Source organism: Streptomyces sp. NBC_01237 (assembly GCF_035917275.1).
Lineage (GTDB): Bacteria > Actinomycetota > Actinomycetes > Streptomycetales > Streptomycetaceae > Streptomyces.
Genome location: NZ_CP108508.1, coordinates 2930980 through 2988650, shown reverse-complemented (window position 1 = coordinate 2988650; position 57671 = coordinate 2930980). Strand labels below are relative to the sequence as shown.

Sequence of the window (57671 nt, the reverse complement as noted above, 5' to 3'; positions counted from 1 at the left end):
CACCATCAGCTGCGGGAGTTCGGCGTCGACGACCGATGGGTGAGCGCCGTCGAGGAGTACCCGACCCCGGTCACGTTCTGCGAGATCTTCCCGCCGGACCACTTCCCGCTCTACTTCTACCGGCAGCCCAAGGCGCCCGATCTGGAGATCCGGGAACCGGAACTCGACCTGGACGCGGTGCGCGACGCCCGGATCTTCTGGATGACCGGCACCGGGCTCAGCGCCGAGCCGAGCCGCGCCTCGACCCTCGCCGCGCTACGGGCCCGCAGCGCGGGTGCTGACGGCCCGGGTGCCGACGGCGGCGGGCCCGCACCCGCCTCCCGTTCCCGTACGGCCACCGTCTTCGACCTCGACTGGCGCCCCATGTTCTGGGACGGCGGCGACCACAGTTCCGTCGCGCCCGCCCGCTACCGCGAGGCGCTCGCCCACGCCACCGTGGCCGTCGGCAACCTCGACGAGTGCGCCATCGCGACGGGTGAGCGCGAGCCGTACGCGGCGGCCCGCGCCCTGCTCGCGGCCGGGGTGGAACTCGCCGTCGTCAAGCAGGGCCCGAAGGGTGTCCTCGCCGTGCACCGCGACGGGACCACCGCCGATGTCCCGCCCCTCCCCGTGCGGGTCGTCAACGGACTCGGGGCCGGGGACGCGTTCGGCGGGGCGCTGTGCCACGGGCTGCTCGCCGGATGGGAGATCGGACGCATCATGCGGTACGCCAATGCCGCCGGGGCCATCGTCGCCTCCCGCCTGGCCTGCTCGTCGGCGATGCCGTACCCGCACGAGGTGGAACAGGCCCTGGCCGACGGAGCGGTCGGAGCGCCCGGCGCCCCTCCGACCGAGCCGCTCCCCACCGGCGTACCTCCCACCGGCGTACCTCCCACCGGGGCACCCCCCACAGGCACATCCCCCACCGGAGCCACCCCATGACGCCGCCCCCCGACCCCGCCACTCCCGACCCCGCCACTCCCGCCGGCCCCACGGCGTCCGCCGCCTCCGTCTTCGACCTCGTGCGGTTGCGGGCGCACCACCCCGAGGCGGTGGCCGAGGCCGCCGCCCGGCGGGTGCGCCGCCCCCTCATCCGTACCGGCGGACGGCTGATGATCATCGCCGCGGACCATCCGGCGCGCGGCGCCCTCGCCGTCGGCAACCGCGAACTCGCCATGGCCAACCGCTTCGAGCTCCTCGAACGGCTCTGCCTCGCGCTCTCCCGGCCGGGCGTCGACGGGGTCCTCGCCTCCGCGGACGTCCTGGACGACCTGCTGCTGCTCGGCGCCCTGGAGGACAAGGTCGTCATCGGTTCCATGAACCGAGGCGGGCTGGCGGGCGCCGCCTTCGAACTGGACGACCGCTTCACCGGCCACCGCCCCGTCGACCTGGCACGACAGGGATTCGACGCGGGCAAACTGCTGCTGCGCATCGACCACGAAGACCCCGGCTCCCTCGACACCCTCCACACCGCCGCCCGCACCATCGACGCCATGGCCGCGCACCGGCTGCCCGTCTTCGTCGAACCGTTCCTCTGCCACCGCGTCGACGGCAGGCTGCGCACCGACCTCGCCGCCGCCGCCGTCACCACCTCCATCGCCATCGCCTCCGGGCTCGCGGGCACCTCCGCGTACACCTGGCTCAAGGTCCCGGTCACCGAGAACCCCGACGACATGGCCCGGGTGATGGAGACCTCGACCCTGCCCGCCGTCCTGCTCGGCGGCGAGGTGGGCGACGACCTCGACGGGGCGTACGGGAAATGGCGCACGGCGCTGCGGCTGCCGACCGTGCAGGGGCTGGTCGTGGGGCGTTCACTGCTCTACCCGGCCGACGGTGACGTGGCCGCGGCCGTCGACACGGCCGTATCGCTGCTGTAGACGGGTGCCGAAGGGTAGGAACCGGGCATGACGACGACGCACCGCGACCGCGACCGGCACCACGACCCCCAGGTGCACGACCCCCAAGCGCACGACGGCCAGGTGCACGACCTTCATGTGCGGGCCGGCAGCGCGGCGAGCGGCCCCTACACCCTCGACATCGACCCTGAGCGCGCCGGCTGGGGCTGGTCGAGCCTGCGGGTACTGGAACTGGAGCCCGGAGGTGTTCACACGCTTGTCACCGGGGAGAGCGAATGGATCGTTCTGCCGTTGACCGGTGGCTGTACGGTGCAGACGGCAGGTGAGATCTTTGAACTGCTGGGCCGGGAAAGCGTGTTCAGCGGTGTGACCGATTTCGCGTATCTACCGCGTGACGCCCACGCACAGATCGCCTCCGGCGCGGGAGGCCGCTTCGCCCTGGCAGGAGCGAAGTGCGAGCGACGACTCCCCGCTCGCTACGGCCCCGCGCCGGAGGTACCCGTCGAACTGCGCGGCACCGGTAACTGCTCGCGCCAGGTCAACAACTTCGCCGCGGCCGACACGTACGACTGCGACCGGCTCATCGCCGTCGAGGTCCTCACACCCGGTGGCAACTGGTCCTCGTACCCGCCCCACAAGCACGACGAGCACCGGCCGGGCGAGGAGTCGGTGCTGGAGGAGATCTACTACTTCGAGGTGGAGAGGGACGGGCTCGGCTACCACCGGGTGTCCCCGTCCCGCGAGGGCGGTACGGACGTCCTGGCCGAGGTCCGCAGCGGCGACGCGGTCCTCATCCCCGACGGCTGGCACGGCCCGTCCATCGCGCCCCCCGGCCGCACCCTGTACTACCTGAACGTGATGGCGGGTCCGGGGCAGCGCGAATGGCTGATCCGCGACCACCCCGACCACGGCTGGATCCGGGACACCTGGCCGGACCAGCCCGTGGACCCCCGACTCCCGCTCTACGGCCCGGAGGATGCCCAGTGACGTCACGGAGCGACCGCAGCACCCGCAGGCTGACCACGGCTCAGGCCCTGGTCGCGTTCCTGGCCCGCCAGTACACCGAGCGCGACGGCCGGCGGCAGCGGCTGATCGACGCCACCTGGGGCATCTTCGGCCACGGCAACGTCGCCGGAATCGGCCAGGCCCTGCTGGAGACCGGTTCCCGCATGCCGTACCTCCAGGGGCGCAACGAGCAGGCCATGGTGCACGCGGCCGTCGGGTACGCCCGCCAGTCCGGCCGGCTCTCCGCGCACGCCGTCACCACCTCCATCGGCCCCGGCGCCACCAACCTCGTCACCGGCGCCGCGCTGGCCACCGTCAACCACCTGCCCGTGCTCCTCCTGCCCGGCGACACCTTCGCGACCCGGCCCGCCGACCCCGTACTCCAGCAGCTCGAAGTCCCGCAGGCGGGCGATGTCTCGGTCAACGACTGCCTGCGCCCCGTCTCGCGCTACTTCGACCGCGTCACCCGCCCCGAGGCGCTGATCCCCGCCGCGCTCCAGGCGATGCGGACCCTCACCGACCCGGCCACGGCGGGGGCGGTCACCCTCGCGCTGCCGCAGGACGTGCAGGCGCAGGCGTACGACTGGCCGGGGGAGTTCTTCGCGGAGCGGGTCTGGCACGTGCGCAGGCCCGCACCCGACGCGTACGAACTGGAGCAGGCGGTCCGGGCGGTGCGCACCGCCCGGCGCCCCCTGATCGTCGCGGGCGGCGGTGTCCGCCACAGCGCCGCCGAGGAGACCCTCGCCGCCTTCGCCGCGTCCACCCGTATCCCGGTCGCCTCCACCCAGGCGGGCAAGGGGTCCCTGCGCCACGACCACCCGGCCGATGTCGGCGGCATCGGCCACACCGGCACCGCCACCGCCGACGAACTGGCCCGCGCCGCGGACCTGGTGATCGGGATCGGCACCCGCTACTCCGACTTCACGACCGCCTCCGGCACGCTCTTCGCCAACCCGGCGGTCCGCTTCCTCAACCTCAACATCACGGGTTTCGACGCCCACAAGCTGGCCGCGCTGCCCCTCGTGGCCGACGCCCGCACCGCCCTCGAAGCGCTCGGCGAGGCCCTCGCCGGACGCGGATACCGGGTCGACCCGGCGTACGAGACCGGGTACACCGACGCCAAGGAGCGCTGGGAGCACCGGGTGGACGCCGCCCTCGCCACCCCCGCCCCCGGTGCGCGCCCCACGCAGGCCCAGGTCCTCGGTCTGCTCGACGCCCTGGTCACCGAGGACGACATCCTGATCAACGCGGCCGGTTCGCTCCCCGGCGACCTGCACAAGCTCTGGCGCACCCGCTCCCGGGACCAGTACCACGTCGAGTACGGCTACTCCTGCATGGGCTACGAGATCCCGGCCGCGATCGGCGTGCAGCTGGCCGCCCCCGGCCGCCCGGTCTGGGCGCTCGTCGGCGACGGTACGTATCTGATGAACCCCACCGAAATCGTCACCGCCGTACAGCTGGACCTGCCCATCAAGGTCGTCATCCTCCAGAACCACGGTTACGCCTCCATCGGCGGGCTCTCCGAGTCCGTCGGCGGGGAACGCCTCGGCACGGCCTACCGCCTGCGGGACGCCGAAGGCGGCTTCACCGGGGCCCCGCTGCCCGTCGATCTCGCGGCCAACGCGGCCTCCCTCGGGATGCGGGTGCTGCGCGCCGCCACCGTGGACGACCTGCGGGAAGCGCTCGCGGCGGCCCGCGACTCGGACCGTCCCACTTGTGTCTACGTCGAGACCGAAACGCCCGACACAGTGTCGGGCCCCCCTCCGGCACAGGCGTGGTGGGATGTTCCGGTGGCCGAGACCGCGACCCGCTCGTCAGCGGTCAAGGCCCGCGAAGAGTACGACCGCCACGTCGCAGCCCGACGCCGCCACCTCTGAAAGCATGAAGGAGTACGCAATGACGAAGACCGTCGACCACTGGATCGGTGGCAAGACCGTCGAGGGCACGTCGGGCAACTACGGCCCGGTCACCGACCCGGCCACCGGTGCCGTCACCACCCGGGTCGCGCTCGCCTCGGTCGAAGAGGTGGACGCCGCGGTCGCCGCCGCGAAGGCCGCGTACGGGACGTGGGGCACGTCCTCGCTCTCCACCCGCACCGCGATCCTGTTCCGCTACCGCGCGCTGCTGGACGCCCACCGCGACGACATCGCCGCGCTGATCACCGCCGAGCACGGCAAGGTGCACTCCGACGCGCTGGGCGAGGTCGCCCGCGGTCTGGAGATCGTCGAGCTGGCCTGCGGCATCACCACCCAGCTCAAGGGCGAGCTGTCCACCCAGGTCTCCAGCCGGGTCGACGTCTCCTCGATCCGCCAGTCGATCGGTGTCGTCGCGGGCATCACGCCGTTCAACTTCCCGGCCATGGTGCCGATGTGGATGTTCCCGCTGGCCATCGCGTGCGGTAACACGTTCGTGCTGAAGCCCAGCGAGAAGGACCCTTCGGCCGCCAACCTGCTGGCCGAACTGGCCGCCGAGGCGGGCCTGCCCGACGGCGTCCTGAACGTCCTGCACGGCGACAGGACCGCGGTCGACGGCCTGCTGGCCCACCCGGACGTGGCCGCGGTCTCCTTCGTCGGCTCCACCCCGATCGCCCGCTACATCCACACCACGGCCTCCACCAACGGCAAGCGCGTCCAGGCGCTCGGCGGCGCGAAGAACCACATGCTCGTCCTGCCGGACGCCGACCTGGACGCCGCGGCCGACGCGGCGGTCTCGGCCGCGTACGGCTCCGCGGGGGAGCGCTGCATGGCGATCTCGGCGGTCGTCGCGGTCGGCGCGATCGGCGACGAACTGGTGGCCAAGATCCGCGAGCGCGCCGAGAAGATCAAGATCGGCCCCGGCAACGACCCCGCGTCCGAGATGGGCCCCCTGATCACCGCCGCCCACCGCGACAAGGTCGCCTCCTACGTCACGGGCGCCGCCGCCCAGGGCGCCGACGTGGTCCTCGACGGCACCGGCCACACGGTGGAGGGCTTCGAGGACGGCCACTGGATCGGCCTCTCGCTCCTGGACAACGTCTCCACCGACTCCGACGCGTACAAGGACGAGATCTTCGGCCCGGTCCTGTGCGTCCTGCGCGTGGACTCGTACGACGAGGGCGTGGCCCTGATGAACGCCTCGCCGTTCGGCAACGGCACCGCGATCTTCACCCGCGACGGTGGAGCGGCCCGGCGCTTCCAGCTGGAGATCGAGGCCGGCATGGTCGGCGTCAATGTGCCGATCCCGGTGCCGGTGGGCTACCACTCCTTCGGTGGCTGGAAGGACTCGCTCTTCGGCGACCACCACATCTACGGCAACGACGGCGTGCACTTCTACACCCGCGGCAAGGTCGTCACCACCCGCTGGCCCGACCCGGCGGACGCCCCCTCGGGCGTGGACCTGGGCTTCCCCCGCAACCACTGAGCCCCGGCCTCCCGGCCCCGTCGGCCGCGGCCGACGGGGCCGACGCGCGCCGGCGGGGGGAAAACGAGGTGCGGGCCGGTGCCGGGCTCCCGCACCCTGGGCGTCATGAACGCGACACCCCGCTACGAGATCCGCGCCCGGCACACCGCCTCCACCGTCACCGTCTACCAGGCGTACCGGCCCGCCATCGGGCTGCCCGCCGCGCGGGACGGGCGGTTTCCCGGTGCCTGGAAGCGGGACCGTATGACGTGGATCAAGCCCAGCTTCCTGTGGATGATGTACCGCTGCGGCTGGGGAGCGAAGGAGGGGCAGGAGACCGTTCTCGCCGTCGAGATCACCCGCGACGGCTTCGCCTGGGCGCTGGAGAACGCCGAACTCTCGCACTACGTCAGGGGTGTTCACCCCGATCGGGAGGCCTGGCGGCGGGGTCTGCGGCGTGCGCCCGCACGCGTGCAGTGGGACCCCGAGCGCGATCTGCACCTCAACCCGCTCCCGTACCGCTCCCTCCAGCTGGGGCTGAGCGGTGAGGCGGCGGGGCGGTACGCCGATGAGTGGATCGTGGCCGTCAGGGACGTCACCCCGCTCGCGCACGAGATCCACGGGCTGCTCCGGGCGGGGGAGCGGGACAGGGCGGCCGGGCTGCTGCCGGAGGAGACACCGGTCGTGGGGCTCAGCGCGCCCCGTCCGGAGCCGCGGACCAGCCCGTGACCGCCAGCACCTCGGCCGCGATCTCCGGGACGGGCCGGCCGTCCGTCGGGACCCGCACCGTGTCGGGCGGAGCCTGGGCGTCCAGGAGGCGGGACTTGCGGGCGCTGCCCGCGAGTTCCCGGTCCAGGGCCGAGCCGATCTCCCGGGCCGACAGACGCCCGTGCACCGTGGCGTCGGTGGCGGTGAGCAGGACCCGGACGATGCGTACGCCGGGGCCGAGGGCGCGGACGAACATCCCCTCCGATTCCGCCAGCACGCTCACCGTGTTCGTGTAGATCAGGCGGCCGTAACCGAGCGCCGCGTAATTCCGCCACACCGCCGTCAGGTTGGCCTCGGTGAGCGACGAGCGGCGCGGGTCCCCGGCCGGAGCCGGATGGACCTGGCCCAGGTAGTCGCCCTCGATGACCGCGTGCGCGGTGCCGGTGGCGCGCAGCCGGTCGGAGACCTCCCAGCCCACCGTCGTCTTTCCGACGCCCGCGCGGCCGCCGATGAGAAGTACCTCGGGGTGATCCATGGAGGCAGGGTGCCAGGCCGCGGGGGGCCTTCGCCACAGGGTTGTCCGGTGCTTCGGGCAGGCCGGAGGACGGGGACCGCGGTGCGCGCCGGAGAGCGTGCGCACGGCCCGTGTACCGCGTCCGGAGTACGACGTCCCCGCCCCGTACCTCTCAGGGAGGCCCGGTACCTCCCCCCGGCGGCACCGTGAGCGGTGGCACCGTCCGTTTAGGGTCGTAGACATGGAGACCCCTACTTCTCGATGGCGGCGCCGACTGCCCCGTACACGTGGCCGGTGGGCCGCGGTCGTCGCCGCGCTCGTCGTGCTCGCGGGTGCCGGTACCTGGACCGCGGTGGCCGACGACAGTGCGCCGTCCGTGCACCGCGAGGACCGGATGATGCGGATGAACGGGGTGTCCATCGACACGTCGTACTTCACGTCCGGCGGCTCGCAGCGCCGGCCCGCCGTGCTCATCGGGCACGGCTTCGGCGGCAGCAAGGCCGATGTGCGGGCCCAGGCCGAGAAGCTGGCGAGCGACGGGTACGCCGTGCTGACCTGGTCCGCACGCGGGTTCGGGAAGTCCGGCGGGGAGATCTCGCTGAACGCCCCCGACCGCGAGGTCAAGGACGTCTCCGGGCTCATCGACTGGCTCGCCGCCAGGCCCGAGGTCGAACTCGACGGCAAGGGCGACCCCCGCGTCGGAGTCACCGGGTCCTCCTACGGCGGGGCCGTCTCGCTGCTCGCCGCCGGGCACGACCGGCGCGTCGACGCCATCGCCCCCGTCATCACCTACTGGAACCTCGCCGAAGCGCTCTTCCCCGACGGGGTGTTCAAGAAGCTCTGGGCCGGGATCTTCGTCACCTCGGGCGGCGGCTGCGAGAAGTTCGAGAAGCAGCTCTGCGAGATGTACGAGCGGGTCGCCGTCAGCGGGAAGCCGGACGAGGCCGCTCGCGAACTGCTGACCGCGCGGTCACCGGTCGCCGTCGCCGACCGCATCGACGTGCCCTCGCTCGTCGTGCAGGGGCAGAGCGACTCCCTCTTCCCGCTCGGCCAGGCCGACGCCATGGCGAAGGCGATCAAGGCCAACGGCGCCCCCGTGTCCGTCGACTGGATCGCGGGCGGGCACGACGGCGGCGACCGGGAGAGCGACCGGATCCAGAACCGGGTCGGCGACTGGTTCGACCGCTATCTCAAGGACGACAAGGGCGCCGGCACCGGGCCCGCCTTCCGGGTCACCCGTACCGGAGGAATCGACTCCACCGACGGCGCCGCCCTTCGGCGCGGGGCGAGCGGCGACACCTACCCGGGACTGCGCAGCGGCGGCCAGGAGTTCGGACTCGACGGGCGGACGCAGACGTTCCGCAATCCTGCCGGGGCCAGTCCGCCCGCCATCTCCGCCGTGCCCGGCGTGGGCGGCGGGCTCTCCCAGCTCTCCTCCCTCGGCGTCGGGCTGTCGATCGACTTCCCTGGCCAGCACGCACGCTTCGACTCCGCCCCGCTCGACACCTCCGTGCGGGTCACCGGAACACCCACGGTGCGGGTGAACGTCAAGGCCCAAGAGGGCAGCGACGCCGTGCTGTTCGGCAAGGTGTACGACGTGTCGCCGGACGGCAAGCAACAGGTACTGCCCTCCCAGCTCGTCGCCCCCTACCGGATCACCCCCGCACAACAGGGCAGGCCGGTCGAACTGACCCTGCCCGCCGTCGACCACGCATTCGACTCCGGGCACCGGATGCGCCTCGTCCTGTCGGCGACCGACCTCGGCTACGCCTCACCGGCCGAGCCGACGACGTACACCGTGAGCACGGACGGACCGCTGACCGTCCCCACCGCGCCCGCCGTCAGGACCGCGTCCTCCGCCCTCCCGTGGTGGACCTGGGGGCTCCCGGCCGCCGCCCTCGTCATCGCCGCCGCGCTGCTGCTCACCGCACGCCGCCGCACCACGACCCCGGCCCCCGACCCCGCGCTCACCGACGTACCCCTCCGGATCACCGGCCTGTCCAAGAAGTACGCCAAGTCCGCCGACCGGCACGCCGTCCGCGAGCTGTCCTTCCAGGTGGAGAAGGGGCAGGTGCTCGGACTCCTCGGGCCGAACGGCGCGGGCAAGACCACCACCCTGCGCATGCTGATGGGCCTCATCACTCCCGACGAGGGCGAGATCCGCGTCTTCGGCCAGGCCATCCGGCCCGGCGCACCCGTGCTGTCCCGCGTCGGGGCGTTCGTCGAAGGAGCGGGCTTCCTGCCGCATCTGTCCGGGCGCGCCAACCTGGAGCTGTACTGGCAGGCCACCGGCCGCCCCGCCGAGGACTCGCACATCGACGACGCCCTGGAGATCGCCGGTCTCGGCGACGCCCTGGCCCGCGCGGTGCGCACGTACTCGCAGGGCATGCGGCAGCGGCTCGCCATCGCGCAGGCCATGCTCGGGATGCCGGACCTGCTCATCCTGGACGAACCGACCAACGGACTCGACCCGCCCCAGATCCGGGAGATGCGGGACGTGATGATCCGGTACGCGGCCGGAGGACGGACCGTCATCGTCTCCAGCCACCTGTTGTCCGAGGTCGAACAGTCCTGCACCCACCTCGTCGTCATGGACCGGGGACGGCTCGTCCAGGCCGGCCCGGTCGCCGAGATCACCGGTTCCGGCGACATGCTGCTCGTCACCACCGCCGAGGACGTGGCCGAGCCGCTCGTGGAGAAGATCTCCGCACTGCCCGGCATCGGCTCCGCCGTCCGGACCGACGACGGGCGCGGACTGCTGGTCCGGCTCGACGGCGCCACCGCCTCCCGGCTCGTCACCGAACTCGTCCGGCTGGACGTCCCGGTCACGGGTGTCGGGCCGCACCGCCGCCTGGAGGACGCCTTCCTCACCCTCATCTCCGGAGGAACCGCATGAGCTCCGCAGCCGACGTCCGGGAGGCGGCCGAGGCCGTCGAGGCCCCCGGCTACCGCGCCCGGCACACCCTGCCGCTGCGCGTCGAGGCGATGCGGCAACTGCGCAGGCGCCGCACCCTGCTGATGGGCGGGGTGCTGGCCGCGCTGCCGTTCATCCTGATCATCGCCTTCGCCATCGGCGGCACACCGGACGGCGGACCCGACGGCGGCGGCCGGCTCACCCTGATGGACACCGCGACCGCGTCCGCCGCGAACTTCGCCGCGACCTGCCTGTTCGTCTCGGCCGGGTTCCTGCTGGTGGTCCCGGTCGCCCTGTTCTGCGGGGACACCGTCGCCTCCGAGGCCGGCTGGTCCTCGCTGCGCTATCTGCTCGCCGCGCCCGTGCCCCGGATGCGGCTGTTGTGGAGCAAGCTCGTCGTCGCGCTCGGCTTCAGCCTGGCCGCGATGGTGCTGCTGCCGGTCGTCGCGCTGGCGGCGGGGGCCGCGGCGTACGGCTGGGGGCCGCTCGAACTGCCCACCGGGGGAGCGCTGGCGACCGGTGACACGGTGCCGCGTCTCGCACTCGTCGTGGCGTTCGTCTTCGTCTCCCAACTGGTCACCGCCGCGCTGGCGTTCTGGCTGTCGACGAAGACGGACGCCCCGCTCGGCGCGGTCGGCGGCGCGGTCGGTCTGACCATCGTCGGCAATGTGCTGGACGCCGTCACCGCGCTCGGCTCCTGGCGCGACTTCCTGCCCGCGCACTGGCAGTTCGCGTGGGCGGACGCGCTCCAGCCGGAGCTGGAGTGGGGCGGGATGGTGAAGGGCGCGGCGGTCTCGGTGACGTATGCCCTGATTCTGTTCGCGCTGGCCTTCCGCGGGTTCAGTCGTAAGGACATCGTGTCCTGAACCTGATGTTCCGCGGTTCCGGGCCGGTGCGGTCACCCGCCGTTGCAGCTTCGAGACTGTTCCGCAACGCGTTCGTCGGCTCCCATCGGCCCTCTCGCACGTCACATTCACAGATGTCGACGACGTGGGGGGTACCGATGGAACACCGGACACGGGCAGCCGCACTGCTGCTGGCGGGCGGAATGCTGATCACCGGCTGCAGCGGCGGAATGGACGCGACCTCGTCCGCCGACCGCCAGTCCGCCGCCCGGAAGGAGCCGGGGCCGCCCGGCGGCGGACAGCCCGCCCCGGCCGCCCCCTCCGCGGCGCCCGACGGCGCCGCGGAGGGGGACGGGGCGGCCGAGAAGCGGCGGGACGTCGCGGCGCCCGACTATCTGTCCACCTTCGCCCTGGACGTGGACACCGCGAGCTACGGCTACGCGCGCCGCACCCTGGGCGACGGCAGACTGCCGGATCCCGGGACCGTACGGCCCGAGGAGTTCGTCAACAGCTTCCGCCAGGGCTACGAGCGGCCGAAGGGCAACGGCTTCTCGGTGACCGTCGACGGGGCGCGGGCCGGCGGGGGGTCCGGGGACGGCTCCGGGAAGGGGGCCGCCGACTGGTCGCTCGTCCGGGTCGGCCTGGCCACCAGGGCGGCCGCCCCCAGCAGTGAACGCCCGCCCGCCGCGCTCACGTTCGTCGTCGACATCTCCGGGTCCATGGCCGAGCCGGGCCGTCTCGACCTGGCGAAGAAGTCGCTGACGATCCTCACCGACGAACTGCGCGACGACGACGCGGTCTCCCTGGTCACCTTCAGCGACGAGGCCGAGACCCGGCTGCCGATGACCCGCCTCCGGGGCAACCGGACCAAGATCCGCGACGCGGTCGAGGAGATGGAACCGACCGACTCCACCAACGTCGAGGCCGGCATCGTGCGCGGCTACGAGGAAGCGGTCGAGGGGCACCGCAAGGGCGCCACCAACCGTGTCGTGCTGCTCTCCGACGCCCTCGCCAACACCGGCGAGACCCAGGCCGACGCGATCCTCGAACGCATCGGCGACGCACGCCGCGAGCACGGCATCACGCTCTTCGGCGTCGGGGTCGGCAGCGACTACGGCGACGCGCTGATGGAGCGCCTCACCAACAAGGGCGACGGCAACACCACGTACATCGCCGACGAGACCCAGGCGCGCAAGGTCTTCGTCGACCAGTTGCCCGCCCATGTGGAACTGCGGGCCCGCGACGCCAAGGCCCAGGTCGCCTTCGACCGCGAGAACGTCAAGCAGTTCCGGCTCATCGGCTACGAGAACCGCAAGGTCGCCGACGAGGACTTCCGCGACGACAGCGTCGACGGCGGCGAGGTCGGCCCCGGCCACACGGTGACCGCGCTCTATGCCGTACGGCTGCGGGAGGGCGCGTCCGGCCGGGTGGCGACGGCCACGGTGCGCTGGCTCGACCCCAGGACCCGCGAGGCGCACGAGGAGTCCGGCTCCGTGCGGAGCGGGTCGATCGATGGACCGCTGTGGGGCGACACCGGCGAGCGGCTCCAAGTGGCGTCGGTGGCCGCGTACTTCGCCGAGACGCTGCGCGGCGGGGAGCTGCCGGGCATGCCCCGGCTGTCCGAACTGGCCTCCCGCGCCTCGAAGCTGGCGGACGGGACCGAGGACAGCGCGGTACGGAAGCTGGCGACGGCGATCGGCCGGGCGGACCGGCTCAAGGGCGGCGACGGTCCGAAGGGGGACGGTGCGGCCGAGGGCGAGATCGGCTGAGCCCGGGCGGACTTCGGCGGGTCCCGGCTCTGTCGGGACCCGGCTCGGCCGGGGTTCTGCGGACTTCGCCGGGCCCCGGCTCTGTCGAGGCCCGGCTCGGTCGGGGTCCGGAGTGCTTCGCAGGGCTGCGGAGTGCTGCGGAGAGAAGGGCGGGCGGGGGCGTACGGCCGTGCGGAATTGTGGCTGTGCCGCGCGCCGTCCCGCGTCATGATGTGCACCATGACCTCCCTGCTCCTGGTGCTCTCCGCGATCGTCAACGGCCTCTACGCGGGCTTCATGCTCACGTTCCTCATCGCGATCATGCCCGGACTCGCGGCGTTGCCGGACGAACAGTTCACGGCCGCGATGCGCCGCTTCAACGAGAAGGTTCCGGGGCCGGTCTTCCTCGTCCTGTTCCTCGGAGTGGTCGCCCTTCCGGTCGCGGTGCTGGTCTCCGGCGTCGGCGGGGAGTCGCGGCTGCCCGTCGTCGTGGCCGGGCTGGCCTGCGCCGTGGTCGGCCATATGATCACGATCGCCGGGAACATCCCGCTGAACAAGGCGCTCGCGGACGCCGAGGGCGGTGACGACAGCGCGGCCCGCACGGCGTTCGAGTCCCGCTGGAACACCCTCCACCGGGTCCGCACCGCCCTCTCCCTCGCCGCCTGCGTCCTGCTGACGGTCGCGCTGTAGCCGTCGGGCCCGCCGACCGTCGACCGCCGCGCCGGAGGCGTGGGAGCCCTCAGAAGTCGAACTGATCGATCGCGGCCTTCACCAGTTCCATGTCCTTGTTCATGGCCGCTTGAGCGGGCCGCGCCCCGCGTTGGGGTCGTTGGCGGCGAGCAGGATCGCGTGGGTGTGCGCCCGCGCTTCGGCCGCGTACGCGCCCCGTTCGCGGCGGTGCTTCGTTCATGTACGCGCTTCGCGGACGCCCGGGTGTCCGGGGCCGAGGAACAGGACGAGCCCCGCCCTTCCCGGTACCGGTGCGGCGAAGCGATGCCAGCCCGCGCGCTCGTACAGCCGCAGCGCGGCCCCCGCCCGCACCGAGGTCAGCAGCCAGCAACGGCCGTCCGTGGCAGGGCCGGTCACCGCCGCCAGCAGGGCCGCACCCAGCCCCGTGCCGTGCGCCCGGGGCCGGACGGCCAGCTCGTCGACCTCAAGCGCTCCGCACAGCAGGGCCGTTGTGCGCTCGGGTCCCAGCGCCTGCGCGACCTGTCCGTAACTGCGGTCGTCGGGGAAGACCTCCGGCGTGGTCCAGGCCGTGGCGAAGCCGGTCACGGCCTCCCCGTCCAGGGCCACCGCCGCCGTGAAACCCGGCCGGGCCGCGTCCTTCGCCAGGCGTTCGGCATACCTGTCCGCCTCCGCCGGGTCCTCGTCCCAGGGCGGCCCCGAGAACGCCTCCGCGTACACGGTGCGGATGCCCTCGGCACGGCCGGTCAGCTCCTCGCCCGTCACCAGCCGGATCTGTGAGGTCACCGGGTCACTCCTTCCGCAGAGGTCGGGAACAGGGAACAAGATAGGCGTACTTGTGACGATCGGCGTGCAACCCTCCGGCCGATCCGCCCGTCTCACCGAGTACCAGCCGTCACTGCCACCCCCGTTCAGCAGACCTCGGCGGAATGTTTCACGAACCACTCAAGAACGTTCTCCGTACACGTCAGCAGAAGGAGTCCCCGTGGCACCCCGAGCACTCGGTACCGGTGTGGTCCTGGCCATCACCGTCGCCTCCGCAGCCCTCGCCCTGCCCACCGCCCAGGCGGCCCCGGCCGCACCCGAGCGGGCGGCGGCCCCGGCCGGTCTCCACTCCGACTTCAACGGCGACGGATACCCCGACATCGCGTTCGCCGCCCCCGGCGCCACGGTCAAGGGCTTCGCGGGCGCCGGATACGTCGGCGTCGCGTACGGCTCCGGTACGGGTGTCAAGAGCTCCGCCAAGAAGGTCTTCACCCAGAGCACGGCCAACATCCCCGGCACACCGGAGGCGAAGGACGCCTTCGGCAGCTCGGTGGTCTCCGCCGACCTCGACCGGGACGGCTACGCGGACCTGGTGGTCGGCTCCTCGGGCGAGAAGGTCGGCACCGGCGACGCCGCGGGCTCGCTCACGGTCATCTGGGGCGGCGCGGGCGGACTCGCCGGTGGTGCGACGGTTCTGGACGGGGAGCAGTACGACGGTGTCGGCGCCCATCTCGCCGCCGGCGACTTCAACGGGGACGGCGCCCCCGACCTCGCGACCGTCCGCGACCACGATCTCCAGAGCCTCCTGGGCCCGTTCACCCGCGACGGCCGCGCGTCCGCCACCACCGAGCTGCCCGACATGGACGACAAGCGCTACCTGGACCTGGCGGCGGGCGACGTCAACGGGGACGGCCGCGACGACCTCGCCGCCGTCGTCCACAGCGGCGACGAGTACGACGACCGCCGCATCCTCATCAGCAACGGCAGCCCCGCGGGACCGGGCGAGTACACCCGGGTGAAGGGCAGCGACGGCTACTCCCTGGAGGGCGGCGAACGCCTCGCCGTCGGCAACGTCAACGGTGACAAGTACGCCGACCTCGCCGTCGGACGCCCGGTCGACGGCTACGACAGCGACCTCGACCTGCCGCTCGCCAAGGGCGGGATGCTCACCTATGTACCGGGCAGCGCCACCGGACCGCAGGGCACCAAGGCCAAGGTCTTCAACCAGGACTCGGCGGGCGTCCCGGGCGCGGCGGAGGCCTCCGACGGCTTCGGCTCGTCCGTCGCGATCGGCGACACGAACGGCGACGGCTTCGGCGAGATCGCCGTCGGCGTCCCGAACGAGGCGCTGGGCACGGTCCGGCGGGCGGGCGGCATCGTGATCCTGCCCGGGAAGGCCACCGGCCCGACGGGCACCGGCAGCTTCGGCTTCAACCAGTCCACACCGGATGTTCCCGGCGCGGCGGAGAAGGGCGACCTGTTCGGCGGTGCCGCCGCCTTCGCGGACGTCAACAAGGACGGCCGTGCCGACCTGGCCGTCGGCGCGCCCGGCGAGGGGGAGGGCGAGGGCTCGCTCTGGTTCTTCCCGGCCACCGCCTCCGGCCTCGGCGCCAAGGGGTCCTTCAGCTTCGGCCACGGGACGCTGGGCACCGTGGCGGCGAAGGCGGCCCTGGGCAGCTCCTTCAACCGCTGACGGCATACGGGAGCCGGGCCCTGTCACGAGTCACCCGACAGGGCCCGGCGCCCGCACAGGGCCGGGGCGCGCGCCGTGCCGTACACCCCGGCCCGGCTCCGGCGCTCCGGCCCCGGAGCCGCCGGATCAGACGTTCGGGACCTTGAGCTTCGTCCAGCTCTCCTTGCCCGGAATGCCGTCCGCCCCGCTGCCCGAGTAGCCGAGCTTGCGCTGCCAGGCCGCGTACGACTTCTTGTCGGCGTCCGACCAGGCCGGTCCGGGACCCACCTCGTAACGGCCGCAGCCCTCCGCCACGAGGCGCTTGCCCATCGCGGTGATGATCGCGCTGCGTCTGCCCACCTTGAAGAACGCCGCGCCGGGGAACGGCTCGTACTTCGGCGGTGCGGGCGGCTTCGACGGGCCGTCCGGCTTGCCGCCGAGCCGGGACTTGATCCGGCTGCGCATCGAGTCCATCGTGAACCCGCGCGGATCGACCTTTCCCGGCTGCCACTCCTTGTGCCCGATCACCGAGCGCTGCGACCAGTGGTGCGCCCGGCAGATCGCGGCGGACACCTTCTCGATCGCCAGCAGCTGCGCCGCCGGCCAGGGGTCCTTCCCGTCGCCGAGGTTGATGCACTCGAAGCCGTAGAAGTGCCGGTTGCCGTCGGTGTTGGCCTCGTTGTCGGAGGGCAGTGAGGCCGACTCGTTGACCACGGCCCGCAGGACGTCGTCGTCGCCGAGCCCGGCGTGGTTGGCCCGCCCGTGCCCGACGAGATGGACCGAGCCGTCCTTGGCTATCACCCCGTGGCAGAGCGGACCGGGGAGGCTGGAGTGGCCGTTGTAGCAGAGCTCCACCGAGCTCTGCGTTCCGGACGTCACGGTGTGATGGATCATCACCCCGTTCACCGGGCCCCACGGGCCCTTGTGGTTGCGGTTGTGTGTACGCCAGCTCCGGTGCTCGACGACACGCAGGCCTTCGTCACGGAGGGCTTTGAGCAGCTTGTCGGCCGACAGGGGCGTTGCCATCGTGGTGCTCCTTCCCAGGTGGTGCGGTGGTTCGACGCACTCAATAGTGCGTCAGTTCTCGTTCGTCTCCTGATCGTTTTGCCCGGTAACGGGGGGAGTCGAACCGCTGTCCGCCACACGTTCGGCGGCCACCGCCTCCTCCTCGGCCCGTGCCTCCGCCGCCAGGGCCTCCTCGTCCGCGGCCGGGATCGGCGCGGCCAGCGGTCCGAACTCCTGGCGGAGGTCGGCCACCGACCCCTCACCGAGAATCCAGGCCAGCGGCGCGTAGTGGACCCGCACACCGCGCGGCGAGCGCAGCAGCGGACGCCGGGCCGCGTCGGTCGGCCACTCGACGCCGCCCGTCGCCGTCCGGGCGGGCACGGTCCAGTAGTCACCGGAGCGGTACGTCCTGCCCGGCTCGAAGTACACGAACACCCCGTCCTCCAGCGGCAGCCAGGCCCCCTCCTCGATCCGCAGCGCACCGTCGCGCACCTTCGCGGCGCCCTTCGTCCTGCGGGTCGCCGGGCGGTGGTCCCAGCGCCGCAGGTACGGGTTCAACTCGGGGCGCCGGCCCACGAAGGGCTCCGGCTCGCCCGAGAGCCGCACCCGGCGCCCCGGCAGATCGACCTCCTCCACCCGCAGCAGGGGCAGCGGTTCACGGCGGCTCGTGTAGGCGGTGTCGACGAACTCGACCAGGTCACCGACGCCGAGGTCGAGCTTGTCGTCGTTGCCGAGCGAGGCCAGCTCGACCCAGGTACCGTCCAGGTCCTCGACCGGGAAGGTCACCGAACCGTTCTCCCTGGACCACTTGAACGTGGCGTCCTGTGCCGCGCCGCCCTGATGGATCTCCACCCGGTACAGCTGGTTCTCCGGCCCCCGGTAGCGGGCGTCCGGCCGGACCAGGCACGGGTCCTCGTCCGCCCGGTCCGGGCGTTCGCTGCGGGCCGCCAGCCGGGCCGTCGGAGCCTTCGCCGCCGACCAGGTGTCGAACGCCGCCCGCACCTGGTCCTTCGTCGCCCCGTCCGCGAGGTCCAGCTCCGCACCGGGCAGCGGCACGACCTGCCACACCACCTTGACCCGGGCCGCCGTGTCGGGCATCGCCGTGCCCAGCGCCACCTCGCGCAGCAGCGGGTCCTCGGCCGCGGTGACCACCCGTTCCCACACCTTCAGGCAGGCCAGATACGGGAACTGGGTGGGCAGCCGGTCGCCGGGGCGCTCCGGGTCGCGGTAGCCGTCCGGCTGATCCCAGTACGTCCAGGTCGCGGGGGCGGCGTCCGGTGCCTCGCCGTCCGGCCCGGTGGCGTCGTCCTCGGCCGGGACGCCGGGTCCGGGCCGGGTCGCGTCCAGCAGGATGCCGTCCACGTAGTAGCGGCCGCCGCCGAGGGCGAGGTCGTCCAGCTCCCGGCTGCCGCCCAGGAACTTCACCTCGAAGCCGGTCGCGCCGCGCGGCCCGCCGTGCCGTCCGATCAGGTCGGCCGCGGTGGTACGGGCCCGGTGCAGCTGGATCGCGGCCTGCTCGTTGGTGTCCGCGTCCAGTTGGACGCGGCCCTGCTGGGCGAGCACCGCCGAGTAGTGCCGGTCCGGCCGGAAGGTGTCGCGGGAGAGATCTGCGTGCATGGGAAGGGGTCCCCCTTGGAAGTTCGGCAGTCGGAAGAAGTCGGGTGGGGCGACCGGGCCGGTCGCCGGGTCGGTGTCCGGGCCGGGCGGCCGTCCGGGCGGGCGGGTCAGGTGACGGGGATGATCCCGGCGTCCGTACCGGCCGGGGTGTACTCGGCGAGCCGGGCCCGCAGGCTGTCCTCGCGCTGCGGTTCGTACAGGTTGTGGAAGACGCCCATCTCCGAGCCGTCGTCGGCGCCCCGGCGGATCTGCCACGGACCGCCGTCCACGAGCCGCCCGTACGCGGGGGTGCCGTACCGCTCGCTGGTGAACAGCGGACGTACCTCCTGCGCCCGCTCGGCGCCCACGAGGTCGGGCTGGCAGCGGTGGCGGCGCGGGGTACGGGAACCGGGAGGCACGTACGAGAACCGCAGACAGCCGACGCCGCGCCGCACCACCCGCAGCTGCCCGGTGAAGACGCTGTTCTCCGCGATCTCCACCGCGTGCGTGTGCACCTCGCCGATGATCGTGGTGCGGTGGGCGTGCAGCACGGCATGGGCGTGACAGCAGTCCGGGGCGGACAGCGCCGCCCGGTCGTGGCCGGTGGCGTCCAGGACGCTGTCGCGGAGGTGGATCGCCGGCGGGTCGTGGCTCACCTCGTCGCCGATCACCTCGATCGTGCCGATGATGCTGTGATCGACGGAGACACAGGCCGTGGTCCGGTCCAGGACCAGGCTCGGCTCCTCCGGGGAGTGCGGGTCGCACTCCGGCTCCAGCGACCAGCCGGGCACCAGCGTGCAGTGCCGCAGCACGACCGCGCCGACGGGCCCGCTGACATGGAGCCCGCGCCCGGTGATCAGCAGGCCGTCCAGCACGATGCGCGGAGCGTCCCCGCTCCCGCCGGTGGCGTCCACGCCGTCCTGAGCCCCGCCGCCCTTCCGGGTCCCGCTGTCCTCCGGGGCCCCGCCGCTCTCAGAGGTCCCGCCGCTCGCCGGGGTCCCGTCGCTCTCAGGGGTCCCGTCGTGCTCCTGGGTCCTGGCGTGCTTCCGGGGCGCGTCGTTCCGCGAGGTCCCTTCGTCCTCCCGCGCCCGGATGTTGAGGGCGTCCGGCCGGTTGCTGTACCAGTCGAGCAGCCGGATCACCGGACGGCAGCCCTCGGCCGCCCGCAGCTCCAGCCGGTCGCCGCGGTCCAGATCGAAGTCGAGCTGCTCCTGATACGCGCCGCTGTGCGTGATCTCGATGACGCCGTCGGCCCCGCAGTGGCCCGCCCTACGGTCCGCGCGCCACTGCTCGTACGCGTCCATGATCCGCTGGAACGCCTGGCCCGGACCCACCCGGTAGAAGCGTGCGGCGGGCGGTGTGACGCGCTCGCGCGGGTACTCCCCGCCGCCGATGTCGTCACCCGCGGCGTAGTGATAGGACACCCAGACCCCTTGCCGGGGCGCCGAACGCGACCCGAAGGCGAGCCGCCCCAGCACCGGGTCCACGGCCACCTGACCGAGCTTGGGCCGGTAGCGCCAGCCAGACAGGTCCGCCACGACGATGTCCGACATCGGCACCGGCTCGTCCTGCCCGTCCCGCCGGACGGTGAAGCTCTTGCCCGGCCCGTAGTAGTCCGCGAGCCGGTCGGAGAGCTGCCGCCGCCTGATGAAAGCGGGCACGTTGTCGACCGTCGCGAGGTGCGTGGCCGAGGGCTCCGGCACCGGCTTCGTCACCAGCGGACTGTCGTTGCCCAGGATCGAGAACGTGTACAGGCTCCGCGCCCGGTCGACGCAGTACGCCGGTGCCCGGGTGACCGAGTACGGCTTCAGCCGCCACACGAACAGCCCGACCCCGGCGGGGGAGTGGCCTCCCGCCCGGCGCGCCGAACCCGCCCTGCGTACGTCCACCGACCGCGCCGTCGTGTCGAACGGCCCGCCCGCCAGGTCCAGTCGCGCACCCTGGCGGACATCGGCCAGCCGCCCCCGGGACAGCCTGCGCACGTCGGCGGCCGGGGCCCCCGTCCCGTACAGCTTCACCGGCTGCTGCTGGGAGACCAGCCGGGAGAACTCCACGGCCCTGGCCGGCCACCCGGTGACCTCCTGGGACAGCTCCTCCAGCAGGGCGAGCGTGCCCTTGCGGCGGCGGTTGGCGACCGTCGCCGCCACATCGCGGCGCGGTGCCAGCGCCTCGGCGAGCCGGGTACGGGCGTCGCCGTCCCCGCCCAGACCCCCCGTCGGCACCCGCTCGTACCCGGGCAGCGGCCGGTAACCCACCAGATCGCCGATGTACGGCAGCACCCAGGAAGACGCGGTCTCCACGAACAGGTCCTCGTAACTCTGCTCGACCCCGTCACGCACCCGGTCCACCTGCTCGGCGATCACCGCGAGCAGCGCGCGCAGCGGCTCACCGCCCTCGGCGCCCCGCAGCCGGTGCCACTGCGGGAGCAGCTCCGCGAGACCGTCCGGTTCCCTGCTCATGCGGCGCTCCTTTCCTGGGTGTTCATGAGGTGACCTCCGTCAGAATCAGCGTGTCCGGGACGTCCGGTGACAGCAGGGCGAGCTGGGCGGGCCGGATGCCGCGGAAGACGAACACCGCGCGGCCCTTCGCCAGGCGCCGGGTGTCGGTGATGTCCGGGTTGAGACGCAGCAGTTCGTCGAGCCCGATGCCGTACCGGGCGGCGACCGAGGTGAGCGTCTCGCCCTCCGGCGCGGTGACCCGGTGCACGTCCTCGTCGTACGCGCCGAGCCGGACCGGAACCGTCGCCCGCGGTCCGGCCCGGCGCTCGGCGAGCGCGAGCAGATCCTCGGGGGTGAGGGAGGCCGGCACCCCGTCGAAGACGTCCACGTCCACATGGCCGACACCGGGCACCGAGTGGGCCGTGGCCAGCACGTCCGACAGCCGCGCCGGGTCGCCCAGCTCGCGCCGCTCGGGGCCGAACCGGGCCAACAGGGCCTGGCGCAGGCGGGGTTCGACAAGTTCCCAGCTGTGGTCGCGGGCCACCCGCACCTTCGCCGCGAGGAGCAGCAGGACCAGTTCGCGCACCTGTACCCGGACCGGCAGCCGGGAGTCGCCGTACCGGGCGAGGGAGGAACGCAGCGCGGTGAGCACATCGGAGTCCTCGGCGACGGGGATGTCCGCCACCCCGGCGACCGTGACGTGCAGCAACCGCCGCCTGCCGTCGAAGATCTCGCGCGCCGCCGCCCGCCCGATCCCGGCGCGGGAGCGGGCGAAGTCCTCGTAGTCGGCGACCGACACCAGCCGGTCCAGGGCCGACACGGCGAGCGGCACCGTGGACCGGGTCAGGCCGGGGCCGTCCGCGTCCGCGCCGCCCGTCGCGGGCTGCGGGTTGGTGACCTGGGTGACGCCCAGCGGCCGGGTGACCGCCTGGGTGATCCGGTCCGCCCGGACATTGGCCGCCCGGCCGGTACCGAAGCGGTAGCGGGCCCGGACGTTCTCGTGACCGCTGGGCAGCCGGGCGCCGTGCACCCCGTCGCCGAAGGTCACCGTCGTCCGGCCGCCCGCCACCCCGCCGACGTACACCCGCTCGCGCGGGCCGCGCCCGGCGAGGCTGTCCACCTCGTGCCACAGCAGCCCGTCGACCCGCACTTCGAGGGCCGGGGTGGCCCCCAGCGGGTTGTCGGCGGGCAGCCAGGTCAGCGGCGACTGCCACAGTGCGAACGTCTGGTTGATCCGGTCCGCGTCCCCGCTGCCGATCGGCTCCTCGCGGCTCTCGCCGTGCGTGGCCGCCACCACATTGCCCCGGACCCGCACGGTGGCCCGCCGGTAGCGGTGCACCAGGTCCGTCGTCAGCGTCAGCCGGGTGTGCACATGGTCGCCGGGCACCATGGGGTCCAGCACCTGCTCGACGTCGGCGACCGTCACCAGTTCGGTGCCCGTCACCGCGGGCACGTCCGTACGCTCCCCGGACACGATCAACTGCCGTCCCGGGCGCAGCCCGTCGTACAGCTCGGCCAGCTCCAGCTCGTTGCCGTGCACATCCTCGCCGAGCGGCTCCTCGGCGAGCCGCAGCGGCTGACCGCCCGCGTGCACGGCGGTGTCCCGGATCGTGGAGAGCAGCACGTCGTGCTCGTCGAGCCACGGGTCCGCGAGCGTCAGCTCCGTACCGCGCCCCGTGATGCCGAAGTCGGTGTACACGGCGGTGCGCACGGCGGTGACCCTGGTGGTGACGAACCGGAGGTCCGGGTCGCCGGGGATGCCGTCCGGCCCCTCGGCGCCCTTGCGGGGGCGCTCGATCGCGACCCAGCTGCCGACCGTGACCGAGTCCTGCACCGAGTCGAGCGCGATGACCCGCCGGTTCGCGGGCTCCGGCACCGACGCGATACCGATCACCACGTTCGCCGGTTCACTGCCCACCGTGTAGCGGACGGTCAGCTCGTAGCCGTCGTGCCGGACCTGCTCGTGATCCCCCGGCGCCAGCCGCCAGCTCTTGGACTCGCCGTTGTGCACGACGACATGGACCAGGCCGTCCTCACCGGGACGGGAGACGAACAGCGTCCGCTCGGGCAGGCCCGCGTGCAGCCGGGCGGTGACCCCCGGCTCCTGCGAGTCGGCGGGCCGCCTGCCGAGCCAGCTCAGATCGTGGTCCTGACCGGCCCGCGACATCACCGTGACCCGGCCCGGACCGAGTTCGAACGTCGTCTCCGCCGACAGGTTCTCCGACTGCTGGACCGACGAACCCGTCTCCGTGTACTGGAACTCCGCACGCACCGGGACCCTGCCCGCCGTGTCGAACACGACGCGCATCGTCGTCAGGGCCGAACCGCTCAGCGGCCAGTCGGCCTGCCTGATCACCCGCCCCCGCTCGTCCTGCACCGGCCGCAGCGGCGCCATCGCCCCGAACGGCGCCGATGTCACCCGCAGCGCCTGCACCTCGTGGAGCAGCGCGGGCGCGGTCGGGGCGGACTGCCGCCACGCCGGATACAACCCGTCCGAGATCCGTGGGTCGAGAGCCGCCAGCAGGCGCGCCCCCAGGTCCGAACCGGGTGCCGCCAACTGCCGCGCCCCCAGGTCCGAGCCGGGTGCAGGCCGCCGCCACGCTCCGGCGCCCGACGACCCGGCGCGTGCACCGGGGCGTACGACCCCGCCGCGCAGCGCCGGCAGCACCGCGCCCAGGGCCCGCAGCGCCGCCGAACCCTCCGGCAGGCCCTTGCGGAGCAGCTCGGGCGCGGGCCGGGACGGCTCCAGGTCCGCCGCCTGCGCGATCACCTCACCGACCATCGCCTCCAACTGCTCGAACCAGGCGGCGACCTCCTCGTACGCACCGGCCACCGCCTGTGCCTCGGCCAGCCGCTCGTGCGGCTCGGCCAGCCGCGCCGCGAGGCGGGCGGGCGAGGCGATGGTGTCCAGGTCCGCCCGCAGCGGGGCCAGCACCTGGGTGTCGAACTCCTCGATGTACCGGCTGACCGGACGCGGATTGGGGTTGTCGGGCGTCGGCTCGCCGTCCTCGACCGCCCGCTCGTCCTCCGTGATCCACTCGCGCAGCAGGTCCACCAGCTCGGCCAGGGACGGCGGGGCGGACTGCTGGAGCCCGATCCCCGTCACGTCCTCCTCACGGTCGATCCGGAGCCGGGCGACGGTACGCAGCAGCCGCTGCCCCGGCTCCCGGCCGTCCGACGCGCCCCGGCCGCCCGTGTCCCGGCCGTCCGGCGCGCCCCGGGCACCCGCGCCCTGCTCGTCCTCCGTGCCCTGGCGGCTCTTGAAGACGAACAGCAGCCGGTCCCCGGTCGTCAGCCCCGTCGACGTGCCCGCGACCTGGATCTCGGACCGGCCGCTCAGATCCTCCTCGGTCAGCAGCGAGGGCCTGCGCCTGCGCACCGCCAGCTCGTTCCACGACGCGCGGGCCGCGAGAGCGGTGGACGTCTCGAAGACCTGCGACTCGTCCTCGGAGGTGAGCGGAACGCTGTTGCTGCGCGCCCCGCGCGGGATGACCACCTCCACGTCCTCGTCGCGCGGATCCCGGTCCAGGGTGTACGCGAGATGGGTGTCGGCGGCGATCCCCGGCCTCGGCCGGTGACCCACCAGACGCCCGAGCAGCGCCAGCGAGCGGTGCTCGTTCGCGGTGCGCAGATACGCCTCGTCCACGATCCGCTCGGAGTGGAAGGTGAGCAGATCTCCGACGACGGCCCAGGAGTCCAGCAGCCCGATCGCCGGATCGTCCGGGGTGCGGACCGTCAGCCCGCGCAGCGCCGGGTAGGCGGGGGAGGCGAGCCGGTCCACCATGGCCGCCAGGAACGAGCCGTAGTCGCCGACCCGGTAGTCGAGGGCCGTGCGCCCCGGCGGGTTGTACAGGGCATCGGGCGCCCGCCGCTCATCATGTCCGCCGCAACCGCAACCGCAACCGCAGCCGCAGCCGTCCGCGCTGCTCATCGCGTACCTCCGGCGAGCTCGATGGTCAGCCGGCCGTTCTCGGGCCGGTCGGGGTCGTTGTCGCACCGGGCGATCTCCAGCGGACCGAGCCGCAGTACGCCCGTCTCCAGGGCGGGATCGTCCAGGCTGTTCTCGTCGCCGCTTCCGCCCGAGGCGGAGTCGGTGCCGTCGCTGTCGTCGGAGCCGTCGTCGAAGAGCCGCCGCAGCCGTGTCACCGTCACGCTCTCCACGCCCCGCACCCCGGCCGCCGCGGCCACCAGGGCGCTGAGCCGCACCGGTTCGCCGAACACCAGGGCATCGGGATGGAAGAACCCGAGCCGCCCGCCCGGCAGTCGGCCGGCACCCAGCAGCCGGTACAGCTCGGCCAGGATCTGCCCGTGCTGATGACCGGGTGCCGCACACACCGACAGGGCGAGGTCCAGCGGTACGTTCCTGGCGGGGCCGACCACCAGGTCGTGGCCGATACGCCGGTAGCTCTCCAGCGCGTACGCCACCGAGTCCAGCAGCTCGGGGTCGGGCTCCCCGGCCCCCAGCGCGTCGACGGCGACATGGGCCTCCTGCACACTGCCCGTCCAGCGGATCTCCGCCGCCGCGCGCTGCACCCCCGGCAGGGCGGTCGCCAGCGCCGCGTAGTCCTCGGCGGTCACCGCCCGCTGCCGGGTGCGCTTCAGGTCGAGCGGTGCCAACTGGCGTACCTGATCGACCGGTTCGGGATCGGTGCCGCCCGTCGCGGGCAGCGGATTGCGCACCCCCGCGACCGGCAGCGCGTCACCGGCGTCCTCGGCCCCCGGGTCCCGGCGCAGCACCAGATGGCCGACGGCCTCCGCACCGACATTGCCCGCCGTGCCGCCGCCGAGCCGGTAGTGCAGAGCGAGCCGGGCGCCGGCCGGCGGCCGGGCACCGTGACGCCCGTCGCCGAAGCGCAGCGCCACCCGCCCGTCGTCCTCCAGCTCACCGACCAGGTGCCGGTCCCGGGGCCCGCTGCCGAGCAGATCCCGCCGAGCCGTCCACACCGCCGAGCCGTCCCTGGCTGTCGCGCCCCCGCCCGAAGCCGTCACCGTGTCCACGGCCGTCGCACCCTCCGCGGCCGTCACCGTGTCCACGGCCGTCGCGTCTGTCGCGCCTGTCACGGTTGCCACGGCTTTCACGGCGGGCAGGGCGGACCGCGGATCCTGGACCAGCGCCGCCGCCGGACCCCGCAGAACCGGATCGTCCGGACGCAGCCCGGTCGCGTAACGGGGGCCCCAACTCCGGGCGATCTCCCAGGCGATGCCCGCGTCCAGCACCGTGCCCGCCCGCGCCCGAGCCGTCAGCACGTCGAGCCTGCGCAGCTTCGGCGCCAACAGCCGCGGGCTGCGGTGCAGCAGCTCCCGCAGCGCCCGCACCGGGTGGAGGTGCAGCTCCAGATGGTCCAGCAACCGCAGCCCGAAGAGCACGGTCAGCTCATCGATCTCCCTCTCGGCGAGCCCGTCGTGGTCACGGGCGCTGCGCCACAGCTCCACCAGCCGCTCCCGTACCCGTCCGGGCACGGCGGCCAGCCGGTCGGCCTGCCCGGCCGACACATGCTCCGACAGCGGGAACGGCGTCGCCCACACCACCGGGGAACGCTGGAGCACCGGCCGGAACCGGGGCCGGATGCCGGGATACATCACCTGTGCCAGCAGCGTCGCCAGCGCCTCTGCCTGCTCGTACGCCGTCCCCGGCACGACCTTCTCGCGCCGTCGCCCGGCCAGCTCCAGCCCGATGCCGGCGCGGGTCACCTCCTCGTCGCCGACCAGTACGGACAGCTCCCGCACCTGATCGGCGCTCAGCAGCCGCCCGTGCCGGGTCTGTTCCATCCGGGCCACGACGAGCTGCGCCGTGGCGTTGCCCGCGTCCGTGTCCCCGCACCCGAAGCCGGACGGTTCGCAGGAACCGAGCACGGCGGGCTCCGGCGGCACGGTCACCGTCTCCGGCAGCGCCCCGCCGAACGTCAGCGACCTGCCGTGATCGACGAGGACCACATTGCCGCGGGCGACGCTCACATCCGCCACCGGCTCACAGCCGGGACCGCCACGCGTCGACAGACACAGCGGGAACGCCAACGCGTCCTCGCGGGCCCAGGTGGCCTCCAGCACCGGCTGCCCGGACAGCCGGTCCACGCCCGGCGTGAGAGAGGTCAGCCGCACGGCGTGCCGATGCGCCGGGTCCGCGTCGCCGGGCGTACCCGAACGCGCCCCGCGCACCTCCTCGAACACCAGCAGATCACCCGGCGCCAGGGCCAGCGCCCGCACCGTGCGCTTCTTGTCGGCCCACTCGTCCCGCAGCGTCGCCGAGACCGCGCCCCTCGGCAGGGCACACACCTCGTCGCCCCAGGTCCAGAACCGGATGGTGTTGTGCGCGGGCCGCAGCTCGGCCGGCTCCCCGGCCACCACCGGCTCGAAGACCTCCACCGAACCGCGCTCGGCCAGCACCGCCAGATCGCGGTCCTCCACGACCGCGCCGATCTCCGGCCGGTCGCGCGGCCCCAGCGTACGGACGTCGACCGCGGCGAACCGGAACGTGCCCGGCCGCAGTGTCAGCCGCTTCGTCACCTCGACGGTGACCAGCGTCCGGGCGTTGCACCCGTCATGCATCGGGTAGTCGATCAGCCGCACGTGCCGCCGTACCGACACCCGCCTGCGGGCGGTGTCGAGATACGCCTCGGTGGCCACCGCGTCCTGCTGATAGCTGATCCGGTCCGCCGTGTGCGCCAGCAGCTCCACCAGCGTGACACCGAGATCGGCCGGGTTGCGCTCCACCCAGCCGGGTGTGGTCAGCGCGAGCCGGTCCAGGACGAGCCGGCGCACGGAGTCGTAGTCGCGCGCCGTGTAGTCGATGACGGGCGGCTCGCGCCGGGGGCCGGGGTCGTCGCCCGCCGCCCCCTCCCCGCAGTCGAAGGGCGTCGGACAGTCCGGCCGGAACGTGAACTCCGCCCCGAAGTACCGCTGATCGAAACCCCGGAACGGCTCCGTACCCGGTCGCCCGTACGGATCGGTGTCCACCACGGAGAGCCGGTAGCGCGAGGTGTCCCCGGTCCGGTCGACCGTCACGAGCAGCCGGTCGTCCAGCTCCGGGTCCTCCTCGCGCTCCACGGCCACCTCGACCGCCTCGATCCCGGTGATCCGGCGGCCGCCGTCGATCCGGATGTTCTCCGGACACAGCCCGTGCGGCGCCTTGCCGAGGAACGTCACCGTCAGCGTCACGCCGTCGTCACCGCACTCCACCGCGTCCACGCCGCCGAGCCGCGCCGCACGCACCTTGCCGCGCCTGCCGTCCACGCGGCAGACCAACTCCCTGCTCGGGCTGCTCATGCGGGCCCGCTCCCTTCGAACACCTCGTCGCGCCGGCTCCCGGTGGAGCGCACCACGTAGCGCAGATACACCCGGACCACGTTCTCCTCGCTCACCACGTCCAGGGACTCCACCTCGATCAGCTCGCCCAGCCAGCGCTGGAGCGCGGCCTGCACCGACAGCTCCAGGGCCGAAGCCAGCTCGGGACTGTTCGGTGTGAAGACCAGATCGAGCAGGCCGCAGCCGAAGTCGGGCCGCATCACCCGCTCGCCCGGACTGGTGAAGAGCAACTGCTCCACCAGATCCCGCACATGGTCGTCGTACGGCGCGTGGGCGCTGCGCCCGCGCCGGTCGATACGGAACGGGAACGCGATGTCGCCGCGTACGGTCCTCGCCCTCATCCGCAGACCACCCCCCGCAGCGACGTGGCGACGACCGGCGGCCCCTGCGGCACGAGTGCCGCGCTGAAGCACTGCGCCGCACTCGTGTGCAGCAGGGCGGCCGCGCCGTCGACGAGCACGCCGCCCGGCTGCGGGGCCCACCGCACGGTGGTGCACGGATGAGGCACCCCGTCGATGATGTGCGGGCACCCGGTCACCGCGAAGCCGTCGGACGCCGTGTGCACGGGCAGTCCGTCCACCCGCACGGCGGCCGGTCGCCCTGAGGTGGCGGATGCCCGGCCGCCGTGCGGGCAGGTGAGCGTGGCGGCGGCGCTGACGATGGTCCCTGCGCGTGTGGACAAGAGTCGTCTCCCCGTAGATCTCTGTGTGTCGCGTTCGGCTACTGCTCCTGCGAACTGCGCCGGCAGCTGCTCGGGCAACTGCCGCTCTGCCCCTACTGCTTCTTGGCCACGATCAGCCGGCCGTCGTTGATGTTGACCTCGCCGCCGTTCAGCACGACGGAGGCGCCCTGACCGTTGGCGATCGTCACGCCCTTCTCGTCGAGCTGGATGTACGCCCCGCTCGCGGCCTGGAGCCGGATGCCCTGGCCCCCGCCCGGTACATCACCCATCACGAACTTGTGCCGGTCCGACGTCTGGACCACCACGTTCTGGTGCGCCGGAGAGCCGGTCAGGGCGTCGGGCGGCACCTCGGAGCTGTCCCCGTACCAACACCCGGTCCATATCGGGAAACTGACTTCCCCCTGCTCGAACTCCACCCACACCCCCGCCCCGGCGGCCGGCACCACGTACTGGCCCGACTGCGGCCCGGTGAACGGCAGGCAGGGCATGGCCCAGGTGGACGTCTCGTCGCCCAGGACGTCCGGAACCTTGACCGTGACCCGCCCGATCCTCAGCGGATCGTCATTGCTCACCACCCGCCCCCGGAACTTGCCGAGAAACCGGTTGTTCGGTCCTGCAGCCATGCGAAGCTCTCCTGGTCCATTTCCGCGGTTGCGGTGCTACGGCCGTACGGTGTCGCTCCGGGCGATCAGGCCCTCGCGCGACAGGGTGAAGTTCTGCTGGTACGAGCCGGGTCTGATGTTGTGCGTGACGGACTTGACGAAGTAGTCGCCGTCGTACGTCACCCCGGCGCCACGGACCCCGACCAGCTCGCGCGGCCGCAGGATGTACCCGTGCCGGTTCACGTCCAGCGACCCGGAGCCGGAGATGGCATCGGCCGACAGCGCGGCCCGCGCCAGCAGCTCCGCCTGCGCCTGCGCCGATTCCCTCTTCGCCGTGCCGGACAGGGTGCGGCGCTTCAGCGCGGGTGTGGCCCGGCGGCCCAACGGCGGTCGCAGCGGCCCGATGTCGGGCTGCGGCAGCAGCCGGCTGTCGCGGGTGGCCGGGTCCTGCACCCGGGCCTGCGGCTCCTCGCGGGCCGTCCCGTCGTACGCGAACGTCAGCTGGTCCACCGTCGAGTTGACGTCCATGTTCACGTTGAGCGCGTGCTGACGCTGCCCGAGCCGGGCCTCCGGTCCCCACACGGCGACCGAGTGGCCCGGGCGCGGGCCGGGTTCGAGGTAGAAGGTGTAGCCGTTGGCACGCGCCAGCTCGTTCACATAGCTCAGGTCGGTGCCCGACTGGTAGTCGACGCGGAGCTGCTCGCGCGGGGGCTGTTCGATCTGCTCCTGGAAGACATGGGGCTCGATGCCGTAGTCGGCGTACCGGGACAGGATGCGCGCGACGCGTCCGGAGGGCCGCAGATTGGGGTAGCGGTCGGTGCGTTCCTCCAGGTCCATCAGGAGGGTGAGGTCCTCGCCGGTCACCGTGAGGGTGGAGTGCCCCGGCTGATTGCTGGCGCCGACCTCCTGCCGCACGATGAGCCCGTCGAGCAGCACCCGGGCGGTGCCCTTGACGCTCACGCTGAGGATCACCCGGGTCTTCGGGTCGAAGAACCCTTCGGGCAGCAGCCGCCGGGACAGCGCGCCCTGCTTGGTCAGGTCGAACGCCAGCTGGAATCCGCTGCGTTCACCCGCGGTCGCGGTGATCTGGGCCGACAGCAGCGCCTCCACGACCTCGGGCGGCACGGGCCGGGTCAGCTTCGGCCCCGTCTCCAGGGTGATGTGGATGGGCCCGCCCCCCACGGGCTGGTCAGACATACCGCGCACCCGCCCCCGCCCCGGGGAAGCCCCCGGCGTGCGGGATCGCGATGACACGGCCCGCCTCCTGCGTCAGCTCCTGCGGGTCCAGCACGGGATTCGCGTCGGCGATCTGCCACCACTGGCCAGGGTCCCCGAGATACCGCTGGGCCAGCAGATCGGGCCGCTCTCCGCTGCTGACGGTGTGCGGCGCGGTCTCGTCGTCCGTGACGTGCTCGATCGGTGGCAGCAACCTCCGTTTGGTGTAACGGACTTCGGTCCCGTCCGCCATCCGGTGCACCCCGATCTCGGCGTCGTGGTACCGGCTGGAGCGCGGATAGGGGTGGGCGCCGGGAATGCTGTCCAGCGCGTTCTCGTACGGTTCGATGTCGGCCATGGCCTCGGCTCAGCCCCTCCCCAGCCCGGCGTCCCGCCCGGCAAGCCCCAACGCGGCGAGCCCGCCGCTACGGGCGGCCCTGGCGAGCCGCTCCTTCTGCGCGAGATGCGCCATGTACAGATCGGCCCCGCGGTGCCCGGCGGGCAGATCGCTGACGCTGAGCACCTTCATGCCGATGCTCAGCGCGGCCCGGATCGGATTGAGACTCACGTCGAACGCGGACTCGTTGATGGACAGCTCGGTCAGGCGCACGGGCATGACGCGCTTGCTGCCCCAGGTGAAGAGGGTCAACGGCATCTCGATGGGACTGATCTCGATGGTCCCCTTCTTGGTGAGCCGACTCGCCTCCCGCAACTGGGCCGTGGTCGGATGCACGAGCATTTCGAGGGTGGCCAGCTCCGGATGAATGCCATCGGGGGCGGCCACCTCGAACTGATCGGTGGCATCGATCTCGGCGGTGAACTTCCAGGTCTCCTGAGCGGGCCCTTTGAGCCGCAGAGCCTCATTCCGGTCCCCACCCCCACTGCCCCCTCCGCCGGAGTCCCCACTGCCGCCGGCGGACTGGGGCGCGAGGGAGCGTTCGAGGGTGTCGGGATTGAACTGGAGAACGATGATGCGCTGGGGGGTGCCGCGCTCGGGATCGACGACGACTATGCCGGAGCGGATGGGCTTGGGGATGTCTGCGTAGCGGGTCACAGCCGGGCCTCCAGACGCTGAAGAAGCGATGAGTAATCCTGGTCGGTGAACAACTCGGAAAAGGCCTCCAATCCATCGCGGAGGCCCGCCGCGAGGTGATCGATCGCAGGGTCCTGGAAGGAAATATCCGCGAACAGGTATTGCCAGCCGTAGAGACCCTTGGTGAGCGTAAGTGCTTCCACGTACTGATTGAAGGTCAGGTCGAGAATGGTGAAACCGGGAGGGTAGGGGGGTGTCTCTGTCGCCACAAGGTCGTGGAACCAAATCTCGCGACGGGTCGACTCGGGATTCATTCGCAGATAGGCAGCAAACCCTCTGCCGGATGCGTAAGTGTTGTCGAAGTATCGAAGTTGCGTAACGAACTTCTTATGGAAATCATCGCTGAGCATGCTCGCCAACCGGCTGGCGTCCTGACCCAGGATCTCCATGGGGGCAGGGATCCGATATTCACCCGAGAAGCTCGGCAGTGGCGGCGTGGATGTCCAGTGTGCGGCTACCTCGATTCTCAGCGAATTATCCAGAATGTCGCGCCCCAGCTGGAGATTCGACCACTCTGCATGAAAGATGCTCAATGGCGTGATCTCGGCGAAACTCGGTCCGATATCACTGCAACTTTCGTCGAGAATCTCCACAGGGGCGACTTTGCGAAGGCGTGCCAGCGAAGCCAGATGAAGCGATTCCAGAGTGTTGTATGACGCCATGACTTTCCAGCCTCTGATTGTCGACTCTAGCTGATCGTAAAAATGCGGTTGTAGTTGTTCCTGATGCGACCCAGGAACATGTTCAGCTGGGGCAGCTTCTTGTTCGTGCCCGGCATGCGGTAGTCCGTCAATTTCTTTACCATGTCCTCCAGGTCATCGAACGTCCTCAGCTGGAGTATCGCAAGGGCGACGCGGTCGTCATTCTTGGTCATCGCCCTTACGTTGCCACCGATCGCACCCCTTACGTTGATGATGTTGGTTTCAGTATTGATGTTGAATATCGGACGCTTACCTGTGGGCGGCCGATCGAATTTCAGTGTCCTGGATACCTGCTCGTCTTCCGGCTCCCATTCGGGACGCTCCTTTCCGGAACCGGATCCCTTGTGTTTGTACGTGGCCCACTTGGCTTGCAGCGTATTCGGGAATCCCTCAGGCGGTCCTGGATATGTCGACAGAGTGATCGAATAATAGCCAGGCTTGTCGCCCTTCTTTGCCTTCTGCCCGAAGGTTGCCGCCGCTTTCTTCTCGAAGTCTACGTAGAACCCTCTGTTCATGTAGTTGGGCGCCGGTACGAAATTGGATCCGAACGCCGGTCCGCCAAGCTCCCTGGGCAGCAGATGCATGGCATCCCATTGGAAATCTCCCGGGGGTTCAGTGAGATCGTTTCCGCTCGAGTCTTTGGTGTAGATGTGTTTGAACCCGATGATGTTCAGGCGGGCGGCATCCTTGGGAGGGAACTCGCCACCCACGGACCATTCCTTGTTGATGAAATCATGCGTGAAGCTCTTCGGGGCGTCGCCGTCCTTGAAGTTTGTGCGTTCGTCGGGAACCGGGAGCACCAGCCGCCGGTTCCTGTCCGTCCGTCCCGAACCCCCGCGAGTGTCGCTGACTCCATCGGCCGCCTCCCCTTCCGGGTTGAGGACTGCCCGGACGCTGAATTTATCTCCGCCTTGCTTGAACAGGCGGGTCAGTCGATACCAGCGTCGGAGGTCTTCGAGAAGCGCGACGTGGTCCGCCGGCCGGATTCCCTCGTCGAGTTTCGACTCGATCCGAGGCCGGATGCGGGCAATGATCTTACGCAGCCGCGCTTCCTTGGAATCCGTCGAGTCCTCGTCCTTCTTTTGCTGATCCTTATCAGCTTCGGGCTTTCGCGGGCCGGGCTTACTGCCGCCCTTGTCGGGCTTGGGCCCTCTGCCGTCACCTTCCTTTGGCTTGGTGGGCTTCCCGGGGGCGTCCTTGTCGCCCTTCGGCCTGGTCGAATCCGTGTCCTTGGGGTTGATCGGGCCCTTGTCGTCGGGCCTCGGCCGGGTTGAGTCCTTGTCGCCCTTCGGCCGGCCCGGAGTGTCCTCCTTCGGCTTGGGCGCCGCGCCCGGGTCGTGCTTCGGCTTCGGTTGGGGGGTCGGGGTCGGGGTCGGGGTCGGCTTCGGCTGTGGAGCCGGGGTCGGCCGGGTGTCCGGCTTGTTGTCGTCCTTGCCCGTCGGCCGGCCGCTGCTGTCGCTGTCCGTGGGCTTCTTGCCGTCGCCCGGGGCCTTGGCCGCCCCCGGACCGGAATCCTTGCCCGAGCCGGGCGCTGTCGGCTTCTTGGGAGAGGTCGGTGTCGTGGCGGGCTTGGGGGTGGGGCGCCCGGGGGTGGTCGGGCGTGTCGTCGGAGTCGAGGGGCGCGGCGACGGGGTCGTCGGGCGGGTGGACGGGGTGGCAGCGGGCTTGTTGGCGTCCTGCTTGTTGCTGCCCGGACCTCCCTTGTCGTCCGAGCCCGCGGCACCCGGCCCCTTGTCGCCGCCCTTGTCCTTGCCGAGCTTGGCGGCGACGCCCTTGAGGCGCCTGCCCACCTTCGCAACGTACTTGCCGATGCCGCTCAGCAGGGCCTCGTAGGCAAGTTCGAGCAGCGCCACGATGCCCGCCGCGACCGCCTTCGCGAAGAGGATGCCCGCACCGCCCTGGCGGACGGCCTTGAGCCAGCTGATGACCGCGCCGATGGCGCGCAGGATCTCGCCGAGTGCGCCGATCGCCACCCGGATGGCGTCGATCACGGCCATCGCCCACCCCGCGCCCGGGATCAGCTTGGCGACGACCTTGGTGATCACGATCTCGCCGATGATGAAGGGGAGTTGGGGGACGATGGCGGCCCACGTCTCCTTGATGATCTTCTCCAGGGTGAACCCACCCTTGATCAGCTTCTCGATGATGGCCTTCGGGATGCCGATGATCTCTTCGATCTTCGACTGGAACCACTGCTTGACGGCCGCCTGGACCTCCCGGAACAGGTGGTTCTTCGCTCCGTCCACCGCAGAGTTCTTGGCACCGCCGAGCCAGCCGCCCGGATCGCTGAGGAAGTCGACCGCGATGAGCATGAAGTCGCCGAGTGCGCTCAGCAGTTTGGCGGCAAAGTCCAGCACCGACTTGACCGCATCCACGACTGCCTTGATCACGTCCTGCAGCATCTTCTTGAGCAGGTCCAGGATGCTGCTCAGGAGCTTGCCAATGGCGTCCAGCAGATCCGTGATGATCTGCTTCAGCATCGTCGCGAGCTTGTTGACCAGGGCGATCGCGGCCTCGATCAGACCCGCGATGAACCTCCGGATACTGCGGGCCAGTTCGATGACGGCCCGCACCATGGCCTTCGCGAATTCGATCAGATCGTTGATCAGATTCTTGATCGCCTCGACGACGAACTTGCGCGCCTCGGTGATCCAGCGCTCGACCGTCTCCTTGAAGTTCTTGATGAAGCCGATGACCGCCGTGCGCGCCGTCCTGATGACGCGGGCGATCGTCTCCTTGATCTCGATGACCTTCTTCTTGATCCAGTCGAAGGCCCTGCTGACCCAGTTGCCCGACTGCTCGACGCTGTCGTCGCGCGCCTTCTCCGCGTCCTTCTCGGCCTTGGTGTTCTCGTCCCGGATCTTCTTGTCGCCGTCGTCCTTCTCCTTGACGACGTCCTCGTCGGTCTTCTTCTCCTTGTCCTTGACATCCGTGCGGACCTTCTCGTGCCGCTCGGTCTTCTTCGTGCCGAGGGTCTTGAGCTCCGCGTCCTGCTCCGTGCGCCAGTCGGCACGCTCGGCGTCGACATCGGCAAGCGCCTTCTCACGCTCGCCCGCCTGGCTCTTGGTGTTGGTCGCGACCTCCGCATCGACCTTGGCCCTGTGCTTCTGCTGGGAGTCGCGGAAGTCCTTGTCCTTGGTCTGCCGCCCCTCGGACATCCCCTTCTGGCCGTCGCTGAACGCGGCCTGCAACTCCGGCCCCCGCTCGTGCTCCGCCACCTCGGATGCGGCCTCCGGGGGTACGGCTCCGGTCCCCGCGCCACCGTCCGGCGCTGCCCCGTTGCCGCCCTGGCCGCCGGGGACCTTCGCGGTCATCTGCTCCTTGGGAGCGTTGGGGTAGACCTGGTTCTCGCCCATCGGGCGCCCGGCGTCGTCCTTGCCGGTCGCGACCGTCTCCTGGCCCTTGGTGTCGACGGCCGTGCCCTGCTCGCCCGCCGTCTGCTCGGCGGCTCCCTGCATCTCCACGCCCGGCGCGTTGCCCGCCTGGGCCTTCTTCAGCGCCTCGTCCTTGGTCGGCAGCCCGGCGAACTTGGCGGCCAGTTCCTGCGGGTCCACCACGGGTTCGTCGGCGCCGAAGGCGCTCGCGATCCCGTTCACGATCTTGCCGCCGATGAAGCCCAGGGCCATCTTGAACGTGTCCCAGCCGCCCGGCTCCTCCGCCTTCTCCGCCTCGATCTGGCCCTCGGGCTCCTTGGCGCCCTTGACCTCGGCCTTCTCGTCCTTCGGGGCCTCGGACTTCGCCGCCGGATCCTGGGAGTACTGGGCCGCTGCGTCGGCCTTCGGCTTGCCCTGGAGCGTCTGCGGCGCACCGGCCGGACGCTGCATCGAGGGCGGCGCTGCCGCGAGGGACTTGTGCTCGTCGCCGACCGTGCGGTCCACGGAGCCGCTCACGCCGCTCATCGCCTGAAGTGCCTTGTGGGGCTTGAGCTTCGAGGCGGTGGTGAGGCCCGCTTCCGGTGCCACCCCGGAAAGATTTGGTGCGGCCCCCGAGTCCTTCTTGCCCTTGCCCTTCCCCGGTGCGGCAGCCTTGGCGCCACCGCCACCGCCACCGCCGCCACCGCCGGGCGACCCCTTGGCCGCCGGTGCGGGCTTGGACGCCGCGGCCCTGGGCGCCGGTGCGGCCTTCGCCGAGGCCGGGGCGTCGGCGGGCTTCGTGGGTTCCGGGGCGGCGGGCGTCTTCGGTGCCGCGCTCTCCGTACGGGGTACGGGCTCGCTCTTCGACGAGGGCCCGTCCGCCGACTCGCTCGGCGCACCCCCCGACGTATCCACGTTGGACCCGCCGGAGACATGGGTGTCCCGCGCGGGCGAGGGGGACTGCGCGTCCGCCGCCGGTTCGCTGCGGCCCGCCGGAGCCGCGTCCGTCTTCTTCTGCTCCTCCTTGGCCGCGGGCTCCGGCGCCGCCGCGTTGCCCGCCACCGCCTGCGGGGAAGCCTTCTCCTGGGCGCCCGCTTGCGTCTCGCCGCCTGCCGGAGTGCCCTTCTCCTCCTTTGCCGCCGCTTCCTTGGCGTCGCTGCCCGCCTCGGACGTGCCCGGCGCCTCCTGCACCGCCGTCTGCGCCGCCACGGGCCCGGCCTTCGGGTCGTCCCCGCTCTTCGGGTCCTTCGACGTCGTCACCGGCCGCGCCTCGGCCGCCTGCTCCAGAGCGAGCCCGCCGGGCTGCGCCCCGGCCGGCCCGGCCCCGTCCGCCTCGGCCGACGGCTCCGTACCGTCGGGTGAACCGGCGCTGCCCTCCTCGGACTCCGTCTCCGCCGCCGCGTCCTCGGCATCCTCCGCGTCCCGCTCGGCCTGCACCTGGTCGGCCTTCGTCACCGGGGGAGCGGGGAACGACGGAGCGGACGCCGTGCCGGACGAGGACGGGTCCAGCTTGTCCGCGGTCGGTACGCCGGACACATCGAGGTCCTGCGCCGGAAGGAAGTCCTCCGGCTGGAGCTTGACGTCCCAGGCGCTCTCCTCCCCGCCGCCGACCTCGACCTCCGACCCGCTGCCCGAGGCGAACGGGTCCTCGTCCGCCCGCTCCTCGGGGCCATCGAGATCCTGGTTCCGTACGCCCTCCAGCCTGCTGAACGCACCGGGCAACTGGGCGTCCTTGCCGGACGTGGCCGACGAACCCGTGGGCTTGTCCGAGCCCCGCTTGTCCTCCGGCTTCAGCTGCTGACCCGCCACGAGCGCTTCGGTCGCGCCCGGCCGGTTCCTCGCCGCCGACTCCTCCTCGCTCGCGGCCGGAGCGCCCTGCTGGTCCTGTCCCTCCCGGTCCCCTTGCCCTTCCTCGCCCTCCCGGCCGCCCGCCGCCGGGGCCGAGGACTGCTTCCCGCCGCCCGAGGACGCGGCAGCGGACGAGGCCGACGACGAGGCCGACGGCTGCGGCGCCGCGGCCGGTGCCGGCGCCGCATCCGGCTGCCCGCCCTCCGGCGCCGTACCGACACCGCTTCCCGAACCGGCGCCCGAGCCGGCGTTCTGCCCCTCGTCCCGCTCCTCGTCCTTCGGACCGCGGGTGTTCTCCGGCGTACTGCCCGGGGCTCCCTCCGCCTCGTCCCGCTCCTTTTCCGGACCTGGTGCGGCCGTGGGCTCCTCCGCCTCCGCGCGCTCCTCCTCGGCCGCCCGCCGGTCGCTGTCGCGCTCGTACCAGAGAGCCTGCGCCGGATCGTTCTCGGCGGTGGGGGCGTCGAGCGAGTCCCGCTCCAGGTCGTCGTACGCCTCGACCTCGTCGACGAGGTCCAGCAGCCGCTCGTGCTCCGAACTGAGCAGCCTGGTCTCCAGCCGCTCCAGGACGTTGTCCTGCAACTCGTCGGGCAGCAGGGAAAGTTGCCTGCGGGTGCGCTTGGACCGGTCCTCCGGGTCGCCGCGCAGCGAACGTACGACGGAGTTCGCGAGCCGCTCCACGAGCGTCGCCGGGTCGATCTGCTCCATCCGGTTCCGGTCCGCGTCCACCGTCGCGTACCGCAGCCAGCCCGGCGTCGCCTGCCCCTCCCCGACCCGGGTCCCGGGCTCCCCGTCCCGTACCGACTCCTGCGCCGCCGCCTCCGCCTCGCGCTCCATCGCCTGCTGCGGCAGGCTCACCGCGCCCAGGTCACGCCCGGCGCGCAGCGCACCGAGACCGTGCGGGTTCTGCACCGTGTGCAGCAACTCGTGGGCGAGCAGCCGCTGTCCGTCGGCCGTGCCGGGGCGGTACGTCCCCTCGCGGAAGAAGATGTCCTGGCCGACCGCGACCGCGTCCGCGCCCAGCATCTCGGTGAGCGCGCCCGCGTCCGGATCGGTGTGCAGCCGCACCCGGCCGAAGTCGTGACCGAGCCGCTCCTCCAGCTCCCGCCGTACGCTCAGGTCGAGCGGCTGCCCCGCACCGCTCACGATGTTCTTCGGCTCGGGGGCGCGGGAGGCGGCTCGCTCCTTGCGCTTGCGGCGCTTGGCGGACTGGTCCGCGCGGCTCTCCTGCGAGTGGGACGTACTCATTTCGTCGCTTCACCCCCGCCCGAAAGACCCGTGTGCACCGCACGGGCCAGCTCCTGGCCCAGGCGCCGCGCGGAGACCGTCGCGGGCAGCGGGGGCAGTCCCGCCAGGGCCTCCAGCGCCTGCCCGCCGTCCGCGGCCAGCGGCACGCCCCGTTCCCGTACGAGCCGGCCCAGCTCCGCCTGGAACGCCTCCGACACACGCTCCGGGTCCACCCGGCCGAACCCGTCGAGGACCAGCTCGCCGATGTCGACCCGTACCGTGCGCTGCTGCTCGTTCAGACCCATCCGTGCACCTCCGTGGGCGTCAGGGAACGGTCGAGCTTGAGGTACTCGGTACGGGCGGCCTCCAGCATGTGGCGCATCTGGAGGCGGTCGCCCTCCTCCGCCGCGAGGAACGCGCCCGACAGCGCGATGTTGCGGATGGAGCCGCCCGCCACGGTCAGCCGGGCCAGCAGTTCCGGTTCGACGCCCTTCATCGGGGCCCGCGCGGGCAGCACCCGGCGCCAGATCTCGGCCCGCTCGCTCTCGCCCGGGAACGGGAAGTCGACGACGAAGCGGATGCGGCGCATGAAGGCCGTGTCCAGCGCCTGCTTCATGTTCGTCGTGAGGATCGCGAGCCCCCGGTACGCCTCCATCCGCATCAGCAGATAGCTGACTTCGAGGTTGGCGTACCGGTCGTGGCTGTCCTTGACCTCGCTGCGCTTGCCGAACAGTGCGTCGGCCTCGTCGAACAGCAGCAGCGCCCCGCCCTGCTCGGCGGCGTCGAACACCTTGCGGAGGTTCTTCTCGGTCTCGCCGATGTACTTGCTGACCACCTGCGACAGATCGATGATGAACAGATCCAGACCCAGCTCCCGCGCCATCACCTCGGCGGCCAGCGTCTTGCCCGTACCGGAGCCGCCCGCGAACAGCGCGGTGACGCCGAGACCCCGGCGCAGCGTCTCGGCGAAGCCCCATTCCTGGTACACCGTCGGCCGCTGCCGCACATGCGCGACGATCTCCCGCAGTACCTTCGACTGCCGCTCGGCCAGGACCAGATCGCCCCAGCCGGCCTGCGGCTCGATCCGCCGGCCCAGCTCGTCCATGCCCATCCGGGCCTCGGTGAGCCCCGCCTGCCAGGCCAGCCCGGTGGCGTCCAGTACGTCCTCGCCCGGCAGATCCCGGGCCACCGCGGCACCCGCCGAGCGGACCAGGTGCGGCGGCAGCGCGAACTGGGCCACGAGATCGCGCAGATCGCCCTGCGACACCTCCGGTACCCCGGCGAACGCGTCGGTCCACACCCCGAGCTGCTCGTCGGCGTCCAACGGCGGAACGGTGACGCGCTCACCGCGGGGGCGCGCCGTCTGCCGGGGGTCGGGACTCGACACGACCAGCGGTACGGCGGCGCTCTCCACGAACGCGTCGGTGGCGGCGGCCTGTTCGCGGTCCAGGTCGCCGATCTCCACCAGCAGGGCCGCGGGCAGCAGGATCGCCTCACGCTGCCACAGGCGTGCCAGCAGGTCGCGGGCGGCCGGGGCGGCCGGAACATCGGCGGCCGACATCTCGTAGAGGCCGAGCCCCGAGCGGCGCGCCGCGGCCGCCGCGATGTCCGCTCTCGTCCGCAGATCGCCGCCGACCAGCTCGACCCGGAGCGGCGCCCCGCGCCCCGCCCCCGCCCAGCCCGCCGCGACCCGGTTCGCCGCCAGGTCGTACGAGGCGGGCAGTACGTCCGGCACGGTGGCCCGGCGCAGCAGCCCGTGCAACCGGGCGTCCAGGTAGGGCGAACCGGCGAGGAAGTGCAGGATCCGCTCGTCGAGCCGCAGCCGGGACGTGGTCAGCCGGGACTCGTCGTCCAGCTCGACGATCCGCCAGCGGCGCAACGGCGCGACCGGGGTGAGGGCGCTCCAGTGCGGGTCGCCGAGCGCGGCGAGGGCGAGCGAGAAGGTGGGGTAAGCGCGTTCCGGATCACCGCAGGCAGCGGCGCAGCGGGCGGCCGTGGTGGGTTCCAGTTCGGCGGCCGCGGTCAGCAGGACGACATCGCGCTCGAAGGCACTCAGGCCGAAGCAGGCGACGAGGGCGTCCAGGGCGGCGGGGGACACGGGCGCGGTGGAGGAGGCGAGGGCGGTGCCGGCTCGGCCACTGCCCCGCGGCGGGGCACCCGTGTCCACGGCGCTTCCTGCGGGCCGGGGGGAATCCCCTGTACCCAAGTCCGTGTCCGTGTCCGTGTCCGGGCCCGCCTTCGAACCCGGACCAGGACCCGAGCCCGCTTCCGCGACCGCTTCCGGGCCCGATTCCGCATCCGTTTCCGGGCGGCGTCCGGCCCTGTCGCGTCCGTCGCGTCCGGCTCCTCCGGCCCGTTGTGCGTGGGCGTCCAGCCGGGCGAGGACGGCGTGGACGGCCGCCGAGAGCGCCCTTCCCTGTGCTGCCGCGTCCCGTACCCGGCCCGTGCCTCCGCTCGCGCGTTCGCCCTCGTCCTCGCGTTCGCCCTCGTCCCGACCGCTTCCTTCGTACGTACCCATGTCCTCACCCCCCGTGTTCCGCACGTCGGCTCAGCCCTTGTCGTCCGGCGCGGGCGTATCGCTCTCGGTGGCCTTGCGGGGGCGGGGCGGGGCCGTCCGCCGCGCAGGGGTCTTCGTGGCCTTGGCGGCGGTCTTCGCGGCGGCGGGCGTGGTCTTCTTCGCCGTCGCCCTCTTGACGGTGGCCGCCGCCCCTGCCGCTCGCTCCGCCGCCCGCGGAGCAGCAGGCTCCGTGTCCGGGGCGGAGGTCTGCGTATCCGCCGTGGGCGGCACCGGCGCCCCGGGTGCCCCGAACGGCAGCACCCGTACCGTCCGCTCCTTCACCGGCTTGGCGGGAACCGGCTTCTCGCGGCCCTCGATCACCACCAGGGACGCCTGGTAGGCGACCGACAGCGCGTACGGGGTCTGGTGCAGCATTCCCCAGAGCTTGGACGTCTCGTCGACGTCCATGACCGTCGGAGTGAAGCGCACCCGCTGGATCGAGTCGGCCAGGTCGCTCCCCGCCAGGTAGGGCCGCTCGGCGGCCAGTTCGATCAACTCCTGCGGCAGTACGGGGATCTCGTGCAGGGTGCGGATCACACAGCCCAGCAGCCGCTGCCCGACGAGTTCCGCCTCCTCGCCGTACGCGCTGATCACGTAGTGCAGATCCAGCGGCGCGGCGGCACGGTTGCGCAGGGTGCCGTCGGCGGCGCGCGTCGGCAGGTCGTTGTTGCGCATCGCGGCGTTCGGAGTCACCTGGTACAGGAACACCGTGATGGTCGGCTCGCTCGGCGGCTCCGACGGCGGCTTACGGGTCTCCACCTTGACCGCGATATCCATCTCGGGGCCCAGGTTGCTCTCGATCAGCAGGGCGAGCGCCTGGGTGACCGTGGCGACGGCGAGTGCGTTGCTCATGTCGTCAATCCCTCTTCCCGCCGCGCGACAGGTAGTCGTCCAGAGTCAGTACGGGGGCCGGTCGGCCGGTCTGCTGTGCGGGGCGCCCGCCCGGTGAACCGTTCGCACCGGGCGGCGGCGCCGCGCTGACCTCCAGCCGCCCGATCCGTACATGCACGACCCGGTCGGCCGGACGCGGCGCGCGCCGCCCCACCGAACCGGGCGCCGTACCGCGCGCGGCGGCGGTGTCGGAGTCGCGCGGCGCCACGGGCGCGGCCGTACGGGCGAAGCCGGTGACCGCCGGGGCGGGTGCGGCCGCCACGGACGGCGCGGGCACCGGGGCGTCGGGCGCGGCCGGATCTCCCTGTCGCGCCGCCCGCACCGCCTCCGCCGTACCGGGCCGGAGCAGTGGCGACGCGGTGGCCGACGGACGCAGCAGCGGAGTCGGCGCCGGTGCCGGGGGCCGGACCGGCCGGTCGCCCTCGCCGGGCGGCAGGGCCTGCTCGGTGCGGACGACCGTGTGCCGTTCGGTGTGCACTTCCCGCTCCGGCCGCCACGGACGGGGCGGGCCGGAGGCGGGCGGGGGAGCGGAGGGGATCAGCGCGGCCGGTTCGTCCGGCTCGGGCCGGCCCTGCCGCACCGCCTCGGCCCGCTCGAACGGTCCGGGCAGCCGCGGCCGCACGTATACCCGCGCGTCGGAGCCCTCGGTGCCGTGTGCCGCGGGCTCCGGCGCGTACCGGGCGAGGAGCCGGTCGAAGTAGTCAGGCATCGGTGCACAGCTCCAGGTAGTAACGACGCCGAAGGGGGCTGAGCGCCAGAATCTCCGGCTCGCTCCACCCGTAGGCGGTGGCGAGCAGATGGACATCGAGAAGCAGGTCCCTGGCCCAGGTGTCCAGTTCGGTCCACAAGTAGGAGGAGATGTCCAGCTCGGCCAAGGTGGCCTCGCCGCATTCGGGACACGCCACGTTCAGCGTCACTTCGGCCGTCGGGTCCGCCTCCGCGGCCTTTTCGGCGATGAGCCGCTCCACCCGTTCCGGGAGCAGCTCGGCCAGCTGCTCCGCGGCGACGGGCTCCCCGTCCCGCAGGGCCCGTACCGTGCAGCCCGTCACGAGCAGCCGACGGGCCTCGGCGGGGGAGGAGGCCGCCCCGGCCGCCGCCAGGCCGGCGACGGTGGGCAGCCGGAACTCGACCACCCACCCGCCCTCCACCACCCGCAGCGGCCGGTCCGCGACCGGCCCGCGCGCACCTAGGGCACCCGCGTCGAGGTCGAACTCCATGGCCTCGCCGCAGGCACCGCACTCGATCCGTACCTGCATCCGCTCACCGAACAGCGAGCGGCGCAGCGCGAACAGGTCCGCCTCCCGCTCGCCGACCGGCACCGACAGCAAGGCGTCGGCACCGGCCCCCGGGCGGGCCGCCCGGTGCAGCAGCAGCGACCTCTCCGCCGGGCCCAGGGCCAGCCCGGCCTCCCAGGCGGCCAGCAGCTCGGCGGGACCCACCGGGGCCGCTCGGGGGATCACGTCCCGACCCCGGCCGGGCTACGACGAGGCGCCATCGTCATTCCTCCGTGCACGTACGACGTGACTCAGGCCGGGTGGGTGAACGACGGCTCGACCGGTTCCGGAACCTCGTAGTCCCGCTCCCAGCCCTCGCATTCCAGCTTCACGCTCTGGATGGCGACGGCGTTGGCGTTCGCGTCGAGTTCGCCCATGACCTGGTACTCGCTGACCCAGGCCCGGTAGAGCTTGTGCGAGACGGCGACCTGCCCGGCCTCGTTGAGGACCTGGATGATGATGTCCTTGCGGAAGTCGCGCAGCGACACCTCCGAGCCGAGACCGGCGCCGACCTGCCAGACCTTGTTGGCCCAGCGGTCGAACTCCGGATCGTGGGTCACCCCGCGTTCGAGCGTGACCCCCTCGAACTCGGAACGGCCCGGCGACTTCCGCGGCGAACTGGGGTCGCCGCCGTGCCGGTGCTTGACCACTTCCGTGGTCCGCTTCAGTGGACTGATCTTGCTGATGCCCGCGACCGTTCGACCGTCCCACAGGACCAGGAACTTGAAATTCTTGTAGGGGTCAAAGCGATGGGCGTTTACTTGGAACTCAGCCATCGGTTTCCTTCGTGTTCCTTTACCTCGGGTCCGTGGTCTACGAGAGGTCGAACTGACCGGCCATCTGCTGGATCCTGACGATCACGAATTCGGCGGGCCTGACCGGTGCGATCCCGATCAGCACATTCACCACACCGCGTTCGATGTCGGCCTCCGTGGTGGTGTCCTTGTCGCACTTCACGAAGTACGCCTCACGGGGTGTGCCGCCCTTGAAGGCACCCTGGCGGAACAGATCATTCAGATAGGCCGAGGCATTCAGCCGGATCTGCTGCCACAACTGCTCGTCGTTCGGCTCGAAGACCACCCACTGGAGTCCCCGGTACAGGCTCTCCTCGACATGCAGGGCGAGCCGGCGCACCGGGACGTACTTCCACTCGCTCTCCAGGGCGTCCGCGCCCCGCAGCGTCCTGGCACCCCAGACGAGCGGTCCCACCACCGGGAAGGTCCGCAGGCAGTTGACGCCCAGCGGATTGAGGAGACCGTTGTCCCGGTCGGTCAGCCGGACCGTCAGGGAGCGCACTCCGGCCAGCCGCGCCTCGGTGCCCGCCGGGGCCTTCCAGACGCCTCGCTCACCGTCCGTACGGGCGATGACGCCGGCCACCGCACCCGACGGCGGGAACGACCGCAGCCGCCCGGTCAGCGGGTCGGTGAGCTGGAGGTGCGGGAAGTACAGGCCGGCGTGGTCACTGCGTACCGCTTCGAACGCACCGATCCCGGCCCGCGCCGCGTCGACGCTTCCCCAGGTGGACGGCGAGTCGACGAGCAGGAAGATCCGGAGCTCCCGGCACAGCTGCTCGGCCGCCGACAGCACGGTGACCATGTCGTCGGTGGACGCGTACGCCGAAAGCTCGGGCAGTGCCAGCAGGTTGACGTCGTCCACGTCGCGCAGCGCGTGCACCCCGGTCTTGCGGGCCTCGCTGCCGATGAGGTCGAGCGGTCCCGGCGCGTCGCCGTCCTTGCCGCCCTCCAGCGGGAAGACGGGCGGGTTCACCGACGCTTCGAGGCCGAGGTCATTGGCGCACTCGCCGATGAACCGCACGACGTCGTCCGGGTCGACGGATCCGGCGACGACCTGGAGACGGCGGCCGAAGGCGATGACCTCCGCACCGGCGAAGGCGTGCTTTCCGGGAGCGTCGGGCAGGGCGCGCAGCTTGCGTTCCAGCAGGAGCGCCAGCTCGGTCACCGTGTGCGGCGGCTCGCCGTCGCGGTCGGGCTCGAAGAGCGTGAACTCCCGCTCCACGTCACCGATCTTGACCTTCAGTTCGACGTCCAGGGCGGGCAGCTTCGCGGCGAACGGCTTGGAGACCGTGCCGGACGGGTCCGGCCGGTCCTCGTCGAGAACCCTGACGCGGACGAGCGCGGAGCCCGCGCCCACGACCGTTTCGACGAAGCGGCCGTGCCCGGAGTGCATCGACAGGCCGGTGAAGGACTCGCGGGCGCCACCGCGGGCGTCCAGGACATGCAGGTTGAAGGTCTTGTCCGGGGCGGACGTGTCATGGTCGACCGCCACCCGCAGTCCCGACCCCCACACACCCGGTTCCTTGGCGCGCACTTCCAGCACGGGGCACGCACTGCGTCCCTCGGTGGACTCCAGGGTGACGCAGGCTTCCTCGCCCGTGCCGGCCTTGGCCACCCGGACGACGACCGCGACCGTCCCGCCGTTGCCGAAGAACTGGTGCACGGCGTAGCCGACCGCGCTCCGGGACGTGAGCCCGCCGAAGCGCCGCTCGAAGTCGGCGAAGCTGGTGACGCGCACCGGCTGGTTGAGCGGTCCTCGGCGGGTGTGCCCCACAAAAGCGGTCACCGATGTGGTGACCGAGGCGATGGTCCGTACGCTGCTGGGGAGTTCTTCGATGTAAACGCCGGGATAGCCCATGTGCGTCGGCATTCCCCCTCCATTCCCTTCGCGCACCAAGAGATGAGGAGAGGAGGTGAAGGAATTGCCCGCAGGTCATGTCGTCACGGACATACGATCTTCGCTGTTTCCCCCGCCGCACACCCCGTGCGATCTATGTCTCGCAGGGCCATTCGCATGCACATGCGCTTGTGGCTCCTGATGCATGAGTGCCTCTGCGAGTTTCCGTCTCGTGCCAAGAGATGGTCAAGGAGGTGATTCGGTCAACCGGAGAAAAGCGCCCGTGAATATCTGACAAGGCATGTTCTGCGTGGTCAGCCGGATTTCAATGATCGAACACGAAGGCGGATTCACCGGTGCTTCACGTTCCATGCCGCACGGGGGAGTGATTTCGGCCGTTCGCGGAGCGCTTCGGCGCGCCTCCTTGTGTCTTGTTCCGGCGAAAATGAGCCGGTTTCGATGCCGGGTGGCAGGGAAGACAGGCGGCGAACCGGCGGGGAAGGAGGCGGGGAACCGGCCCACCGGACCCCAAAAGGGCCGCAGGACAGGGGTGATGCCCCTGTCCTGCGGCCCCGGGACCGCGGAATTCAGCTCTCGGACAACGCCGTCAGCTCTCGGACAACGCCGTCCAGCGGATCTGCGTGGCACACAGCGCCACGAGCAGCGCCGCGGCGGCCACGGCGCCCATGCCCCACACCAGGCTGCTGGCGCTGGCTATGAAGCCGATCGCCGCGGGCCCGGCCAGCAGACCGGTCGTTCCCATGGCGGCGACCAGGGCCAACGCGTCCGGGCCCTTCTTCGCCGCCGCCACATAGATGCACGGCGTCACGGCCGCGATGCCCAGCCCGACACAGGCGAACCCGATCAGCGTCGGCACCACGCCGCCCACCAGCAGGGCGAGCGCCAGCCCGGCACCGGCCAGCACGCTGCCCGCCCGGACGATGCGCCCATCGCCCCAGCGGGTACGCCAGCCGTCGGCGAAGACCCGGGCCAGCACCATCATGACCGAGACGACGGCGATGCCCATGGGCGCGAGTTCGGCCGCCGCGTTCACGACATCCTTCATATAGAGCGCCGACCAGTCGTTCATGGCACCTTCGGTCACGGTGCCGAACGCCATCGCACACCCCATCCACAGCGTCACGCGCGCCGGCATGGTCAGTTTCCGGCTGCGTTCGGGACCGGCCTCCTTCTTCGCCGGCTGCTGGTCCGCCCGCAGCAGCCCCGGCCGTGCGAACCCGACCAGGAGCAGGACCAGCACGGCGGCCACCCCGAAATGCGCCGTCAGGTCCGAGGTCACCAGGTGCATACCGGACGCGAGGAGTGCGGCCAGCAACGACCCGGCACTGAACGTCGCATGCAGTTTGGACATGGTGGTGCGCTGGTACTCCACCTCAAGTGCCGCGCCCTGCGCGTTCATGGCGACGTTCAGACAGCCGACAGCGACACCGTCGCAGCAGATGATCAGCAGAGCGACCGGATAGTTCGGCGCCGCGGCCAGTGCCAGCAGGAGCGCGCCCAGGCAGAGGGACGACAGAAACGCCAGCTGCCGGGAGCCCATGCGCCGCATCAACACCGTCACCAGCGGGAACGACGCCGCCGCGCCCGCACCGCAGGCCATCAGCAACAGGCCCAGTTCCGCCTCGCTCAGGTCGAGTTGCGTCTTGAGCGTGGGAAGCCGCGATGCCCAGGTGGCGTACTGGAACCCGAGCAGACAGAACAACGCTGCGATCGCCAGCTGTGCTTGGCGGAATGGATCGCGAACGCGAAACATGTGAATCAACCTACTTCGTCTTGCGGTGGCGACCCGGGCAGCGGATCGTCGGTGAACGATGACTTCTCGGCCCGCCCGCCCTGCACTGCCCGGGACATGTACACGGCATCCGTGCCATAGGTCCCGGGCAGTGTGACGTGCGGAAGGGGGTGGTATCCGTTGGCCGACCAGAAGCCCTCGTTGCCCTCGACGGCGATCAAGGAGATCTGCTCGTACGACATCGACCGGGCCGTCTCCGTGAGCCGGTGGAGAAGACGCTTCGCCAGCCCCCTGCCGCGGAACTCCTCGGCGATGACGAGATCGTGCAGATGGAGATTGGGCGAGCGGAAGACGGTGTCCTCGCTCCGCGCCAGATCCGGGTACCGGTACATCGGATAGGGCAGTGCCAGCACATAGCCCGCTATCCGCGGGTCACCTTCCGGAGCCTCGCTTTCCGGTAGATCGCCTTCCGGAAATTCGCCCTCCAGAACGAAACAGGTGGCCGGTGAAGCCCACGCCCTGGACTCCAGCGCGGCGCGCCCCTCCGACAGCGAACTGTCGGTGTAGGCGCCGGCCTCCAGGGCGACGATGCCGTTCCAGTCGCTGTCGCGGACGCGTCGTACGCGCAGGTCGTCGGCCATCTACTCCAGACCCTCCCGGCCGCGGTCCTCGCCGCGTATCCACGTGTACGGAAGCGGGCGGAATCCGTTGAACCCCTGGGTCATGTAGCTGGTGACATAGGCCCCGCAGGAGAGAATCCAGACCGCGTCCCCCGATGCCGCCGCCCCGGGCACATGGACCAGAGCGTCCGTGAAGGCGAAGGCGTCGTCGCTGTCGCAGGTGGGCCCCGCGACGACCGCGGGTACGTATTCCGCCTCGCCGTGGGCAGGGAATTCCAGCCGGTACTGCAACTCGTCCATCTCGTACAGGCCGTTGAACTTCCCGCAGCTCAGGTACAGCCAGTTCTGGCGCTCACCGTCCAGCTGCTCCCGCGACGACATCCGGGAGACATGCGCCCTGATGGCCCCGTGGTCGGCGACCAGATAGCGCCCCGGTTCCATGACGAAATCCAGCGGGGATTCCGAGACGGCCCGCAGATGCTCCATGCCTTCGCGGAGCACGGCGAATATCTTGTCCATCGGGGGATCCAGCGGCATCCCTCGCTTGTCGCGATATCCGAGGGCGGGCAGCCCGCCACCGAGATTGATGTGGTCGAGCCGGATTCCGCGCCGGTTCAGTTCCGTGAGCACGTCGGCAAGCGTCTCGAAAGCGCTCTGCCAGGCTTCGGCCGTCATCTGCTGCGAGCCGACGTGGACGGACAGACCGGCCGGGGTCAGGCCGAGCGATCGCGCCTCTTCCATCACGAGCAGCGCGTCCGCGCCCGAGCATCCGAACTTCTTGCTGAGACCCCAGAGCGCCCCGTCCCCGCTGGTGGCGAGCCTGCAGAACACGCGCGCACCGGGCGCGTGCTCGGCCACCGCGGCCACGTCCTGAAGGCTGTCGGTCGCGAAGTCCCGGATACCGAGACGCTGGGCGTCGATGATGTTCCGGTCGGACTTGATGGTGTTGCCGTAGTGGATGGTGTCGAGCGGTACGCCGGTCCTGATCGCCTGTGCGATCTCTTCGGGGCTCGCCGCGTCGAAGCCGGCGCCCTTGTTCGCCAGGGTGGCCAGCACCTCGTCCACCGGACAGGCCTTCATGGCGAACCGGACGGAGATACCGGGTAACTCCCTCACCAGCGTTGCGTATCGGTCCTCGATCCCGGTGAGATCGAAGATGATCTGGTCCTCGGTGGCGGCAGCCAGCGCGGCGCGCATATGCGTGTGTGTATGCATGAGTGATAAACCGGTCCGTCTACCGGGGAATTCGGTCGAGGACGGTGGACCTGCTCGCGTGCGTCAGCGGTCCCCATGCCTCGATCAGGAGGGCGAAGTCATCGATGTCGGCCTGGGCCTCGTCGAGCAGCCGTGGGCCGCTCGCGGCCAGGACCTCGGCGAACGCGGCATATCTGCCGCCCAGCTTTCCGTAGGACCGTCCGAGGCTCTTGAGCCGCTCCACGTTCTCGTCCCTGGCCAGCCCGGTGCTTTCCCTGATGATGTCCACCATCGTGGCGGCGCGGACGTGGTCCTGTCCGTCGAGCAGAGCCTTTCCGGCTTCCGCCATCCTGTCGTAGATGAAATTGAAGTAGAGCATCGACAGGAAGAACTTCGTCAGACGCATCTGGTAGGCGACGAACCCGGAGTCGGTCCTCCGCTCGGCGGTGTAGAAATTCACGATGTTGCGGTTGTGCAGGACGCCGGGCAATCGCGCGTCATGAACCACGTGCATGAGGAAGTAATCGCTGCCGATGGTGTTGGTCGCGGGCGGCAGCGGCATGCGCTCGTACACGTCGTGGTGGAAACTGATGTTGCACATGTCCACCCGCATGGGGTCGACCGTGGTCAGGACCGAGTGGTCGCGGACGAACGGGTCGGGCCCGGCGCCCCGGAAGGACTCGTCGACCAGCTCCCGCTTCTTCTCGTCCGGCCACTCGGCGGGGGCCCACAGGCTGACCACATCGTGGTAGATGTCGCGGTCGAGCTGCTGGATCTCACTGATGTCCACGGAGAGTTCACCCACGAACGAACTGCCCACCATCGCCACCGGACGGTGGGCCTGCTCCGGATCCAGCGTGGTCTCGGACACTCCTTGGGCCGCGTCGGCCGCCCGCTTCCCCAGAGACATCAGCTCGTGGTGAATGGGAAACACGGTCGCGCCGTCCAGGACCTGATAGGTGCTGTCCGAGTCCCGGCGGTGAACCGAACGGCAGCCGAGCGCGGAGGCGATCAGGAACGCCCGATTGGTGCAGGCGCCGTAGGAGACGTCGTCGGGCAGCATGAGATCGCGTATCAGATCGGGCTTGGGGACGTCGGCGCGGTCGATCACGCGCCGAAGGAAGTCCCGCTGCTCGGCCTCACCGAGATGGTGCACGATCACGTTCGCCGTGCGCGGCAGCCCGGCCACGGCCCGGCCGTGCTCGGCACGCGTGGCTTCGTCGGAGGAGTCGAGGATCAGCAGATGCACCTCGACCTCGAAATGCCCGGCCGCGTACGCCGCCTCTTCGCCGATGGCCGAAATCGTGGCAGTGCAGGCCCTGTTGGTGGGGAGAGTCAGACAGACTCTGCGCATGCCGGCTCTCCCGTCGACCGTGCGGTGTCGGATTCTTTCCCGCGCCAGGATTCGAGCCCCAGCAGTTTCGCGCCGAGGTCGTTCAGCTCGGCGGTGCCGTATCTGAGGGATTCGTGCTTCGTCGCGTCGCCGACCAGCGTCCTGTTCCAGTCCGGCGTACTGAGATGACGCCAGGAATCCACCCGGGACCGGGTCAGCTCCCGGTCCGACTCCAGCGCGGGCATCATGGAGAGGTACTGGACCGCCCGCACCCCCTGCTCCGAGGTGTTGCGGGCCACGCCATGGGCGAGCAGACCGTTCCAGATGAGCAGGTCACCCGCCTTGAGCGCGGGCCGGACCACGGGGAACTCGTTCCGGTCGGCAGCGGGCCTGATGGGATCCCGGTCCTCCGGCTGAACGGCCTTCCACTGCTCGAAGCGACGGAACAGCTCGGGCGAGCACTGGAACCCGCCCTCGTCCGGCTGGGTGTCGCTCAGCGCGATGATCCCCTGGACCCGCTGCGGCAGCACCCCGAGTGTGGTGTCGACGTCCCAGTGGAGCTCGATGTCGAACCCCTCGTCCGTGGGCGCGATGTGCGCGCGGTCACGGTCCTTGATGTTCGGCGGATTGAGATTGAGCCGGTCCAGGGTCACCCACAGCTCTTCGCAGTCCCACACGTCGACGAACGCGTCGTAGACGCGCCGGCTCTGGCGGCTGTCCCAGATGAGCTGGTGGTGGTACGCCTCGACGAATCCGTAGATGTGCAGCTCTCTGTCCAGGTCCGACCGGAACTCCCGGTCGGAGTACCAGGTCTCCGGGCGGGCCGGGTCGAGCCCCTGGAAGTCCCAGGTGAAGTCGAGCAGGCGCTTCGCCGCGTCGGCGGGTATCGCCTGCTCGACGACGACGTATCCATAGGTCTGCCAGAAGGCGAAGTCCTGCTCGGACAGGACCCGGAGCGGCCGTGACTTCCGTAGATCCCGCAGTGGTGTCTGCGCCAGGTAGGTCTCGGTGTCCGCGCTGAAGTACGGGATGTCCGAGGAGGCTCGATGCAGATAGTGGTCAGGCGTCGGCATGCAGTCACTCCAAGACTCGAAAGTGCTGTGGATGAGTGGATCGACCGCTCCCCGTCGGCTCGTGCCGATGGGCACGGAGCACCGCCGGATCCGGCACGGAGGGCGGGATCGGCGCGGAGAACGGGATTCGGCGCGAAAATGCGGCTTCGATGGATTCGGTGGAGCGAAATGGTCTGAGTGGAGAACGGCTCGCACGACCGCTTCAGGGCGCAGTGAACGCACGGCCGGCTGCCGTTGATTCACTCGCTGCGGGTGGGGTCGGCCGTCGGGACGGAATGCCGTCCGGCAGGTGTTCTTCCTCGGTCCGTCCCGGTGCGGGGCGGATTTCCGGCCTCGTTGTGCCATGTACGCGGCGACAATGGGTCGTCCGTGGATCGAGAGTCGTACGCGGCTGTCCTGCGGTGCGGTGATGGACCGCCGCACCGTGTGAACCGGCGCCCTCCCCCTCCTCGTTCTTGGCGCCCGGCACAGGTCGTCGGCAAGGGCAGGCACCTGCGGAACCGACCCGTCGTCAACGCGCACGATCGACCTCGTCGTCGACACACGCGAGGTCAACTCACACCGCTGGCCTGCTGCTTCGCTCGTGCGGCGAGGGTCCGTCCCCCGGCCTTCACCCCGCCGAACGTGTGTGTCACTAAGTTGGACTAGACCAACTTGCGGTGTCAACCCCAACCTTGGGAAGAGGCGGTGAAGCGGGGGTGACCGGGCGGGAGTGATCGGTACGGGAGCTGGGATTCCGCACAGCGGCGCGCCGGATCTTGACCAGGTTTTTGATTGTGGCTGACGCGTTCTTCGGGAGTGGTGAAAACCAATGCCGCGCAACTGGCCGAGAATTGCCGCGTCTTACCGGACCGGATTTCTCTACTGGCCGGTACTGCTGCAGACTTGCCCGAGCCGCCCCTCCATTGCACAGCTGAATGGCCGGAGTTGATGAAAGCACGGATATATGCGCCCGGATACGCGCCCGCATATTCTCCCCGGGAAACCATTCCGCCCGGCCGCCCACGAGGGGCGGCCGGGCGGCCGGATCCATCCGCGACCGGATGCGTCCAGGGGTGAGGAGTGCTCGGTGCTCAGCCGAGGGAGAGCGCCTTGAACGCGCGCGCCTGCTCGGTGACGGCACGCTCGGTGGGGAGGCGTTCCATGGAGGAGGCGCCGAAGAATCCGGCGATCCCCGAGGTGTGCTCCAGGACGTGGCGCGCGTCATCGGGTTCGGCGATCGGCCCGCCGTGGCAGAGCACGATGATGTCCGGATTGACCCGCTTGGCGGCGTCGTGCATGTCCTGCACGGCCGTCGCTGCCTGGTCCAGGGTGAGTGCGGTGGTGGCACCGATGGCGCCCTTGGTGGTCAGCCCGACGTGCGGCACGAGCACGTCCGCACCGGCTCGGGCCATGGCCTCGGCCTGGTCCGGGTCGAAGACGTACGGGGCGGTCAGCAGGTCGCGCTCATGGGCCTGGCGGATCATGTCGACCTCCAGACCGAAGCCCATACCGGTCTCTTCCAGGTTCTCCCGGAACGTGCCGTCGTACAGCCCGACCGTGGGGAAGTTCTGTACGCCGGTGAAGCCGACGGCCTTCAGCTGGTCGAGGAAGTTGCCCATGATCCGGAAGGGATCGGTGCCGCACACCCCGGCGAGCACCGGCACGTCCCGTACGACCGGAAGGACTTCACCGGCCATCTCCAGCACGATCGCGTTGGCGTCGCCGTACGGCAGCAGGCCCGCCAGCGAGCCGCGGCCGGCCATCCGGTAGCGGCCGGAGTTGTAGATGATCAGCAGGTCGACGCCGCCCGCCTCGGCGCACTTGGCGGTCAGGCCGGTTCCGGCACCGGCTCCGATGACGGCTCTGCCGGCGCTGACCTGGGCGGTCAGGCGGCCCAGTGCTTGTCTGCGGTCCACGAGGAGCTCCTGTTCGGTCGGGTGATGCGTCGGGGTAGGTCGTGGGGGAGGGTGCGGTACGCGCGAGCGGGCTCAGGCGTCCGCGGCCGTACGGGCGTGGGCGGTGATCAGCCGGTGGAGGTGGTCGGCGGCGGCGACGGCGAAGGCCGGATCGTTCAGATGGGCGTCGGCCTCGTGGAGTTCGACGGTGCTGCCCTCCAGAGCCGATCGCAGGGACGCCAGTCCGGCCGCGTCGGCGGCGGGGTCGTGGAAGGGGCCGCCGGGGGCGTCCACCGCGGAGATGCCGCCCGACGGCCAGAAGACCGCCGCCGGGCCGGTCGCCGCGGCCAGCTTCTCTCCGACGGCGGTGCCGAGCAGCGCCATCTCGTCGGCCGTGGTGCGCATCAGGGTGACCGTGGGGTTGTGCACGAGCAGACGGCGTCCGGCGAAGCGCTCCGGGACGGTCCGCGCGGGGCCGAAGTTGACCATGTCCAGCGCGCCCGGGGCGACCACCTGCGGGATGCCCGCCCGGCCCGCCGCGGTGAGCCGGTCGGGCCCCGCGCTCAGCACACCGCCGACCAGCTCGTCCGCGAGTTCGGTGGTGGTCAGGTCCAGGACCCCGGTCAGGAACCCGCCCGCCGCGAGCTTCTCCAGGGCCTGCCCGCCCGCTCCGGTGGCATGGAAGACCAGGACCTCGTAACCGAGTTCGTCCAGACGCCGGCGGGCGGCGTCGACGGCCGGCGTGGTGACGCCGAACATACTGGCACCGATCAGCTTGCGGCCCTCGGGCCGCGGACGGGAGAGCATCCGCTCGTGGTGGGCGGCCATCCCGGCGGCGGCGGCCACCGCGTTGCCCAGGATCAGGGACGACACCGAGTTGATGCCCGCCACATCGACCACGCTGTACATCATGGTGATGTCGCTGCTGCCCACGTACGGGGCCACATCCCCGCCGGCCATGGTGGACACCAGCAGCTTCGGCACACCGACGGGCAGCGCCCGCATGGCACGGGCGGCGATGAACGAGCCCCCGCTGCCGGCCACCGCCAGGACCGCGTGCAGCCGGCCCTCGCGGTGCAGATCACCGACGACCCGTTCGACGCCCTCGGCCATCGCCGCCACGGCCGTGCCGCGGTCCCCGGCGGCACGCAGCGCCGCAAGGTCGTGCCCGGCGCGGTGGGCGACAGCCGCCGCCCCGATGTCACCGGCGGGCGCACCGGCCGGCAGCGGCATCACCCCCACGTCGACGGTCACGACATCGCAGCCCAGCTCGCGCAGCCGCGTCGCGAGCCACGCGTACTCCGCACCCTTGGTGTCCAGAGTCCCCACCAGCACCACGGTCGCCATGTTCTTTCTCCCTTGAACGAACGGTTCCTCGATCCTGCGCCCGGCACCCGCGGCCCGCCCACACCACTTGAGGGCAATTGGCCTGCGTCGCGGGATGATGGGCGGATGGACCGGATTCCTCCCACCCGCCTGTCACGTCTGCTCACCGGCTGGTCCAAAGGGGGTACGGGGGCGATGCCGCGGCTGCTGGCCGACGCGCTGCGCGAACTGGCCCAGCGCGGCGACGTGGCCCCCGGCACGGTGCTCCCCTCGCAGCGCGCCCTCGCGGCGGCGCTCGGCGTCAGCCGCAGTACGGTGACGGCCGCCTACGGGATGCTGGAAGCCGAGGGACGGCTGGAGAGCCGGCACGGCAGCGGGTCCCGGCTGCGGGCGTCCGGGGCGGTGGGCGAACCCGCGTCCGAGGGCCGCCTGGCCAGTTTCGGGGCCAGGGACAGCGGCATCGACCTGTCCAGCGGCGCGCTGGACGGCCTGCCCGCGGTCGCGGCGGCGGTCGGCGCCCTGTCCGCCGGTGACCTGACCACCGCGCTGGCCGGTGACGGCTACCTTCCGTACGGGCTGCCGGAGCTCCGGGAGTCGATCGCCGAGTACCACCGGTCAGCGGGCCTGCCGACGACACCGGAACAGATCCTGGTCACCGCGGGGTCCCAGCAGGCCGTCTGGCTGATCACCCAGGGGCTGGTCGAGCCCGGGGACACGGTGGTCGTCGAGGACCCGACGTACCGCGGGGCGCTCGAAGCACTGCGCTCGCGGGGCGCCCGTCTGGTCCCGCTGCCCGCCGCGTCCTCCCACGGCGACGGTCCGGCGGCGCTGGACCGGCTGGCCGGCCACGTCCGCCCGCGCCTCGTCTATCTCCAGCCGTCCGTGCACAACCCCACCGGGCGCGGCATGGACGAGCACACCCGGCTGCGCTGGGCGGCGGCACTGGCCGAACACGGCGTGTACGCGGTGGAGGACAACGCCTACGCGGAACTGGCCCTGGGCCACGACACCGCGCCCGTCTCCCTCGCGTCCCGGCTGCCACCCGCCGCCACCGCGACCATCGGCACCCTGTCCAAGCTCTTCTGGGGCGGCCTGCGGGTGGGGTGGATCCGCGCCTCCACCACCGTCGTCCACCGGCTGGCGGACATCAAGAAGTCCGTCGACCTGTCCTGTCCGGTGGTGGACCAGATGCTGGCCGTGCGACTGCTCGGGCAGCTGCCCGAAGCCCGCGCCCACCGCCGCTCCCAACTGCGCGAACGCCTCGCGGAGACCGAACGGCTTCTGCACGCCCACGCCCCCGGCTGGCGCTGGGAGCGTCCCGCGGGCGGCTCGGCGCTCTGGGTGGAGATCCCCGGCGCGGACGCCGAGGCCACCGCCCAACTCGCCCGCCGTGCGGGCGTCCTGATCGTTCCCGGCCCCGCCTTCTCCGCGGTCGACGGCTTCCGCCACTACCTGCGGCTGCCCTTCGCCGACCGGCACGGCCATCTGGCGAGGGCGCTGCCGGTACTGGTCGACTGCGCGGAGCGAAGCCGCGGCCCGCGCTGAACGACGCGTCACGGCGAGCGGCGCGCGGCGGCGCGCGGCTGTGCGCGGCGGCACAGCCAACGCTTACGCCCTCGCTACGCCGCACTCGCTAGCGTGCCCCGGACCAGCAAAAAGGCCCTCCCGAAGGAGGGCCGGACCAGCTGTGGCGCGAAGCGCCCCCGGCAGGACTCGAACCTGCGGCCAAGCGCTTAGAAGGCGCCTGCTCTATCCACTGAGCTACGGGGGCCGGGTGGTGGCCTCGTCGGCCAGGAGCCCGTGATCGGGTGGGTCCGTGGCCTTGCCGGGACAAGGATAGGGCTCCGATCCCCTCGACCCGGTTGCTTCACCTGCGTGGCACGATGTGGAGGTTCGGTGAAGCGAACCGATAATCGCAGGTAGGTGCGATTCATGCACCGCTTTTGGCCTCCGACGCCACGGGTGTTGTGCACTCGTTATGCCTGCGCCCCACTCGTCCCCTCTGTCCGGAG

The 57671-nt window shown here is 71.5% G+C and carries 41 protein-coding genes and 1 tRNA gene (1 of these 42 running past the window's edge); 12 read left to right on the top strand and 30 right to left on the bottom strand.

Going from position 1 to position 57671, the window contains the following annotated elements:
* From OG251_RS13145 to OG251_RS13120, 6 genes are all read left to right on the top strand, one after another.
* Nucleotides 1-921, top strand: the 3' portion of a protein-coding gene (locus OG251_RS13145; RefSeq protein ID WP_326677344.1) for a 5-dehydro-2-deoxygluconokinase. Its footprint begins 207 nt before the window's first position; 921 of the gene's 1128 nt are visible here — the last part of the coding sequence; the start codon falls outside the window, past its left edge; the stop codon is at nt 919-921.
* Nucleotides 918-1856, top strand: a complete 939-nt coding sequence (locus tag OG251_RS13140) for a Cgl0159 family (beta/alpha)8-fold protein (RefSeq protein ID WP_326677343.1) — start codon at nt 918-920, stop codon at nt 1854-1856. Before OG251_RS13145 ends, OG251_RS13140 begins: the two co-directional genes overlap by 4 nt.
* 27 nt (nt 1857-1883) lie before the next feature.
* On the top strand, nt 1884-2822 hold the full coding sequence (gene iolB, locus OG251_RS13135; RefSeq protein ID WP_326677342.1) for a 5-deoxy-glucuronate isomerase: 939 nt from the start codon (nt 1884-1886) through the stop codon (nt 2820-2822).
* Entirely contained in the window at nt 2717-4717 is a 2001-nt protein-coding gene (iolD, locus tag OG251_RS13130) for a 3D-(3,5/4)-trihydroxycyclohexane-1,2-dione acylhydrolase (decyclizing) (RefSeq protein WP_442818327.1), read from the top strand. The genes iolB and iolD overlap by 106 nt, the downstream gene beginning before the upstream one ends.
* Before the next feature lie 19 nt (nt 4718-4736).
* Entirely contained in the window at nt 4737-6239 is a 1503-nt protein-coding gene (gene mmsA / locus OG251_RS13125) for a CoA-acylating methylmalonate-semialdehyde dehydrogenase (RefSeq protein ID WP_326677340.1), read from the top strand.
* Nucleotides 6240-6344: 105 nt separating this feature from the next.
* Nucleotides 6345-6947: a DUF4291 domain-containing protein gene (locus tag OG251_RS13120; protein WP_326677339.1), complete on the top strand. Its 603-nt coding sequence runs from the start codon at nt 6345-6347 to the stop codon at nt 6945-6947.
* Here the strand turns inward: OG251_RS13120 and OG251_RS13115 are convergent.
* The gene (locus OG251_RS13115) at nt 6910-7461 is read right to left on the bottom strand and encodes a hypothetical protein (protein WP_326677338.1); all 552 of its coding nucleotides are present in this window, start codon (nt 7459-7461) and stop codon (nt 6910-6912) included. The two genes, OG251_RS13120 and OG251_RS13115, sit on opposite strands and share 38 nt — an antisense overlap.
* 220 nt (nt 7462-7681) lie before the next feature.
* On the opposite strand from OG251_RS13115, the gene OG251_RS13110 reads away from it, so the two are divergent.
* The 4 genes from OG251_RS13110 to OG251_RS13095 all read left to right on the top strand — a co-directional run bounded on the left by OG251_RS13110 (nt 7682) and on the right by OG251_RS13095 (nt 13637).
* Nucleotides 7682-10336 (top strand): alpha/beta fold hydrolase, encoded by a 2655-nt coding sequence (locus OG251_RS13110; RefSeq protein WP_326677337.1) that lies wholly within the window; start codon nt 7682-7684, stop codon nt 10334-10336.
* Nucleotides 10333-11220 (top strand): ABC transporter permease, encoded by an 888-nt coding sequence (locus OG251_RS13105; protein WP_326677336.1) that lies wholly within the window; start codon nt 10333-10335, stop codon nt 11218-11220. The genes OG251_RS13110 and OG251_RS13105 overlap by 4 nt, the downstream gene beginning before the upstream one ends.
* Nucleotides 11221-11357: 137 nt before the next feature.
* The gene (locus OG251_RS13100) at nt 11358-12968 is read left to right on the top strand and encodes a vWA domain-containing protein (protein WP_326677335.1); all 1611 of its coding nucleotides are present in this window, start codon (nt 11358-11360) and stop codon (nt 12966-12968) included.
* A gap of 219 nt (nt 12969-13187) precedes the next feature.
* Nucleotides 13188-13637, top strand: a complete 450-nt coding sequence (locus OG251_RS13095) for an anthrone oxygenase family protein (RefSeq protein ID WP_326677334.1) — start codon at nt 13188-13190, stop codon at nt 13635-13637.
* A gap of 216 nt (nt 13638-13853) precedes the next feature.
* Here the strand turns inward: OG251_RS13095 and OG251_RS13090 are convergent, their stop codons facing one another.
* Nucleotides 13854-14420: a GNAT family N-acetyltransferase gene (locus OG251_RS13090; RefSeq protein WP_326677333.1), complete on the bottom strand. Its 567-nt coding sequence runs from the start codon at nt 14418-14420 to the stop codon at nt 13854-13856.
* A 199-nt stretch (nt 14421-14619) separates the two neighbouring features.
* Here OG251_RS13090 and OG251_RS13085 point away from each other — a divergent pair, with 199 nt between their 5' ends.
* Entirely contained in the window at nt 14620-16092 is a 1473-nt protein-coding gene (locus OG251_RS13085) for an FG-GAP and VCBS repeat-containing protein (protein ID WP_326677332.1), read from the top strand.
* 126 nt (nt 16093-16218) lie between these two features.
* Here the strand turns inward: OG251_RS13085 and OG251_RS13080 are convergent, their stop codons facing one another.
* The 27 genes from OG251_RS13080 to OG251_RS12950 form a co-directional block, all read right to left on the bottom strand.
* Nucleotides 16219-17097 carry a peptidoglycan-binding protein gene (locus tag OG251_RS13080; RefSeq protein WP_326677331.1) on the bottom strand — a complete coding sequence of 293 codons (879 nt, stop codon included), beginning with the start codon at nt 17095-17097 and terminating at the stop codon, nt 16219-16221.
* A gap of 51 nt (nt 17098-17148) precedes the next feature.
* Entirely contained in the window at nt 17149-18693 is a 1545-nt protein-coding gene (locus tag OG251_RS13075; RefSeq protein ID WP_326677330.1) for a DUF6519 domain-containing protein, read from the bottom strand.
* Nucleotides 18694-18800: 107 nt separating this feature from the next.
* Nucleotides 18801-21131 (bottom strand): hypothetical protein, encoded by a 2331-nt coding sequence (locus OG251_RS13070; protein ID WP_326677329.1) that lies wholly within the window; start codon nt 21129-21131, stop codon nt 18801-18803.
* Between the two features lie 22 nt (nt 21132-21153).
* A complete protein-coding gene (locus OG251_RS13065) occupies nt 21154-25041 on the bottom strand; it encodes a putative baseplate assembly protein (protein WP_326677328.1) in 3888 nt (1295 codons plus the stop codon).
* Complete coding sequence (locus tag OG251_RS13060; protein WP_326677327.1) at nt 25038-28373, bottom strand: putative baseplate assembly protein; 3336 nt, start codon at nt 28371-28373, stop codon at nt 25038-25040. Before OG251_RS13060 ends, OG251_RS13065 begins: the two co-directional genes overlap by 4 nt.
* Nucleotides 28370-28753 carry a GPW/gp25 family protein gene (locus tag OG251_RS13055; protein WP_326677326.1) on the bottom strand — a complete coding sequence of 128 codons (384 nt, stop codon included), beginning with the start codon at nt 28751-28753 and terminating at the stop codon, nt 28370-28372. The genes OG251_RS13060 and OG251_RS13055 overlap by 4 nt, the downstream gene beginning before the upstream one ends.
* On the bottom strand, nt 28750-29094 hold the full coding sequence (locus OG251_RS13050) for a hypothetical protein (protein ID WP_326677325.1): 345 nt from the start codon (nt 29092-29094) through the stop codon (nt 28750-28752). The genes OG251_RS13055 and OG251_RS13050 overlap by 4 nt, the downstream gene beginning before the upstream one ends.
* Before the next feature lie 92 nt (nt 29095-29186).
* Nucleotides 29187-29717 (bottom strand): phage baseplate assembly protein V, encoded by a 531-nt coding sequence (locus OG251_RS13045; RefSeq protein ID WP_326677324.1) that lies wholly within the window; start codon nt 29715-29717, stop codon nt 29187-29189.
* A 36-nt stretch (nt 29718-29753) separates the two neighbouring features.
* A complete protein-coding gene (locus OG251_RS13040) occupies nt 29754-30893 on the bottom strand; it encodes a hypothetical protein (RefSeq protein WP_326677323.1) in 1140 nt (379 codons plus the stop codon).
* Nucleotides 30886-31269: a hypothetical protein gene (locus OG251_RS13035; protein WP_326677322.1), complete on the bottom strand. Its 384-nt coding sequence runs from the start codon at nt 31267-31269 to the stop codon at nt 30886-30888. Before OG251_RS13035 ends, OG251_RS13040 begins: the two co-directional genes overlap by 8 nt.
* 9 nt (nt 31270-31278) lie before the next feature.
* A complete protein-coding gene (locus OG251_RS13030) occupies nt 31279-31965 on the bottom strand; it encodes a hypothetical protein (RefSeq protein WP_326677321.1) in 687 nt (228 codons plus the stop codon).
* A complete protein-coding gene (locus OG251_RS13025) occupies nt 31962-32597 on the bottom strand; it encodes a hypothetical protein (protein ID WP_326677320.1) in 636 nt (211 codons plus the stop codon). The genes OG251_RS13030 and OG251_RS13025 overlap by 4 nt, the downstream gene beginning before the upstream one ends.
* Before the next feature lie 95 nt (nt 32598-32692).
* Complete coding sequence (locus tag OG251_RS13020; protein WP_326677319.1) at nt 32693-39151, bottom strand: eCIS core domain-containing protein; 6459 nt, start codon at nt 39149-39151, stop codon at nt 32693-32695.
* Nucleotides 39148-39435 carry a hypothetical protein gene (locus tag OG251_RS13015; protein ID WP_326677318.1) on the bottom strand — a complete coding sequence of 96 codons (288 nt, stop codon included), beginning with the start codon at nt 39433-39435 and terminating at the stop codon, nt 39148-39150. Before OG251_RS13015 ends, OG251_RS13020 begins: the two co-directional genes overlap by 4 nt.
* Nucleotides 39426-41648, bottom strand: coding sequence for an ATP-binding protein (locus OG251_RS13010; protein ID WP_326677317.1), 2223 nt, complete (start codon nt 41646-41648; stop codon nt 39426-39428). Before OG251_RS13010 ends, OG251_RS13015 begins: the two co-directional genes overlap by 10 nt.
* Before the next feature lie 30 nt (nt 41649-41678).
* Nucleotides 41679-42539, bottom strand: coding sequence for a DUF4255 domain-containing protein (locus tag OG251_RS13005; RefSeq protein ID WP_326677316.1), 861 nt, complete (start codon nt 42537-42539; stop codon nt 41679-41681).
* Between the two features lie 4 nt (nt 42540-42543).
* Entirely contained in the window at nt 42544-43287 is a 744-nt protein-coding gene (locus tag OG251_RS13000) for a hypothetical protein (RefSeq protein ID WP_326677315.1), read from the bottom strand.
* A complete protein-coding gene (locus OG251_RS12995; protein WP_326677314.1) occupies nt 43280-44038 on the bottom strand; it encodes a T4 family baseplate hub assembly chaperone in 759 nt (252 codons plus the stop codon). The genes OG251_RS13000 and OG251_RS12995 overlap by 8 nt, the downstream gene beginning before the upstream one ends.
* A gap of 65 nt (nt 44039-44103) precedes the next feature.
* Nucleotides 44104-44628, bottom strand: a complete 525-nt coding sequence (locus OG251_RS12990) for a phage tail protein (RefSeq protein ID WP_073723339.1) — start codon at nt 44626-44628, stop codon at nt 44104-44106.
* Nucleotides 44629-44665: 37 nt separating this feature from the next.
* The gene (locus OG251_RS12985) at nt 44666-46516 is read right to left on the bottom strand and encodes a phage tail sheath family protein (protein WP_326677313.1); all 1851 of its coding nucleotides are present in this window, start codon (nt 46514-46516) and stop codon (nt 44666-44668) included.
* A gap of 574 nt (nt 46517-47090) precedes the next feature.
* Nucleotides 47091-48257, bottom strand: a complete 1167-nt coding sequence (locus tag OG251_RS12980; protein WP_326677312.1) for an MFS transporter — start codon at nt 48255-48257, stop codon at nt 47091-47093.
* A gap of 5 nt (nt 48258-48262) precedes the next feature.
* Nucleotides 48263-48877 (bottom strand): GNAT family N-acetyltransferase, encoded by a 615-nt coding sequence (locus OG251_RS12975; RefSeq protein ID WP_326677311.1) that lies wholly within the window; start codon nt 48875-48877, stop codon nt 48263-48265.
* Nucleotides 48878-50053, bottom strand: coding sequence for a type III PLP-dependent enzyme (locus OG251_RS12970; RefSeq protein WP_326677310.1), 1176 nt, complete (start codon nt 50051-50053; stop codon nt 48878-48880).
* A gap of 37 nt (nt 50054-50090) precedes the next feature.
* Entirely contained in the window at nt 50091-51404 is a 1314-nt protein-coding gene (locus OG251_RS12965; protein WP_326677309.1) for a DUF6271 family protein, read from the bottom strand.
* A complete protein-coding gene (locus tag OG251_RS12960; protein ID WP_326677308.1) occupies nt 51386-52456 on the bottom strand; it encodes a phytanoyl-CoA dioxygenase family protein in 1071 nt (356 codons plus the stop codon). The genes OG251_RS12965 and OG251_RS12960 overlap by 19 nt, the downstream gene beginning before the upstream one ends.
* A 1073-nt stretch (nt 52457-53529) precedes the next feature.
* Nucleotides 53530-54354, bottom strand: a complete 825-nt coding sequence (locus tag OG251_RS12955) for a phosphoenolpyruvate hydrolase family protein (protein ID WP_326677307.1) — start codon at nt 54352-54354, stop codon at nt 53530-53532.
* Between the two features lie 72 nt (nt 54355-54426).
* Entirely contained in the window at nt 54427-55680 is a 1254-nt protein-coding gene (locus OG251_RS12950; protein WP_326677306.1) for a Tm-1-like ATP-binding domain-containing protein, read from the bottom strand.
* Between the two features lie 105 nt (nt 55681-55785).
* On the opposite strand from OG251_RS12950, the gene yczR reads away from it, so the two are divergent.
* Nucleotides 55786-57204, top strand: coding sequence for an aminotransferase-like domain-containing protein (yczR, locus tag OG251_RS12945; RefSeq protein WP_326677305.1), 1419 nt, complete (start codon nt 55786-55788; stop codon nt 57202-57204).
* 153 nt (nt 57205-57357) lie between these two features.
* Here the strand turns inward: yczR and OG251_RS12940 are convergent.
* Nucleotides 57358-57430 (bottom strand) — tRNA-Arg (locus tag OG251_RS12940).
* Nucleotides 57431-57671 lie beyond the last annotated feature (241 nt).

Excerpts from the sequence above, each read along its gene's own strand:
- OG251_RS13080 (WP_326677331.1), bottom strand. The coding sequence starts at position 17,097 with ATGGCAACGCCCCTGTCGGCCGACAAGCTGCTCAAAGCCCTCCGTGAC.
- OG251_RS13110 (WP_326677337.1), top strand. The coding sequence starts at position 7,682 with ATGGAGACCCCTACTTCTCGATGGCGGCGCCGACTGCCCCGTACACGT.
- OG251_RS12965 (WP_326677309.1), bottom strand. The coding sequence starts at position 51,404 with ATGCGCAGAGTCTGTCTGACTCTCCCCACCAACAGGGCCTGCACTGCC.
- OG251_RS13105 (WP_326677336.1), top strand. The coding sequence starts at position 10,333 with ATGAGCTCCGCAGCCGACGTCCGGGAGGCGGCCGAGGCCGTCGAGGCC.
- OG251_RS12990 (WP_073723339.1), bottom strand. The coding sequence starts at position 44,628 with ATGGCTGAGTTCCAAGTAAACGCCCATCGCTTTGACCCCTACAAGAAT.
- OG251_RS12960 (WP_326677308.1), bottom strand. The coding sequence starts at position 52,456 with ATGCCGACGCCTGACCACTATCTGCATCGAGCCTCCTCGGACATCCCG.
- OG251_RS13065 (WP_326677328.1), bottom strand. The coding sequence starts at position 25,041 with ATGAGCAGCGCGGACGGCTGCGGCTGCGGTTGCGGTTGCGGTTGCGGC.
- OG251_RS13045 (WP_326677324.1), bottom strand. The coding sequence starts at position 29,717 with ATGGCTGCAGGACCGAACAACCGGTTTCTCGGCAAGTTCCGGGGGCGG.
- OG251_RS13120 (WP_326677339.1), top strand. The coding sequence starts at position 6,345 with ATGAACGCGACACCCCGCTACGAGATCCGCGCCCGGCACACCGCCTCC.
- OG251_RS12985 (WP_326677313.1), bottom strand. The coding sequence starts at position 46,516 with ATGCCGACGCACATGGGCTATCCCGGCGTTTACATCGAAGAACTCCCC.
- OG251_RS12975 (WP_326677311.1), bottom strand. The coding sequence starts at position 48,877 with ATGGCCGACGACCTGCGCGTACGACGCGTCCGCGACAGCGACTGGAAC.
- OG251_RS13035 (WP_326677322.1), bottom strand. The coding sequence starts at position 31,269 with ATGGCCGACATCGAACCGTACGAGAACGCGCTGGACAGCATTCCCGGC.
- iolD (WP_442818327.1), top strand. The coding sequence starts at position 2,717 with ATGGCTGATCCGCGACCACCCCGACCACGGCTGGATCCGGGACACCTG.
- OG251_RS12950 (WP_326677306.1), bottom strand. The coding sequence starts at position 55,680 with ATGGCGACCGTGGTGCTGGTGGGGACTCTGGACACCAAGGGTGCGGAG.
- OG251_RS13140 (WP_326677343.1), top strand. The coding sequence starts at position 918 with ATGACGCCGCCCCCCGACCCCGCCACTCCCGACCCCGCCACTCCCGCC.
- OG251_RS13005 (WP_326677316.1), bottom strand. The coding sequence starts at position 42,539 with ATGAGCAACGCACTCGCCGTCGCCACGGTCACCCAGGCGCTCGCCCTG.
- OG251_RS13115 (WP_326677338.1), bottom strand. The coding sequence starts at position 7,461 with ATGGATCACCCCGAGGTACTTCTCATCGGCGGCCGCGCGGGCGTCGGA.
- OG251_RS13095 (WP_326677334.1), top strand. The coding sequence starts at position 13,188 with ATGACCTCCCTGCTCCTGGTGCTCTCCGCGATCGTCAACGGCCTCTAC.
- yczR (WP_326677305.1), top strand. The coding sequence starts at position 55,786 with ATGGACCGGATTCCTCCCACCCGCCTGTCACGTCTGCTCACCGGCTGG.
- iolB (WP_326677342.1), top strand. The coding sequence starts at position 1,884 with ATGACGACGACGCACCGCGACCGCGACCGGCACCACGACCCCCAGGTG.
- OG251_RS13010 (WP_326677317.1), bottom strand. The coding sequence starts at position 41,648 with ATGGGTACGTACGAAGGAAGCGGTCGGGACGAGGGCGAACGCGAGGAC.
- OG251_RS12980 (WP_326677312.1), bottom strand. The coding sequence starts at position 48,257 with ATGTTTCGCGTTCGCGATCCATTCCGCCAAGCACAGCTGGCGATCGCA.
- OG251_RS13100 (WP_326677335.1), top strand. The coding sequence starts at position 11,358 with ATGGAACACCGGACACGGGCAGCCGCACTGCTGCTGGCGGGCGGAATG.
- OG251_RS13060 (WP_326677327.1), bottom strand. The coding sequence starts at position 28,373 with ATGAGCAGCCCGAGCAGGGAGTTGGTCTGCCGCGTGGACGGCAGGCGC.
- OG251_RS13020 (WP_326677319.1), bottom strand. The coding sequence starts at position 39,151 with ATGAGTACGTCCCACTCGCAGGAGAGCCGCGCGGACCAGTCCGCCAAG.
- OG251_RS13055 (WP_326677326.1), bottom strand. The coding sequence starts at position 28,753 with ATGAGGGCGAGGACCGTACGCGGCGACATCGCGTTCCCGTTCCGTATC.
- OG251_RS13070 (WP_326677329.1), bottom strand. The coding sequence starts at position 21,131 with ATGAGCAGGGAACCGGACGGTCTCGCGGAGCTGCTCCCGCAGTGGCAC.
- OG251_RS12970 (WP_326677310.1), bottom strand. The coding sequence starts at position 50,053 with ATGCGCGCCGCGCTGGCTGCCGCCACCGAGGACCAGATCATCTTCGAT.
- OG251_RS13000 (WP_326677315.1), bottom strand. The coding sequence starts at position 43,287 with ATGCCTGACTACTTCGACCGGCTCCTCGCCCGGTACGCGCCGGAGCCC.
- mmsA (WP_326677340.1), top strand. The coding sequence starts at position 4,737 with ATGACGAAGACCGTCGACCACTGGATCGGTGGCAAGACCGTCGAGGGC.
- OG251_RS13075 (WP_326677330.1), bottom strand. The coding sequence starts at position 18,693 with ATGCACGCAGATCTCTCCCGCGACACCTTCCGGCCGGACCGGCACTAC.
- OG251_RS13040 (WP_326677323.1), bottom strand. The coding sequence starts at position 30,893 with ATGTCTGACCAGCCCGTGGGGGGCGGGCCCATCCACATCACCCTGGAG.
- OG251_RS13015 (WP_326677318.1), bottom strand. The coding sequence starts at position 39,435 with ATGGGTCTGAACGAGCAGCAGCGCACGGTACGGGTCGACATCGGCGAG.